Below are 46022 nucleotides of genomic sequence, written 5' to 3'. Positions count from 1 at the left end.
AACAGCCGTTTCCAACTGTTATCCCCCAGTATGAGGCAGGTTGCCCACGCGTTACTCACCCGTCCGCCACTAAGATTTAACAAGAATCCGCCGAAGCCTCATCAGCGTTAAATCTCCGTTCGACTTGCATGTGTTAGGCACGCCGCCAGCGTTCATCCTGAGCCAGGATCGAACTCTCACGTTAAAAAGTTTGATCTGACCAGAACTAAAGCTTGGCTTTTTGTTCTGTCCGTTATTTACTAATTTGTTCTGAATAAATTCTCTTGGAATTTTTCAGGGTTGCATTACTGTTTATTTGTCAATGTGCTTTGTTGTTGTAGCTCTCAGCCGCAACTCATTTAGAATACCACAGCTTTGAATATCTGTCAACAACTTTTTTAAAAAGTTTTTTGTTTTTTCTGGATCAGCGAATACTACAATTGCTACAATCCGCTTGTAGCTTGATGTTCGCTCCCTCACAGCGGGTAAGTAATACTATAGCACTACTTTTTTTTGAATGCAACAACTTTTTTATTTTTTTATAAAACTTTTTTGAATTAGCTCAAAAAGCTGTCTCCATACCGTCATAACGGATGATATTATTCCGATACCGGTTATGTATTCTACTATATAAATAATAACCAGGGCCTCTACGAAACCAAGCACCATTCCAAAGAGTCTGTCTATACCTCCAAGTATTGGGATAGTCTTGATCTTCTTAAATGCATCAGCAATAGCCATCATTACTTTATAGATGATAAATGCTATTACAAGATACCCTATCTTAGGAATTATGCTGCCAAGATTATTAGTAAGGATTCCGCCTACAATTCTCATTACGTAGTAGACCGCAGCGAAGGACGCCATGGCAGCAATAAGGCCTGCCGCTTCAGCGAACAGGCCATTGTTAGCTCCATATGACATTCTCCACATAAACAGGCATATCACTACTATGGTAATTACCAATTGTGAAATATCAAAACCAAACAATGTATGCTCCTTTATTTTAATGTCATAGTCTGCAAGTTACTTGGTGTAACAAGCATGAATTTACTTCTTACTGCTGTTGGGATCATGGTTCGAACCGGAGTAGTAAACTCTCCATGGAATTTAACATGTCCCGTCATATCCTGAATGATGCACTCATCTTCATTATATATAATGATCTGTTTATTATTAAAAATAATCTCGGAATACTCTATATCAAAATATGAAGTTAGTGTCAGGTTACCAGCAGTATCATATACCTGTAACCTGTATGCGCCATCTTCAGTACTGTTAGGAAATACAAGTCCAACATATGACTCGTTGAAATAAACTGATCGAACTTCTTCTGATCCAGTAAAGCTCTCCGACTTACTGACAGGCTTCTGATTACCAGAATAGAACATTATTCTGTCGTCTGATACTGCAAAGGCTGCACTTCCATTCATAAACTGAACATAAGGAACCACAACTCCGGAGTAGTCATAGCTGCTGACAAAATTATCAGTATAGTTCTGTCCGACAGATCCAAAATTAAAGAAGGCCACTCTGGTCTTAAGATCTCCATTTTCCGTAGATAGATACGATACACATAGCAGTTCTCCATTGGGAGAAAGGCTGATGCTTATTGGATATCCACTGTCCTTCATTGTAGTCTTAAAGTTGACCAGCATATTACCTACTGAATCATATATGTATATCCAGGTAACATCTGTGCCATCAAGAACTGCTGCCACTACTCCATTCGATGCCACACAGAAGTCTCTTATAGGAAGGTTAGTATCAATCTCCCCAAGAGCTCCACCAGTGTTGTTTACATAAATGTTGTGACCGTTATAGTCGCCTATAGCCACTACATTCTCGCATGTGTGTGCAATAGGGCTCTGCATCTCATAGGTCTGATTCCAAAGAACTTTGCCCATAGAGTCAAGACAGCTAACACCGTCCTTACTGTATTGAACCATATATCCACTAAGGCTTATAACCTTGGAGTCAGCACCATTTGTAATAGTAGTGGTGTCTGAAATAACAGATTCAGAGTATTCTTTATCTCTCCAACTAATGTATATGGTTGCCACAAGAACTGCCGTTATAGCAACAATGGCAACTGTCCTAAAGAAAACAGCAAGCTTATGATTTCGAATCTTCTCTTTGTAGGATGTATTGTCGGAATCATCATTATTCAATTTGCTAACGTAGGAACTAAAGTCGCGAACTACCGCCAATATTCATACCTCCAAAGATAACCCATTATGAAAACTGATATACAGTCACTGTATCATACTCTCTATCAGGTCCAAAAACAGGGCTTGGGAATCCTGGCTCGTTGACTGAGTTAGGATAATACTGAGTCTCTAAGCAGAATCCATCACGTGCTGAGTACTTAGTATTCTCTTTTCCAAAGTCACTCTTAACAAAGTTACCAACATACAACTGGATTCCAGGAAGAGTTGTTGAGCACTTCAAAACAATTCCTGTATCAGGAGATTCAACTACTGCTGCCTCACGAAGCTCTCCCTCTTTACCATCTACACAGAAGTTATGGTCATATCCGCCCACACACTGAAGCTGCTCTACGTCTGCCTCGATATCCTGTCCAATTGTCTTAGGGGTAGTGAAATCAAAAACAGTTCCAGCTACATCTGCCAGCTCGCCAGTTGGAATAGCTGCAGAATCAATGACTGGTGTGAACTTAGATGCATCAAGTTTAAGTGTATGGTTAAGAATCTTACCAGCTGAATGTCCGCTAAGGTTGAAGTATACATGGTTAGTCATGTTAATTAGAGTCTTAGCATCGCTGGTAGCATGATAATGAAGCTTAAGGTTATTGTCTTCATCAAGAGAATAAGTAAGTGAGAATACTCTGTTACCTGAGAAACCAAGATCTCCATCCTCAACCTTAAGAGTAAACTTAACGTAATCATTTCCTTCCTCAGCATCCCAAACTCTCTTGTGGAATCCGTTGTTCATATCTGTGTGAAGATTGTTTGGTCCATCATTAACTGGAAGAACAAACTCTTTTCCATCTATAGAATACTTAGCGTTGGCAATTCTGTTAGCTGTTGGTCCAACTGTAGAACCAAGGAAACAATCGTTGTTAAAATACTGCTTGTAGTCATCAAATCCAAGTACCACATCCACCTTCTTGCCATCCTTTGTAGGAACAAAGATGTTCTTAATAGTACAACCATAGTTGAGGACTACAGCCTCCATTCCGCGCTCGTTAGTAAGGTGATACGCATATACTGGAGCTCCGCTTTGTGTCTCGCCCAAAAATTCTCTTTTCACTGCCATTTCCCTTATCCTCCTTATGTCATATACAAATGCTATAGTTCTGTTCTGCCTTCCAACGCCCTAAGAAGGGTAACCTCGTCAATGTACTCAAGATCTCCACCAACAGGAACTCCACTGGCAATTCTGGTTACCTTGATTCCCGTAGGTTTAATGAGTTTACTTATATACATTGCAGTTGTTTCGCCCTCAAGGCTGGAGTTGGTGGCAATAATAACTTCATCAACATCCTCTGTCTGCAAACGCTGCATCAATTCTGTAAGTCTGATATCGCCAGGCCCTATACCAAGCATAGGAGAAATAGCACCATGTAGAACATGGTATACACCCTCGAACTTGCCGGTCTTCTCATATGCTGCAAGGTCTCTCGCGTTCTCAACCACCATGATTGTCTTGTGATCACGGTTTGCGTTGCTGCAAATAGGGCAGATGTCTTCATCCGTCAAAGTACAGCAAACCTTACAGTAATGAACATTCTCCCTGGCAGATACGATAGAGTCTGCAAGCTTTTGCACTCTATCCTTAGGAAGATTGATGATATAAAAAGCCAATCTCTGAGCAGACTTCCCGCCTATGCCAGGAAGCGCTGCCAGTTCATCGATAAGCTTATTGATATGTCCACTATAAAGCTCCATTAGAATGGAAATCCTCCACCAAGACCGCCTGTCATCTTGTTCATCATAGCTCCGCTCTCTTCCTCAGCCTGTTTCATAGCCTCGTTGACAGCTGCTACGATCATATCCTGCAACATCTCAACATCATCTGGATCTACTGCATCTGGAGAAATTGTGATGCTCTTTAAAGTCTTGTTTCCAAAAACAACGGCCTCTACTGCTCCGCCGCCAGCCTTAGCTGTAAATTCCTTGGTCTCAAGCTCCTTCTGGCTCTCCTCCATCTGTCTCTGCATTCTCTGAGCCTGCTTCATTAAATTTCCCATGTTACCAGGCATTCCGCCACCTGGAAATCCACCTCTTTTTGCCATTTTTAATTCTCCTTTTCTTCGTCTTCCGTGACTATATCAAAATTTATAGCCTGAAGATTAACATAATTCTCTTCGAAGTTCTGCTCTGGTTCCAAAAATCTCGTTTCAAATTCAATATGCTTTCCTATTGATTCATCGAGGAAAGTTTGTAATTCCTCCGCAGAGTCTCCATTTGAGTATTTATCTGATAACTGCTTATTGTCAAATACAATCTGCAATCTATCATCGTTTCCAAGACTCAGTCTGGCTTTTTGCAGATAAGTCTTCATTGGGTTGTCCATTCTGGCAAGTATTCTAGACCAGTTATCAACCACCTTCTTAACATCATCAGGAACTGCCTTTTCCAGAACTTTCTTAGGCTTTGGAGGCTGCCCTGTTGCTGCCAAAGTGCTGGCAACAGCGATGCTTCCATTCTGAATGCCCTTTAAAAGCTTGGCATTTTCATGATCGTGCTGCTCCAGAATTCTAATTCTATCTTCAAAGGCATCCTCTGACTCTTCCATCTGAGGCTTGCACATCTTGATAAGCGTGATCTCTATAAGTATTCTCTTCTGGGTTGCATACCTAAGCTGAGATGACAACTCTGAAAAGATTCGGATAAATCTAATTACTGTGTCTGTATTGGCGCCACTGGCCTGCTCTTTTAACGCCTTAAGGTTATCAGAGGAAATGTCCACAACATCCTCCATCTGGTCTGAAGCCTGAACAAGCATGATGTTCCTTAAGTACCAGACGAAGTCATTAACAAACTGTGAGAGCTCTCGTCCCTGGATGACAATATCTGCCAGAATCTTTAGGGCGTCATTGGCGTTCTGCTCATATAGGGCGGAAAAGAGCTTACTAAACACCTCTGTGTCTACGGCTCCAAGAACTCCAAGAACCTTGTCATAGGTCAGTTCCTCTCCATAATTAAAAGCTACGCACTGATCCAATAAACTAAGGGAATCTCTCATGGATCCGTCAGCTGTCTTGGCTATATATCTAAGGGCCCTGTCCTCGACCTTGATTCCTTCTGAGTCAACTACCTGACGAAGTCGTCCTTCTATAGTATCTATGGTGATCCTATGGAAATCGTATCTCTGGCATCTTGAAAGGATCGTAATAGGAATCTTCTGAACCTCTGTAGTTGCCAGTATGAAAAGAACATATGACGGAGGCTCCTCCAAAGTCTTAAGAAGCGCATTAAAAGCACCGGTGGATAACATATGTACCTCATCGATGATGTAAACCTTCTTTTTACCTTTGGTTGGAGAATAAGAAACTTCGTCTATGATTTCTCTGACATTATCCACGCCATTGTTGGAAGCAGCGTCAATCTCGATAACATTCATGCTGTTGCCTGCTGCGATCTCTTTGCACATCTCGCATTCACCACAGGGGCTTCCGTCAATCGGATGCTCGCAGTTAACTGCCTTGGCAAGAATCTTCGCAACAGAAGTCTTACCTGTTCCGCGCGTTCCGCAGAACAGGTAAGCATGTCCAACTCTATCTGATTTAATCTGATTCTTGAGCGTGGTAACTATATGATCCTGGCCCTTGACGTCCTCAAAGACCGGTGGTCTGAATTTCCTGTAAAGTGCTACATAACCCATTAAAACTACTCCGCAAACAAAACTTCTTGTAAATTAGTCCCCAAAGCATACTCCAAGGGTCTTGGCTTCCTTGATGATGCTTGCATCTGGTGATACATATTTGAGCTTACCTGCAATATCCTTAAGAGGAACCTTGACAATCTCACGATTCTTGTAAGCAACCATGAAGCCATATTCCTTATTAAGAATAAGCTGGCCAGCCTCTGCTCCAAGACGAGAAGCAAATACTCTGTCGTATGGATCAGGAGCTCCACCTCTCTGCATGTGGCCTGGAACAGTAACACGAACCTCGTGTCCAGTCTTCTTCTCGATAGCTTCTGCAATCTCGTAGGATACTGATGGATACTTGTAATTAGCCATCTTCTCCTTGTATTCCTTCTTAGACAGCTTGGCATCCTTCTTGGAAATAGCACCCTCTGCCACAGCTATGATAGTAAATCTGCTGCCTCTCTTATCTCTTGACTCGATAGCCTTGCAGATCTTGTCAATATCATAAGGTATCTCTGGAATAAGGATAACGTCCGCACCACCTGCAATTCCTGCATTAAGTGTAAGCCATCCTACCTTGTGTCCCATGACTTCAATTATGAAAACTCGGCCATGAGAATCTGCAGTTGTATGAATATTATCGATAACATTGGTGGCAACATCTACTGCACTCTGGAAACCAAAGGTCATATCTGTGCCCCAAAGGTCATTATCTATAGTCTTAGGAAGTGAAACTATATTAAGTCCCTCTTCACTGAGAAGGTTAGCGGTCTTCTGAGATCCATTACCTCCAAGAACCACAAGACAATCAAGCTGAAGCTTGTAATAGTTCTGCTTCATAGCCTCAACCTTATCAAGGCCGTTCTCATCAGGTTCTCTGATGGTCTTAAAAGGTGTTCTTGAACTACCAAGGATTGTGCCACCCTTAGTAAGAATTCCAGAAAAATCCTTGGAAGTCAGCATACGGAAATCGCCATAGATCAGTCCTCTATAGCCATTCTTAAATCCATAGAACTCAACTTCTTCGCCGCTGTGCGCAATACACTTAACAACGCCGCGCATTGCTGCATTCAAAGCTTGACAGTCACCACCACTAGTCAACATACCAATTCTCATCATGTGAAAAGGCCTCCTTTGAATCATCAATTTTGTAAATGCACACTACTAACAATTATACAAAATAATACCGTCAATGCCAAGTAAGACGCATTGACGGTGGCTATCTAAAAAAGTATAATTAAACTCTATTTGGAGTTGTACCCAAGTGGTTGAAGGGTCCGGATTCGAAATCCGGTAGGTCGGCTCGTCCGGTGCAGGGGTTCAAATCCCCTCAACTCCGTTTCTGTTAAAAAGAAAACTTGAGCACCTGCTCACTTATCTGTCTATAGGTTCCTCTCGGAATCTTGAAATCAGCACCATTTTCCATAATTATAGAATCCTTGGTAATCTTAAGGACCTTCTTAAGGTTAACTATGCTCTTTACACCAAGGGAATAGAAGTAGGGCTCTGCCAGCTCACTGATCATCTGCTGCATGGTTCCCCTGACAAGGTAGCTGTTAGTACTGGTCACAATTCTCTTATAGTGATCCTCTGATTCTATGTACAATACGTCATCTACAAGAACCTTGGTTATCTGACCTCCATCCTTAAAAGATATATATCTGGCCACTTCCTCAACGCACACCCTGTCCATGGCGTCAAAGAAATCCTCCCTAAAAATAGGCTTTTCAAGATAATGAACCGCCTTGATTCTAAAAGCCTCCTTGTAGAAAGCATTTGAAGAAGTCATGAAGATTATATGAGCCTTGTCATTCTTTTTCCTGATGGCTTCAGCCAGTTCAATTCCATTCATCTTGTCGATGTAGATATCCAGGAAAAAGATATCATAAACCTTCTTCTCCATAGCTCCAAGAAGGTCTATTGAAGCGCCAAAAACATCCACATCAAATTCTGAATGTGGATGTTCACTGATATACTCCTTTAAAAGCCCTGCCGCCTCAGCAGCAGAGCTTTTTTCATCATCACAGATTGCTATTTTGTACATAGTCCCCAACTTTTTTTCTTTTACCCCTTAAAGTCTATGTTCTGACCAACGTAAGTCTCCTCTTTGGTCATAACGCTGTCTGCTCTTAGATTGAAATTGTAGGCTTCAATCTTACTCTTAAGTTCCTCGATAGAATTGGCCATGATTATCTCAACATCATCGTCATTTTCTATCTCGTCAAAGCTTTTGGCTTTTTCAGTAGCCTTTTCTTTTAGCTTCTCGAGCTGTTCCTCTTTCTGCTCTTTCTTCTCGGCCTTTTTCTCAGCTTCTTTCTTGGCAGCTCTTTTCTCTGCAAGCTTCTCAGTCATAGCCTGAGAGGACTTCTGCATTACTGCGAAGAAAGATGCGGTGCCGTTGTCATTAACCTGCATTCCTATTGCCTTTACATTACCCTGCTGCTCGGCAATGGACTTAAGTGCAGGCATCTGAGTTGCAGCCTGAGCGATAAGCCCTTCGTACTTAGCTCTGTAATTCTCATCGGTGGCCATTCTCTCAATCTTCTCCTCATCGATGAGAACCACCATCTTGTTGGAATTGCCAAAAGAGCTGGCGTTCTGCTTGGCATAGTCCTTCATGTCCTTACTCACAAGGACAAAATCCATATTGGAATATTTCTTTTTAAGCTCCTCATAGTACTTGGCGCCAGTTTCACTAAGCTGCGCCTTTCCTATGGTCTTTCCATAATTACCAGTCTTAACGCCGTTAGTCTCTTTAGTTCCCGCAGCCTTGGCTGCGTCATAAGCGTTTTGTCCATTAGCAACGATTTCAGATACACTCATGGTTCCCTCCATTTCCTTGATACTTAGATATCAATAGCTTCCCTGCGCACGTATACCTACTCGCTTAACCTACTGGTTCTCCAGTCTTGGAACTATATGCAGAAATTTCAATAACTTCCTCGGTTTCATATAGTATCTTTGAAAAAATAACCTGGTTTTGCTTTTTGTCATATTCTTTTCTGTATATATATCGGACATTTTCCTCTAAAACTTCACGGTCTCCGTACCAAAAATCACAATTTTGTGCAATTGGATCATCCACCTGATACTCGGCGATCTTGTTAGATACCTCGTCAGAAATCTTATAATCAGAATCGATGAGATACTCGAAGTCAGCATAGTCTCCGATTTCCGCATCCTCTCTTCCGATTGTGCCAAGATATTCCTCAGCATCAGCTCTTTCCTGTCTTGTAAGCTCGATCATATCGTCTTCTTCGATAGTGATGCACCTGCTCCACAGTGATTCTGGGAAAAGATCTTTCACTGAATCCACAAATCCACTGCCATCCACAGGCTCGTTGTAATACAAAAGCTCGTACACGCCATCATTAACGGTGAAAGTAAGAACTGCAGGAATTGCTCCACTTCCAGCGCACTTTACAAAATTGCCATTCTCAAACTCGTAAGAACCATACATAGTAAGAAGATAGCAGATAACCTGATTGCTTACTTCCTCCTGTCCCATGATGATATGGCCTTCTCCAGCGACCTCTCCCTGGCGGTAGTCAGCTCCTTTTTCAAAGATAGCTGCAGTAATAGCATCCTCAAGGGTTATAGGATCCAGAGATTCCGGTGCTGAAGTTGCCTCTACACTTGCAACCTCCTCAGTCGAAGCTGTCGCTGCGGCCTCTACTGAAGATGACTCATTAGCTGCTTCCCCAGAGTCTCCCGTTTTCTTACCGCATCCGCCAAGAATCATGGCGAAGGCAGTCACCACACAAACACATAAAGCCAATCGTTTTTTCATAATACATGCCTCCTTAATTTCTTTTCTCATCAAATGAGAAAATCATATATATCAACATGCTTATTTAGAGGGATTATTTCCACATGTCGTTAACGAAGTACATAAGAGCTGCCCATGTATAAATTGAATAATAATGTCCCTTGGGATCCACGCTGTCTTTAAGGATCTTTCTTGCTTCTTCCTTGGTCACGAATTCAAATCCGTCAAAGCACTCAGGGCCATTGCAACCTGTCTGGTCAAGGTTTAAGTTCTTTTGTCTGAGGATTACAAGAACAAGACCATTGCTCTCGTCTGTCATTCCTGGGGTGCTGAATAAAAGAGGGCTTACAACAGACACCTGATCAACAGCTGTGTCCACCACGATTCCAGTCTCTTCCTGAATCTCTCTGATGGCTGTCTCAATCTGAGGGTTCTCTTTGTCCTTATCCTCAGGATCGATGAGGCCTGCTGGCACGCTTAAAAGAAATCTTCCAGCTGGGTATCTGTACTCGTAGGACAGAAGGAGTCTTGGCTCCTTGCCCTCTTCCTCAACTATTACTATACAACTAACTGCGTCCGGAAGCATCTTTTTGAACGCTTCTTCGTCCATTGATGCCACGATTGAATCCTTGTCACGCCTTGTGGCATCAAAATAATGCCTTCCTTCTGCGTACTGAAGATCAAATACTCTAATAAACTTCTTATCTAAAACGGTCTCAACCTGATCATTTGTAATCTTATATCCTTCCATGTCGTACCTCCTGTGTACTAGTATTGTATCAAATTTTAGGTATAAATGGTAAAATGGTTACAGATAGAGAGGAAATTGCGATGATCAAAGAGATTCACATTGGCACATTGGAAGAGCTTTTGCCACTTCTTACCGAGCAGGAATACAGGCCTGCGCTGGACAGACACAGAAGCTCCTATATCTACAGAGGTATGCAGGATTCATCCTTTAAGATGTACACCAGCCTTAGCAGAAACTGTAAGGGCCTTCAGAAACAACTTGAGCCTGCCATATTGGAGAATTTTGCCAAATATGCCATAAACGATGAACCGTCAATAGGACACTCCGTTTGGAGACAGATGATCTTAGGACAGCACTATGGTCTTCCCACAAGGCTTCTTGACTGGACTCAGTCAGCTTTAGTTGCTCTTAACTTTGCAGTAACTGAGGAAAACCTTGAAGAGATGGACGATCATGACTGTATGGTCTGGAGGATCAACATGTCTGAGATGGTAGATCACCTGCCAGAACCCTACAGATATGCAGTTAACAAGAAGCACTCCACCATCTTCACCGTTGATATGTTAAAAGAGCTTACGGGGAACAGTCTTAAGCAGTACGACGCCGACATGGGCGACTCCGCAATGGTAATAATTGAGCCACCATCTCTTAACCAGAGAATCATCAATCAGCATTCCTTCTTTGCAGTTGTGCCTACGGGAATCGATGATATCGAGAAGTTCCTTGCAGATAATACTGAGGATACTGTTAAGTACGTGATAGATAAACAGCTTAGATGGAGAGTCCGAGACATGCTGGATCAGCTCAATATGAGTGAACGTATAGTGTACCCCGGACTTGAAGGACTGTCTAAGTGGATAGCAAGACACTATTATGTGAAATAATTTAAAAAAGGTACCAGAAATAACTCTGGTACCTTTAGTTTATTTAATCTTAAGTTCGCCCGCTGCCTCTTTCTTTCCAATTGTGGCATTGTCCATTTCTACTGCTTTAATTCCAAAGAGCTCCTCAAGATCTCGCGTATCTAAGTTAAAGCGATTTTTAGGAGAATCAAACACTTTTTCTCCATCAAGTAAATAATATGTTTCATCAGTGCTTTTATCATAAAAATCGTAAGAAAATTCGCAGGTCTTTCCATCCTTAGTCTCAACTGTGAAATCTAAAGGATCGCCACTGACATCAAGCCCCTGCTCTTTTAAATATTTGAACAGTCCACCATAAAAGAAATAATACTGGGTCACTGTACTAGTGCTAACAGTTGCAACCTTTTCATCCTCAGGATCTACATATGTCACTATTCGATCCATTCCATACCTGTCACCATTCATAAAATCTTCAATTTCTTCATTCGAGAATTCCGTAGTAATACTATCAATTCCGTGGGCAAGACCAATCGTCAAATATGCATCCTTTGCCTGTGTATAGAAGGAATCGAAGCCTTCCTTTACATCACTTGCATATATTACATTAACTATCTGAGTTCGATGAGCCATGCTGTTTCCACTAACTTCAGGATAAAACTCGATGATATCTTTAAATACACCGTTATACAGCATATTAACCTGGCAACTAAAACCATCATATTGCTCAAATAGAAAATCAAATAGCTCCGCAATATCTTCGCATCCCGACTTCAGCTCATCCAGATTAGAATACTCAAGAACAACAATATCATTTACAAGGCTTATTCTCTCATACTCATTAACCTTATCCTCGTAGTACTCGATCATCTTGGTGCTGTAATTATCTTTTAAAGAATAATGGCCACCGCCAATCATTCCACCGCCCATAAAATCGTCTGTTACTTCAAATACAATTCCTGTTGATTTCTGGGTTACAGTCCAAGTTTTCTCATTGTGCTCATTTGTACTTGGTGAAGAAACTGTGCACTTTCCAATTTTCATGTCCCTAACATAGTTCTTAGCATCTGTGGTACTGTGTGAAGGACCACTACATCCCACAAGTGCTAATGCAAAAGACGCAACGCATAAAGCAAACAACAACTTTGAACTTACTTTTTTCATACTTACACCTCTTTCGTTTAAAATCAAAGAGTCGGTAGCGACTCTTTGCGCGCTGGTGTGCGCAAGCTTTAGCTTGCAAATACCCCTGCACACCAGTCGCATTCTCGCGAAGCGTTTATTTTATGGCGCAGCCATAAAATAAAAAAGATTGTAGCACAAGCTACAATCTTTTTAAAGTGTAAGCATTATCTTGATACAGTGTTTATCAGTATTTCGATAGATTATTTAACTGTAACTGCTGTGATGTGTGGGTTTGGTCCCTCATACCAGTAAAGGAATCCCTCAACATCTACTGTTGCGCCAACTTCAAGTCCACCAACAAGGTTGTAGAACTCTTCGTCGCTACCATTTAAGTAGTACTCAAGACAGAACTCAACTGTTGTTCCGTCCTTAGAAAGTGTAACGTAGATATCATCACCAGGCTGGTCGTTCTTGTAAGAAACAGCATCAACTGTCATGTCTGTGAACTTAACAAGCTGATTCTGCTTATCGATGAGCTCGTCCTTACCGATGAGATCTGTTACATCAACAGGCTCAGCAACGAATGTAGCATCATCAAGGATCTCGTATGTAGCCTCAACGATTTCTACCTCACCAGACCACTCAGACTTAACGCCTGTTACTCTGATCTTTGTTCCAGGTGTGAGCTTCTCGTACTCTTCCTCTGAGCAAGGCATCTCATAAATGAAGTATGCACCATCTTCGCTCTGTGTGTAGAATGTAGCCTTGTCTTCCCACCAGCTCTGCTTAGCCTGAACGTAAGTCTCAACTGTAACCTCGCTCTGGAGCTCAGCAGCAACATACTCAGCGTATGTCATAGCGCCGCCTTCAGCCTCTTCTGTTGAAGCCTCTTCTGTAGCCTCTGCAGTAGTCTCCTCTGCAGCAACAGAAACCTCTTCGTTTACTGCGTCAACTGGTGCTTCGTTCTTAGCGCCTGAGCATCCAACTGCTGCAAGTGTAAGACCAAGTGTTAACATCATAGCAACTGTCTTTTTCATAATTTCCCTCCTACTATAAAAGTATAATCAATACCAAACAATTGAATTATACTAAATTATAAAAATAATACAAACTATTTTTGCTTATTTTCCTTGTATTTATCATACGTCCAGTAAGCTCCGATCATGACCCAGGCAAGAACCAGCATTGTCAAAAGGGCTACCGACGCCCCGGGAAGCTTACCAAGATCCTTTCTTCCTCCCGACAATCCGCCAGCTGCAGCGCCCTGATCCAGGTGATAAAGAGATTTCACATCCAGATACATGGAATCTATAAAAGCTTCATCTACAGTCTTTTTCCTTAGAACCGACTTAGTAACATTCTCAATAAGCTGACCTGCCGCATCTCGAACAGATGTGGAGCCGTTAAATACTGGAGTTACAAAGGTATTCTCTGTATTAGCCATCAAAAGTTTTGATGCCTTTATCTTGATATCGTAGTGCTCATTGTCATCGCTTCCCTCAAGAGAAAGATATTCCTGATACTCTGCACTTTCCTGAGCCTTTTTGGTTACTGGCACATAACCTTCTGTCTCTGAATAAGCGATCTGAACGTCATTAGTCAAAAGATATTGCGCAAAAAGCCAGGATGCCAGCACTTCCTGAGAATCTTTCTTATTAAACACACAAACAGATGGGCCCTGAGAGATCATCTTAGGATTAGATGGATCATACTGAGGAATAGTCATAACCTCTGTCTCAAAATCCACGATCTTATCCTCCGCAATATCAACCAGTGGCGCCTTACTTCCCATCCAGGTGGCACCTGCTGTTGAATCAATGGCAAATATACACTGGCCAGCATTTAAGAAATTGGCAGGATATCCTGAAATCTTAAATGTAGAAAAACATCCGGACTTAGTGTGTGTTGCCACATCCATAAGAACCTTCTTAGTATCCTCATTAAACAGAAGAATATCACCAGCATCTGTGGAATAATCCGCATCCAGCTGCTTAAGGCTCTGAATCATCATATTATCAGTGGACTTATAGATAAATGGAATCAAAACCTTCTGACCATTTATCTTAAAGGTACCATCAGCATTCTTCTCCATAGCTGCCTCGGAAACCTCCCAGACAAAGTCCCAGGTAAGTGTCTCAGGAAGCGTATATCCAAGAGCCTCCACATAAGTCTTGTTAACATAGCAAGCCTCTGTAGATCTCATGTAAGGAAGCGCATAGAAGCTATCACCAATCTTACACTCATTAAGGAACTCAGGCACGATCTCATCAACTGTAGGAGAATCGAATTTAAGCTCACTTCCGCCAAGGCCGTATTTTTCATCTGTAAAAAGATCATCAAGTGGAACCACTGTGTCTGCGCCAGTCAGGTAAGTAGCAATGTGGTCCGGATATGTGATGCAGACATTAGGCGTTGTATCTGTTGAGATGTTGGTAATAACATCGTTATAGATCTTGCCATAATCAGTGTAGAGTCTCATGTTGACAGTCACATTAGGATACAGCTTCTGGAAATCCTCGATTGCCTTCTGATATATCTTGGTCTGATTAACGTTGGTATCGTTCTTGGCCCAGAAGTTTATTTCTATTTTCTTTGATTCATCGAATTGCTCTGGGGTTTCAAAGCCCTTGGAGGCCTTGGAGCCATGGCACCCTGTAAGAAGGCTCATAGCCAGAACAGTTCCTGTTAGAAGCGCAATAAATCTTTTCATTAACCCTTTGTACCTCCCCTGGCAACGCCTTCCATGATCTTATGTCTAAACACCAGGAACAGAACAACAAGTGGCACAGAAATAACCACAACTGCTGCCATCATAGCTGGCACATTCTCTCTTCCGAATCCGTTCTCCCTTATCTCCTGAATACCGTTGGATACAAGGAAATAGTTCTGGTCATCAGTGATAAGTCTTGGCCATACATAGGAATTCCAGCACTCAATAACCTTAAGGATAGTAATAGTCACAAGTGTAGGCTTTGATATAGGAATCATTACCTTCCACAGATATCTGAAATCCGAGGTTCCATCCACCTTTGCAGCCTTGTACAGGTTCTCCGGAATCTGCTCAAAATTCTCTTTTAACAGATATATATAGAAAACCGACGTAACGCTTGGCAGAATCAGTCCCATGAAGGTGTTACGCATATTGAGATTGGTGATGGTAACGTAGTTGGTAATGATAACAAGCTCATTAGGTATCATCATCAGTGAAAGGAACAGTGAAAACACTATATCTTTTCCCTTAAAATCGAGCCTTGCAAAGGCGAAAGCTGACAGGATAACCACAATCATCATGAGAGCTGTTGTTACCACTGTAAAAATCAGAGTATTGAAAAAGTATCTGGCAAGAGGCACTGCGGTAAAGGCAGTGACATAGTTCTCAAGAGTAGGACTAAGGGTAAAGAACTTAGGAATATACTCTGAGTTGTAGGAGCCATAGCTCTTTATGGAGGACAGGATCATCCAGTAGAATGGGAAAAGAACTAAAATTGCCCAGACAGTAAGCAGGGAGTACATCACTGCTTTTCTGACCTTTTCGCTGGTCCTGGCCTTTTCTTCAATTTTCTTGTTTTCTAATTCGTTCATCTTCTATACCTGTATTTTCTAAATACTAATCCGTCAATAAAATAGCTCTTTTGGCATAATCATGCTTCACTGGTAATACACAGTCTTCTTGCTGACCATCAGGTTGATTGTTGTAATAGTAAATACGATAGCAAACAGTATCAGAGCTGCCGCTGATGCATAGGAAGGATATCCTCCGCTGTTACCATAGAGCATGTCGTAGACGTAACCTACGATAGTGTTCATTCCGGCGGCATTAAGATCCGTTCCAAAAAGAGCTACCTCATCACTGTAGGCCTTGAAGGCGCCGATAAATCCAGTGATCACCAGATAGAACACCATAGGCGAGATCATAGGAAGTGTGATCTTGAAAAAGATCCTCCACTTAGGTGTGGCGTCAACCAGGGCTGCTTTGTAGTACATAGGATTAACCGATGCCAGAGCGCTGGTAAGAATCAGAATCTTAAAGGGCATTACGATCCAGATAGTGTAGAAACACATAACGAACATCTTGGCCCAGTAAGGTCCGTCGATGAAGTCCACAGAAGGTCCTCCAAAGAACTGGATAAGGAGCGACACAAGACCATCTGAATAGGCTGTCTTTTTAAAGAGGATCATGAAAACCAGTCCTACCGCCAATGTGTTAGTTACATATGGAAGGAAATAAACAGTCTGAAAGAAATCTCTAAGCGCCTTGATGTTACTTAGCAAAAGAGATATCAAAAGAGCAATTCCCGTTGAAAGGGGAACTGTAATAATAACGATAATAAAGGTGTTCTTAAGAGCCTGAATGAAATATGGATCATGAAGAACATAGGAATAATTGTAGGTTCCGGTACCAAAAGAAGTCTGGGATGCAAAGTTGTACCCCTCTTCAAATGAGTAAATAAGAACATCTACAAGAGGGTAAACCATGAATACCCCCAAAAAGATTATGGCTGGGAGAAGACACAGCCATGCGGTCAGGTTCTTTTTCATAGCTTAATCCTCTCATCAGTCTTGCCATCGAAAATGTGAACTTTGCTAGGTTTAAGGGAGAATCTAACCTTGCCATCCTTACCATCGTAGATTTCCTCTGATGGAATAATGGCTCTGAGCTTCTCACCTCTGAATTTATCATGCTTTGCAACAAAGCTGGTATCTCTACCCATAACCTCTCTTGTTACAAACTCGCACTCAAGAGGTCCGTTGGAATCAAGAACAAAGCCCTCAGGTCTGATAGCCACAGATACATCGCCATCTGGCTGACCCTTGGCATCAAGAACCTTGGCTTCTCCAATATAAACGCCGCCGTCCTTGATATAGCCGTCAAATACATTGATCTGAGGTGTTCCAAGGAAGCTTGCCACAAAGAGATTAATTGGCTCATCATAGATAGACTGAGGCTCTCCCATCTGCTGGAGAACGCCATCCTTCATAACTACGATAGTGTCAGAAATACTCATGGCCTCTTCCTGGTCGTGAGTTACAAACACTGTAGTAATGCCTGTCTCCTGCTGAATTCTCTTAAGCTCTTCTCTTGTCTGAAGACGAAGTCTCGCATCCAGGTTAGATAAAGGCTCATCAAGAAGAAGCACCTGTGGTCTCTTAACAAGAGCTCTTGCAATGGCAACTCTCTGCTGCTGGCCACCAGACATCTCGCTTGGTCTTCTCTCAAGAAGATTCTCAATCTGCACAAGCTTAGCCACTTCCTGAATCTTGGCATCCATCTGTTCCTTAGTAAGCTTATCCTTGCCTCTAAGGTTCTCCAATGGGAACTTAATATTGTCATATACAGTTAAATGAGGATAAAGAGCATAGTTCTGGAACACCAGTCCCACTCCCCTGTTCTCAGGAGGAAGGCCTGTCACATCCAGGTCACCAAAGATAATGCGGCCATTAGTAGGCTTTTCCAGGCCACAGATAAGATTAAGAGCTGTACTCTTTCCGCAACCAGATGGTCCCAAAAGGCCAATCAACTTGCCATCCGGAATCTCAAAATTAAAATCATTAACTGCGATTACTTCGCTTTTGTCCTTCTTGCTTATACCAGGAAACTTCTTGGTAAGATGCTCCAATACTATCTTCATACTCTCTCCTTAACCTTACATCTGATGTCTTACAACCTTATATTCATCATTATCTGAATAATAAGGGCATTCCTTATTGCCGCCAGACATTAGTCTGTAATAATCATCTTCATCCATGTTGACCATGCAGGTGTAGCATTCCCAGTCCTCGTCATACACGTAATTGGAACAGGTATCACAAATCATATTAGTCCCTTTCTATATGAAAAAATCATTTTATAGTTTATCAAAAATTCATAGCATCCACAAAGCTATCGTTAAAGTTTTCTTCCCTGGCAAGAACCAGCTCTTTAGCCGCAGATACCATTTGCTCCAGCACCCTTTCTTCTGTTAAAAGAGCTTCCATAGAACCGGAAGTTCTTATGATATATTTAACCGCTCCCTTTAGGGATGTGTTGCCAGTGGCCTTGGCCTTTCCCTTAAAGCCATCTGGGAATATCTTAAGCTTATCAATTTTTTCGATATCTATGCCACTTCCAAAGCCGCCTGAAATGAACACTTTAGATGGCTCCCTGCCATCCAGGATCTTGCTGATTCCTGTATAAATCGCAGCCTTGGCAACCTGAACATTCCTGATGTCCTCCTGGGAAATGCGAACGTCGCCCTCATCACTAAGAGGATACCCCTCATCAAAATATTTATCATTAAGGAGTCCTGTCTCATCGACGATTCCGCACCTTACCAGCTCTGAGACAGCTTCCAGCACTCCCGTTCCGCAAATTCCAATAGCTCTTTTATCTGCGATTGTGGTTATCTCTGGGGTGGAGTCCGTATCATCTATCTTCACATGGCTGATTGCTCCTGGGATAGAGGCCGTTCCGCAGCTTATGCCTCCTGCTTCAAATACCGGGCCCGCTGCCGTGGAAGCCACTGTTAATGCCCTTTCACTAGAAAATGCCATCTCGCCGTTTGTTCCAAGATCTATAAAAAGAGCTGACTCTTCATCGCCAAGATCCAATGCATACATTCCAGACACAATATCACTTCCAACAAAGGCTGATATTCCAGGCATCAGCACCACATCAGTATCTCCAAGCTCTTTACCATCAAAGAATTCATAATATCTATAGTGCTTTAATGACAGATCCCCTGCTTCGTAAGGGAACTTACCAAGGCCTGTGACATCCTCACCCTTAAATAGCCCCATCATAGTGGTATTACCAGCTATCACCATCTGGGTTAGGCTAATTTCCTCACCAGATAATAGCTCTTTTACCAAAAGAGCTATGTCTTCCCGGACAAGACTCTTCATATCAGAAAGAACTGACTCATCCTCGGAAGCAGCGATCCTTGCAATAACATCGCTTCCGTACTTCCTCTGGTGGTTAACGCAGGAAGCAGTCTTAAGAACATTTCCGTCGCCATTAGAAGCCCCAACCAGCGCTGCTGCAATGGTGGTGGTACCTATATCAACGGCTATTCCATATTTATCAAAGGTTCTGTCATAGTCATCTGCGATAGCGCTGATGGTCTCCACAGTCATAGATTCTTCGTTGTCAAAAGAAATAACGCAGTCTTCAAGGGCAATTGACCTGCAGAGAAGCCTTTTTCCTTTAGATAATTCCTCTTTTGACAGGAATCTCTCATCAAAGGAATTGGGGGCAGGGGCTCCCTTCTTGTAAGTAACTATACATTTGCCGCATCTACCTGACCCTGCACAGGGGAAAGAGAAGTTAATTCCGGCATCAGAAATAAGGTCCTTTAAAAGCCTTCCCTTTGGGGCCTCTAGAACCTGCTGAATCCCACTATTTTCAACGACTATCTCTATTTTTCCTTTACCCATAATACAGTTATATCACATATTTTAATGTTTATGTCTCAAATACTAGTCTTTTCTAGTGATTTGTGCGAAAATAGATGAAGCCGGACCTAGTTCGGACATTATATTTGGGGCAAGTATGAAAGGAGATAATTATGGGACTTATTAAAGCAGCGCTTATGGCTGGCGGAAGTGTTTTATCAGATCAGTGGAGAGACTATTTCTATTGTCCATCTCTTACACCAGATGTGCTTCTTACAAAGGCACAGAAAAAAGCCGGCAAGGGTTCCGAGAACATAATATCAAACGGATCAATCATTGCAGTTAATGAAGGTCAATGTATGGTTCTTGTTGACCAGGGTCAGATCACAGAAATTTGTGCAGAGGCAGGAGAATTTGTTTATGACGTTTCTTCAGAGCCTTCAATCTTCTACGGAGACCTTGGTGAGAACATCGTTGCAAGCTTTAAGGAATTCGGAAAGCGTCTTGGATTTGGCGGAGAGGCTGCCAAGGACCAGCGCGTTTACTTCATCAATACAAAAGAAATTCTTGGCAACAAGTATGGCACAGTTAACCCTGTTCCATTCCGTGTTGTAGATACTAACATCGGACTTGATATGGATGTAAGCATCAAGTGTCACGGTGAATACAGCTATCGTATCGTTGATCCTATTCTTTTCTATAAGAATATCGTTGGAAATGTTAATGGCGAGTTCAGAAGAAGCCAGATCGAGTCTCAGCTCAAGAGCGAGCTCTTAACTGCTCTTCAGCCAGCATTTGCTAAGATTTCTGAGATGGGAATCCGTTACAGCTCACTTCCAGGACACACAATGGAAATCGCTGATGCTCTTAACGAAGTTCTTTCAAGCAAGTGGACAAACGTTTACGGTATCAAGATCTCAACCTTCGGCGTAAGCTCAGTTACAGCTAACGAAGAAGACGAAAAGACAATCAAGGAGCTCCAGAGAGTTGGCGCTCTTAGAAATCCTAATATGGCAGCTGCTACTATTGCCAGCGCTCAGGCACAGGCTATGCAGGATGCAGCTAAGAATACCAGCACAGGCCCTATGATGGCATTTGCAGGTATGAACATGGCAGCTCAGCAGGGCGGTCTTAATGCAGGTAATCTCTATGCTATGGGTGCTGCTCAGCAGGCTCAGGCACAGCAGATGCAGCCTCAGATGCAGCCTCAGATGCAGCCACAGATGCAGCCTCAGGCTCCAGCAGGTGATTCATGGAGATGCTCATGCGGCAATGTTAACACAGGTAACTTCTGCCCCAACTGCGGCGCTAAGAAGCCTCAGGCAGGCTGGACATGCTCATGCGGCAACGTAAATACTGGTAACTTCTGCACAAACTGCGGATCACCAAGACCTAACTAATGAGGATAATATGGCTTTACAAGAATATGAGTGCCCCTCCTGCGGAGGAGCAATGGAATTTGATCCAGTCTCACAAAAGCTGAAATGCCCATTTTGTGATTCTGTATTTGACGTAAAGGACTACGTAGCCAATCATAATTCTAATAGCCAGGGACAAGTTGTTGAAGATGGCTCTGATACCCAACAGGGTTCAGAGCCACTATATGTATACTCCTGCGGTTCCTGCGGAGGAGAGATACTGGCTACTGAATCTCTTGGTTCTATGAAGTGTCCTTTCTGTAGTAACAATGTAGTTGTTAAAGAGGTCTTTACAGGAACCTTTAAGCCCGATTGCATAATCCCATTTAAGCACACAAGGGAAGAAGCCATCGACAACTACAAAAAGCATGTTAAATCCAAAAAGCTGGTTCCAAAGTTTTTCCTTGATCAGAACCACATCGATGAGATCAAGGCGGTCTATGTACCATTCTGGCTGTTTAATGCAACTGTTGATTACGACGCCCACTATGAATGTACTAAGAGCAGAACCTGGAGCGACAGCAGATACAACTATCACGAAACTAAATACTACGAAGTACAAAGAACAGGTTCTGAGAACTTTGAAAATGTACCTGTTGACGGTTCCAGAGAAATGCCAGACGATCTAATGGAATCCCTTGAGCCCTTTGACTTCAGGGAGCTGGTTCCATTTAACATGGGATACCTGGCAGGCTTTCTTGCCAACAAGTACAACGTTTCTGTTGATGAGTCCAAGCCTCGTGCCGTGGCGCGAATCAAGAGCTCTGTTCCTGCAGATTTCAGGAACACCGTATCTGGCTATTCAACAGTTCACACCCTGATGGAGCACATGGACTTTACCAAAGAGTCCTACAAGTATGCTCTCTATCCTGTGTATGTACTTAACACAACCTGGAATGGTGAGAATTATCTTTTTGCCATGAACGGACAGAGTGGTAAATTCGTAGGAAACCTTCCTTTCAGTATGGCGGAAGCTGTAAAGCGCTATATTCCTATCGCTTTGATTTTGTGGTTTGTTTTCTTTGTAATCTACTACGCTATGTTCTGATACTAGGTTTTTTGGAGTTAATATGGATAAAATGACAAAATTAAACAGATCTTTTTCCCTGTATCTGTCCCTGGTTTTGATAGTTCTTTGCATTGGAGCATTCACTATCACTTCTAAGGCGGCCGACAGTTACTGGGATAGCAATACGATCCCTTCCACCAGACAAAAGGACCTGTTATACGATGATGCGGAGCTTCTCTCAGCATCAGAGCAGGAGGATCTTACAAAAAGACTTAACGAAGTAAGTAACAGATGGGACTGCACTATAGCTATTCTCACTGTTGATACCCCCATAAATTCCATTCAGGATTTTGCAGATGATTACTTTGACTACAACGGAATGGGAGCTGATCACAACGGAAACGGCATTCTTCTGGTTCTTAACATGGATGACAGATCCTACTGGTTCTCCACAAGTGGTACTGCCATCTCTGCTTTCACAGACTACGGTCTTTCGAAGATGTTCGACAAGATGAGCTCAGACCTGGGGGATAATTACTACCACGATGCCTTCGTAACCTATACTGAGGTCTGCGACGATTACCTTGAGATGTATTCTAAGGGTACTCCTTACGACGTAGGAGTTAAGCAGCCCAAGGATGTGGTTAAGGGTCTTTTGTTAAGCTTTTTGGCAGCCTTGTTAGTTGCCCTGGTTCCAATCTTTGTTATGGCTTCACACCTTAAGAGCGTTACCGCTAAGCACAGCGCAAAGGGTTATCAGGCCCACGATGGTCTTCACATGAGAGTTCACCGTGATACCTATCTTAGAAGTCATGTTACCAAGACAGAGATTCCAAGGGACAATGACAGATCCGGCGGCTTTAGCGGCGGAAGCTCAACACATATGTCCAGCTCTGGTTCAACCCACGGCGGTGGTGGCGGACACTTCTAACTTAATAATGATTTTTGAAAAGGTCAGTGTTTACTGGCCTTTTTATTATGCCCTTTTCTATTTATTGTCTTTTTAGAAATCACGCTTATGAAATTGAGTGCATTTGTTGTCATCTGGCGGTATACTATATGTGTGAAAATAGGAGGACTGTCCTTGACTAGAAGGGTTAAGATCCAAACGGCAATTCTATCCTTTTTGGCCGTGCTAATAAGTGCTACGGTTGTATACTTACTCGCAACCAGCTCTTTTAACTCTATTAGAAGACACAAAATAATCCAGCTTGAAGACGGCTGGACTATTAGTTATGGTCAAAAAAATCTTGATAATGTTTCCCTGACAGATGCCAATATTGGCATTATCAACAAGAACGACGTCCTTCGTATGACCTGCACTTTACCCGATTATGATATAGCCCCAGCGACTATTCACTTTAGATCCATATTATCTTCCGTAGAAGTTTATCTTGATAATGAGCTTATCTATTCCTATGGTCAGGACATTGCTGAAAGGGGCAGAATGCTTCCCAAGGTCCTTAATATGGTTCCTCTTCCAGATGATTATCAGGGAAAAGAGCTGACAATTGTCCTGACAGCCCATGAAAACAATGCATTCTCAGGTCTTACCCCAGTATCCTTAGGACATTACAACGACATTGTAAGATCCAGCTTAGAATCCAAAAGACTTCCACTCTTTGTAGGAATCTACCTTTGCATGCTGGGATTTCTTTTGCTTATTCTCTCTCCATTTTTAGTATTTAATCAAAGGCATGATTTCAGCATCACCTTCAGCGCTCTCATTTCACTTATGATGGGCGTTTACATCATGTGCTACAACGATCTTTTGTGGTACTTTACTGACCAGCCAAACTTTACTACCTTTGTGGAATACTTTTCTCTATTTACAATCCCCGCAGCTATTTTGGGATTTATTATCTCAACACACCAGATAAGAAGCCGTATAGTAGGTTTTGACTTCTTTATAGTCAACGTTATTTTTGCGATTGTAACCTCGGTTCTCCATCTGACGAATGTGGTTCACATCTGCTATTTCGTCCCATGGCTTCATGGTCTTGCCATTATTGAGGGACTCATATTCATTACCATTCTTTCTGTAAAAAGATTTATTTCTTTTATCAAAAAAACAGACATCGAGGCCAGATCCACATCAACCAATATTCTTATCCTGGGTCTTATTCTGTTCCTGGTCTGCGCAGTAATAGACATTATCAAATTTAACATGTATAAATTTGCCGGTTCCGGAGAAAGCGGCGCCACCATTGATTTTCTTACGGTGGGAGCCTTGGTGTTCATCATAGCTCTTTTGCTTAACTGCTTCTATCACCGAATCGAATCAATAAGTGAATCCTCTGCCAAGCAGCAGCTTGAAGGTCTGGCCTACACAGATGCTCTTACAGAGATCGCTAACAGAGCTAAATGCGAGGTCACTCTTGCTGATCTTAAGGGGGCCTTCACAATAATCAGTATTGACCTGGATTACCTTAAATACACCAATGATAATTACGGCCACGATGCCGGAGACAGATTACTTTCAGGATTTGCCAGCATGCTCAAGGAAAGCTTTACAGACGCAAGCCTTGTAGGAAGAATGGGTGGCGACGAATTCATTGTTATCCTTCCTTACATCGATGAGGAGAGGGCTCAGCGGGATATTGACTGTCTTTCAGATATGATGGCCCACGAAAATAAAAAGGATAATAGCATCAGATACTCAGCATCCTGGGGCCTGGCAGACAGTAAATCCAAGGAACTTCCTCCAGGGTCAAACGCCAAAAGCGTTTATCTTCTTGCAGACAAGAAGATGTATTCAATGAAAAAGAAACATCACTCCCAGACTTTGGGACGATTATACGAGGATCTATTTAAATCATGAACGTAAAACAAAGTCGTATTGTGGCAACTATATCTGCACTTATTATAGCTGGTCTCATTATTTTCCTCTGTGAGAGCAGGCTTACTTATCATGCAGTTTATCCCCACAACGATTTTGCTGACGGATGGGAATTATACATTAATCAAAAGAAATATGAAAATGCAAACATCACGACCTTTTATAAATATCTGACTGAAAAGCTTCAAAGAAATGACACTGTCACCATGTCCCACACCCTTACTGACATTGGCTATATCCCGTCCCCGGTGGTTGTATTCAAAAGCAGATACACAACTCTTACCTGCTATTTGGATGGTGAAGAAATATATAACTACGGTGAAGAGATGTATGAAAAGAATCAGTTTATTGGCAAAAACTACCATATCATCTCTCTTCCTCATGATTATGCCGGAAAGACTCTGACTTTCTACATGAAGGTCAATGAGCCAGATGCCTTTAACAACCTGGAAATTGTCATGTTCGGTAACCAGTCCGACGTAGAAGGAATGATCATCCACACCCATAGGATCATAATATTTGCCGGTATGTTCCTGTTGATATTTGGTCTTACCTTCCTGTTTATAACCCTGCTATTTATATCTGTTGTGCCTAAGACCATAGATCTTTTGCTAAGTTCTATCCTGTGCATGAATGTGGGCGCATGGCTCCTTAGCTATTACAACCTATTGTCATTCTTTATGTATGCTCCTTCAGAAACAGAAGCAGAATACTTTTCTATGCTGCTGATAGTGCCATTCTGCCTGCTGATTCTATACTTCATTCAGAATATTGAGAACAAAAAGAGATATTTCCTTTTGGTGGCAATAAGTAGCCTACTTGTGATTGTTCAGTATGTGCTTCATTACTGTTTCAATATTCACATGAGAGTAACACTTCCTCTCTATCATATTAATGCCTTTTTCGGCTTTGGAGTTGTAGCCTTTTTCGCAGTGAAAAATTTCAGAAAGAGAGATCTGTCCCCATCTTCTCTTGTTCAGATGGTAGGTCTTTCTGTGTTTACTCTTTCAGAAATGGTACATGTCATTCTCTACTATCTAGGCAACTACTATATCTTTATTAATCCAAGATCAAGCATTCTGATCATTGTTTCAGGATGTCTGTTCTTTGCGCTATGCCAGATTGCTAATTACCTTCTCTTTATTACAGAATCCTACGCAAGGAAAAAAGAGTTTGCTTCTCTTACACACCTTGCCTATGCAGATGGACTTACTAATCTTCCTAACAGAGCAAGCGCAGACAAGCTTCTTGCTACGCTGGATGAAACAGATGATGACTACTGTATCATAAGCATAGACCTTAACGGGCTTAAGACTGTTAACGATAAATACGGCCACCTTACTGGAGATAAGTACATTAAAGATTTCTCCAAGGTGCTTACCAATACCTTTAGCGATAGTAGCGAATGCGCCCGAATCGGAGGCGATGAGTTCCTGATCATCATAAGAGATACCGCTGGCATCGACGTAAACTCACTTATCGACAGAATGAACAGCGCTCTCGATGTTATGAATGCGATTTATTCTGAATATAAAAGAAGCGTAGCCACAGGCTACGCATTCCGTCATGAACGTCCAGATCAAGGCTCTCATGAAGTATATCTTCTTGCGGATCAGAGAATGTATCAGAATAAGCGCAAGATGTATGATGAGCTAAGACAAAGCTAAAGCTGTCACACCAGGACAATATGTAAAAGAAGCATTATCACAAGATAGATCACATTTACCAGAGAGAATTTAAGGATGTATTTGCCTTTCTTATCAGGAAAAGCATTAGCGAAATTCTTGTAGGAAATAAGGCTTGCCATGGAAGCAATCAAGGTTCCCAGGCCGCCGATATTAACTCCTCTAAGTAGCTCTTTATAATCCTCTGCAAATTCAAAAAGAAGGAAAGTGGCTGGTACGTTACTGATAAACTGACTGGCCACTATTGCACTGTAAAATTCTCTTCCGCTTACTATTCCCTTAAGATAATCATGAATCTGAGGAATTCTTCCAATGTTTCCAGTGAAAACAAAAAATCCAATAAAGGTCAAAAGCAGCATGTAGTCTGCCCTAAACAGGATCTTGTAATCCATTCCAAGAACAACTACAAATACGCAAATTGCTGCCACGTACCATGGGATAACTCTAACTACTGACAAAATGGCCAGCACGAAAAGAACCATGTAGATGATGATCTGCTTGTTTGATCCAAATTTACCTACTGTCAGCACATCACCAGACATCTCAATCTTGTTACTTCCGTTCTTAAGAAGGAAGGCTGATACAAAAAGAAGTGCCAAGGTGATCAGAGTGTATGGGAGCATGCAGAGAATGAATTCCACAATTCCCATTCCTGTTGCACTAAACAGGTACAGGTTCTGAGGATTGCCAATAGGAGTAAGCATACTTCCAAGATTAGCTGCCACAGTCTGAAGAACCACTACCGGAATAGCAAGATCATCTCTTTTGCAGCTGTGAAGAAGCATAAGGGCAAAGGGAACGAAGGTTATAAGTGCCACATCGTTGGTAATAAACATGCTGCCCAAAAAGCACATCAAGATAAGGATGATAGCAAGACTCCTACCTGTATTAACCTTCTCAAGAAGCCCTGTAGCTATCTTCTCAAAGACTGAGTTTTCTTTTAATCCCTGAATTACGATCATCAAAGACCACAGAATTCCAAGGGATCTGAAATCTATATAGCCGATGTATTCTTTGTCCGGAGTCACCACAAAGGCTGATATAATGGCAAGAATCCAGGCTGCAATAAGCACCGGGTCTGATTTGATCTTAGAAAAAAACTGTTTCATTGACGAATATCCTGCTTCGAAATTCTCTTCGAAAGCCTTTCTATAATGGTTGATAATTGTATTTCCGTTAAAATATCTTCCATTCCGAAGATATCTTTTTCCCGAGAATCTATTATACCCTTTTCATAAACTTGGGCAACTGGATTTGCACAAATCTTGCAATCGTAGATGTCCTTAAGGTTTCTGACATCGTTCCAGTCCACATCCTCTTCTTTAAGAGTGTATTTGAGGAATTCATGGGAGATTCTGGCAGCCTGATTTCTTTTAATCTGGCTGGTATCTGTTTTGTAACCAGCATCAAAAAGAACTGTCTTTGAATAAGGTCCAAGCATCTCATCGGAAAGCTCTGTCCTTGTCAAAGCGCTGTATTTATCTAATAACTGTTCCAAAAACTCTCTAGTATTCATGGGCGAAATTTCCATTATCTTTTTCTTAAATTTCTTTTACATCCACTTATTAACGTTATATTGATGATAAAATAATATTATCCACTGAAATTAGCAACTTCATGGGAAGGAGCCCTGACATGAAAGAAAAAAAGCGCTTTGATTTTTTGTGGTTAGTATTGTTTGCAATCGTGTTTATAAATGGCTTTGAAGCTGGTGGTTACCAGGCTTCTCTTCGTGTCATTGGCGTCACCTATGACCTGTCAATTACAGAAATGGGTCTGTTTGCATCAGTTGAGCTGTTTGCAACTATGCTTGCACCGTTATTTCTTGGCATCATAGCAGATCAGACCAACAAAAAAGAAATCATTCGCATTTTCCTTATTATTCAGCTTCTTGGCGCAGGATTTATCCTTGTCACTACATCAAATATCATCTTTGTGGCAGGCGTATTCCTGCTTGGAATGACCACAAGTGCTCTTCAGGTTGTTGCAATCGCTTCACTAACAGATTCCTATCCGGTTTCCGGAAGCAGCAAGCTTGGGTTCCTTACTTCTATGTATGCTCTTGGCGCCTTTGTAGCGCCTTTGGTAGTAGATAAGTACCTGTTTATGGGATTCCACTGGAGAACTCTTTTTGCCCTTTTGGCAATTGGCAGCGTCATTACCTATATTGGAATGGTCACAGCTGGAGACTATGTCAGAGAGACCGTAACCGAAGACTCAAGCGATTCCTCCGCGCCTTCCAATACCAAATTCTACGTTTTTGGAATCCTTCTTCTATGCGTGATCATGCTAATCTATGTTGGTTTCGAAAATGGATTTGCATTCTTTGTAGAGAGCCTTTTTGCCAACATACTTGTATCCAGCAAGGGAAGGCTCGCCCTTTCTATCTTCTGGATCTTCATGATCCCATCAAGGTTCTGCGTAGGCTTTTTTGCCAAGAAAGCAAAGGGAATTCTTATAGCTGCAGTATTTGCTATCCCTATCGTTGCTGTTATTATTGCCCTTGTTTCTTCCGCAGACGTTGTTCTTGTACTGTGTGCTATGCTTGGATTTGCCAGCGGTGCCATTTATCCAAGTGTTCTTAATATCATGCTTTCCTTTGCAGGCAAAAAAACTGCCACCGCCACCGGTATGATAACAACTGCCACCGGTATTGGTGGATGGCTCTTCACGGCGATCACAGGCTACATTGGAGATAAGTTCAGTCTTAGGATCGCAATTATGGTACTGGCAGCCTTCTTCGTTTTCTCTATCGCCGCTGCCTTTATAGCATGTAAAAAAGCTACTGATTACTCAGTTACTACATCGGCGAAAGAATAACGAATCGCCTTTTCAATATCCTTTACTGCTAATTCAACCTGATAACCGACTTTTCCGGCGCTAAAGAATATCTCGTCATATTCTTTGGCGCTTTCATTTATGATCGTTGGGAAAGCCTTTTTCATGCCTATTGGTGAGCATCCGCCATGAACATATCCTGTTAAAGGAAGTAGTTCTTTTTGCGGAAGCATTGCTATTGACTTCTCGGATACTGCCTTGGCGGCCTTTTTAAGGTCAAGCTCAGCCTTAACTGGTATAACAAAAACATAGTGCTGGCCTGTCTTACCAACAGTTACCAGGGTCTTAAATACTTTATCTGCATCTTCTCCAAGAATTCCGGCAATCTCTTCGCCGCTAAGAGAAGCATCCTGTTCATACATATGGCTCTTGTAGGCGATCTTCTTGCCATCAAGAACTCTCATTACGTTTGTCTTATCATCTTTTGCCATTTTATCCACATCCTCCGGCCTATGTCCTTACGTTTTCCACATTATAGACCTGTATTTTCCTCTTGGCTATAGAAAATCACCTATTTCTCTTATTGATGTACATACGCTCGTCGGCAAGAAGATAAACGCTGTTAAGATCTGTGGTACTGGTTTCATGGCGAAAGGCGTAGCCTGCTGCCGCGCTTCTATTTATGGATGGATCTGCTTTATTCATTTCTTCCAGCTTAGAATTTAGCTCTTTTAACAGGTCATCCACCTGGGCCATGTAGTCACCTGTCAGGATAACTACGAACTCATCTCCACCAATTCGGGCAAAGAAGCCCTTCCGTGAGAAGGTCTGTTCAAGTGCATCGGTAAAGTCAAGAAGATACTTATCTCCCATCAGGTGACTCTGCTTATCGTTAACCTGCTTAAGACCGTTAAGGTCTATGCTTATGATAATATAGTCATCCTCTTTCTTGTTGAGGTCAGCAAGGTATTTCTCATAGCGGGATCTGTTTGGAATATCTGTAAGGCCGTCAGCATAGGCAAGGTGCGTAAGGGAGTTGTATTCCCTCTGACGGGCGTAGGACTCTGAAATGTAGATCTGATAGTTGACCAACGTTGCAAATACCATGCAAATAGCACCCATTGGTACGGCTTTCTTAGACAACATTATCTGTTCATAAACACCGAATACTTCCAAGTAATAGAATATTGCATTGAAAAAGAAGGATACTACAAGGGCTGTCTGACCAGCAAGCTGAATGGTCTGGGGCATTGTAAGAGTCCCGGATTTGCTATCTCTAAACAGCATGATTACCATAAATGTGCAAAGGGCCCATGCATCAAGCTGAAAGACATAAAGCATCTGATTGATATGAACTATATTGAAAAAATGCAGGAATATAGGTGTAATGGCCACAACTGAACCGGTTATGGAGAAGGAAAGGAACAGCTTACTTCTTAAGTAATTACGATTACAGCCCATGGTCAGGTACATTATCGGCACTAAAAGATAAAGAGAAATATATTCGATCTCTGTCTGATGTCCATTGGAATCCATGAAAAGGTCCAGGACCTTAAACTGCGTAAGGAACCATACTCCCAGCAGAATAAACAATATGGCTGAATACATCTGCATATTGATCTCTGTGAAGCTACTACTAAAGCCTATGGCAATAACAAAGAACATTATTCCGAATATTATAAGAAATACAGAAATCAGGAAGATAAACAGATTATTATAGACCGCATAAAGAAGAAGATCCATATAATCTGCTGCCACAATTGGCTCATAGAAACTATAAGCACCTGTTTCAGAAACAAGGAACTCTATTTCCAGTTCAACAGGACTGTCACTGGTTGGTAATGTGACAAAATTGTTCTCGCATCCGATAAATTTACCATTCTCAAAATAATCTATGTATCTCTGGCTTACTTCCTCATGATCACAGCTTACTTTCCAGGCACTAAAGCGAGATTCCATCATTAAAGCAGGGCTTGCATAGCTACTCAGATCTACGTTTTCGTGCACCAGAAGGAGCTTGTCACCTTTGTAAGTGCCATTTCCAATAAGCTTTCTAAGTGAAGAAAGCTTAACATCGGTATACTCTATGTCGTTGTACCTGACATACCATCCATCCTCAAGAACCTGAACTCTGCTAAGGCTCTCGGGCTTAACAATGAAATCCCCGATATACATCATGGCCAGGAAGGTTATGAAGGCAATCGCCAGGTATATGACTCTTTTACGCATGGTGTTTCTCCTTCATTTCATACATTCTGGAATCTGCAAGGAAGTAAACGTCATCTATGGTATCTGCCTCCTTGCTGTATGCGTATCCTGCAGATGCTGACAGTGTGAACTTCTCCTTTTTCTCGTTAAAAGCCTGGATATTCTTCTGCATGAGACTAATGCACTTGTCACAAACGTCTTTCGAGGGCTTTTCAAAGATAACTATGAACTCGTCACCGCCTAATCTTCCGATTATGTTGGCACCAATAAAAGAGTCAACCAGGATATCAGCAAAGGCTTTTAACATCCTGTCTCCTTCATTATGTCCAAAGGTGTCATTAACATACTTAAGCTTATCAAGGTCAAGGCTCACCAGAGCATAGTCCCCCTCCAGTGTTTCCCCGTACTGCATACACTTCGCTCTGTTCATAAGGCCAGTCAAGGCATCTGTGTAAGCTATTCCTTCAAGCTCATTTTTAACCTTGCTTTCATTCATATGATCGATGCCGTTCAGGAAATAATACACGAAAAGGCAAATGATAAAGCACATCATTCCAAGGTTCATGAAGCTGACCCTTGCAAAGAGACTTACCACTTTAATGCCCTTTATATAATTGGATGCATTGAACATTAAGATTTCCAAAATTGTAAAAGAAATCATGATGGCAAAGCCAAGCAGGAGATAGTTATCCGCTTGTATTCCAGTGTAAGTAACGGATTCCTTCCTGGTTTTATACTCTTTCCTAATACCTTTAATAAGCACAGGAAGCATTCCCACCATTTCTATAACGGAAATGACCTGCATCGGGAGGACAAAAAGATTAAGATGTGCAATACCTCTTATGTGCAAAACCCAGGCTACTATAGGAATAATAATATTGATAACGATAATGATCCTCTGTCTTACCCTGGCAATCTCAGGATGCACAGAATAGAACAGGAAGCTTATCATGATGGGGATGAGATACAGTGCTCCATACTCGGCAATAATAAAAAAGTCATCATTATCACTAATAAAACATAGGGTGTCATTGTAACAGAAGGTAAAAACTCCAAGAACCATGGAAAGTGCTGCGGTCATAAACACCGACTTGGAGCCTCTTCCATTAAGAGACAGGAATAATCCCAGAGAAACAAAAAGGCATGCATAGATAACAAAGAAACCACCAACAAAGATGGCCAGTCTTCGATACTGGAAAAATGTGCGCAACAGCTCGCGCTTTGTTCCATAATAAACCGGATATATTGCTTTATAGGCTCTACCCTCAGATACAGTAAGGGTTATTTCAATTTCATGTTCCACATTCCCATTCTTTATGGGAAGCATATGATATTTCTTTGGGATATATTTACCCTTTTCATAATTATCAAGACCATAGGTATAAACAATATCTCCATCTATACGTACAACCACAGTGGAAAAAACGGTCTTGAATAGAATTGTTGGGTTTTGGATATCGGTTGGAGGAATACTCCGTTTGATTGTTATAACCTCGTCTTTTTTCAGAAGTCCCAGACTAAGGTCCGCAATAGTGACGTCTTCATATGTTTCACCTCCACGACTAACAGACCAGCCTGAACTAAGCTGGTTGTAATGTGGAGATTCTTCTGTAGTAAATAAGGTGCTTCCGAATACAAGTAGAGCTGCAGCAACAAGGAGCAGAATTATCGGAAGAACCAGTAGAGATTTTCTCTGGGATTTTCGTTTCATGTAATCTGCCTTATGCTAGCCTACAGTTACCTGAGATTATTATAATATAACAATTCTTATCAAAAAATAGTGCATATTATTACCAAATTATAATATTTTTATAATCATATTTTTGTCTTTCACAATAAAAAACCTGGCAGAATCAATCTGCCAGGAAATAAATGCCCTCATCTCTTTTAAGGATTCCCTCTGCCACCATATCTCGCCTTATGGTACAAAAATCATCGTTAATGTCAGCAATTATAAGGTTAACCTCTTTTTCCGTGTATTTCTTGCCCTTTTTAAAGGATTTGCCGATTTCCTCAAGAACAATCTTCTCTTTCTTGCGCTGGCTTGGGATGGATTTGAGCTTACCATACTCAAAGAAGGCATTTATCACCTTCTTACGGTATGCGTCGTCCCTCTCCTTCTGAAGTTTACTCTCTGAGGTCTTCTCTCCGAGAATATCGATTATGTTAACCCCAAAAAGGTCCTTGTTGATGGAATACATGGTGTAATACTGATCCTTGTAGGACTTTACCGCCCCTGCATCCTCAAGCTTTTTAAGATGGAAAGAGACTGTGGCTGAGGTAATTCCCAGACGCTCTGCAAGGCGCTCCACGTACATATCCTCAACCATAAGTGACTTAAGGATGGCAAGTCTTGATTTATCTGCAAGGCATTTAAAGAATGCAATTGTCTCCTGATCTGTCATGGGATTCTCCTTTTTGAATCTATTCTGGTAATCCTAGAAAAGCTCATTAAACTTGGCAATGATCGCATCTGCAACAGAAAGCTTAGCTTCTTCTATCATGATCTTCTCAGCGTCATCGTGTTCCTTAGCCTTTGCTAAAGATGCTCTCCACTGAGCTGGAATGTTGGTGGAAAGCTTCTTAAACTTCTCCACCATTATCGCCTCATCCCCATTTGCCTCCTTGGCTGATGCAAGAATAAGAGCTGTAAACACATCATAGATGTTGAGGGCTGCGCGATATGCTCTTGCCTCATCTGCTCTGTCATCGGCAACAAGGGCATCAATCTTAGCCTTTGTCTCTGCCTGAGCTCCCTCCATGTATTCTCTTATTTCTTTAATCTTTGTTTCCATATTGTTCTTCTTTCTATCGTGTTCCGATTACTTTTATAGTATGCGATGGATAATTACCCGATTTCTCCCACGTTTACAAAGTCCATGTGGAATCTGGTCTTGTTATTTCCTCCAAACAGGAAGTTCATACCAAGTCCAATGTGGAAGGTTCCAAGGGCATCCTCATCAAGGGCTGCACCCTTACCTGAGTATTCTACCGCAGGATTAAGGCCTATGCCAAGCTCTCCTACAATTCTTGCGCCCTCATCCTGCTGCGAAAGAAGCTCATTAAGGTCAGCGCAGTCAGACTCCACAACTTTTCCATTCTCTACTTTCAAAGTGATGTTGTTAAAAGAGCCAGCGTCTTCAAGGAAGAATTTCTCAAAGAAAATCTCTCCATTTGTCCTATCCTCTACCGGTGCAATATAAACCTCTCCGCATGGGAATGCGCCTTCTCCTGCATCGATGTTCCATTCTCTTCCAGTGATATCCATGGTAAGAACGCTGGACTTGCCAGTCTTAACTGTAATCTGCTTAGAAGTGATACTGTTTATCTTGCTCTGGCAGGACTTTTCAAGTTCGCTGTAGTCAATATCAAGAGCCTTCTCCACTTTGGTCTTATATTCTTCAAAGTCTTCACCTGCAAGAGCAGCATTGGTTCTTGAAGGCATTGTGATCTGGATAAGCTTCTCATGCTGACTCATAAATCCAAAGAGCTTTCTAAGAACCTCTGAAAAGTCGCCATACTTTTCCTTTGGAAGATTCTTAGGTGGCATTCCAGCTAGTCTCTGCAATACATCAACAACTATTGTGCAGTCGTCGTAGGGCTTAAAGAAATCTTCATTTATCTGAGCAGGGCCGTCGTTTGCAAGAGATGTAAGATACTCTTCAGTAAAGTTTATAGTCTTATACTTAAGCTCTTTTTCCTGAAGGGTCTTCTCGAAGAGACGAAGGTCTGCGTCATCACCCTCACTCCAGTAGTTAAGAAGTACTGTGTCCTTACTGGTAATCTTCATGGCATCTATCATCTTGTTAATTATATTTTGATTCATATCTATTCTCCTTGTCAAATATATTTTGATAAATATCTAATTAGATTAATAGATTTATACACCCATAAAAATATTGTGTCAATATTTATTTTGATATCTATCTAATCAAATATCGCGTGCACCATATTTATCTGAACGATCCTAATAGTATCGAATAGTAATATAGGCAAGCAAAAAAGCCGGCTGCAAAGCAACCGGCTCGTGATCAATTATTTATTCTTCTTAGCAACAATCAGATATCTGTGAATGGTTCCAACAACCTTGCCATTCTTATCGATCTCCTCCTGCATCTTAAGGAGATTGTCAAAGCACTTATCTACTGAGAAGCCCGGGAACTCCCACTCAATGATGTGGGCAAACCACACGAATGCTCCTACATCGGTAAATGTGATAGGGCGATATACTTCCTCTGCCCTAAGAACAGTAAGTCCCGCCTCTTCAAATTTCTTTTTCTGGATATCAAGCATCAGCTCTGGGAATGGCTTTGGAACTTCTGGGAGAACCATTTCTACAAGGTCTCTGTCGTTCTCAGCACCAACCTGCTCTGTGATGAAGATTCCGCCGTCCTTAAGAAGTCTTGCTGTCTCCCTAGGGTCGAAGTCACCGTGTCTGTTGATCATCATGTCAAAAGAGCTGTCGTCAAAAGGCACCTTTGTGGCGTCATCGCAGGCCCTGAAGTCAATTCCAAGTGGAATAAGTGTCTTCTTGCAAAGCTCAACGTTAGGTGGGTATCCTTCAGTTGCTGATGTATTCTCATATGGGTGCTTAAGAGATAAGAGGAACTCACCGCCGCCTGTATCAAAGTCCATGATCTTCATGTTGTCAGTAAGGTTCTCTTTGATGATCTGGGCGTAGTCCCAAGGAAGGTCATCTTCCTCCTCATATCTGTCATGAATGTGAGAAAAGTCCCAACCGTGAATGTGAGCGATCTTCTCCTCAGCTTCCCATTCTCTTCTTAATGTTTCAATTCTGTCTGTTGTAAAGTTAGTATTTGTGTTCATATCTGCTACCTTTCTATTGTTATTCTAGTTTCCAAAAACAATGAATCGGTGCAGTTAGTGGCAGCAACAACATCGCAATTATCAGCTACTAGCTGTGTATAACGATGCGATACCACATTTCTCGGTGCAAAAGCTGCCAGCATTATAACTGCACCGAGTAATTACCTCGTGTTCTCATGATTACCTCCTCAAAACCGCAGATATATTGCGGCTTGCGATATCATTCATTATATCAAATGTACCTACTATGCACAATTTCTAAATATCGATTATTTTAATCCGCATTATAGAGCCATTTCTCTTTTATCTAATTTACTACCAGATTAAAGGAATCACCTTATTCTTCACCTTTTTCTTGTAATCGGAATAGCCTTCAAGTCCCTCTTCTAAGACCTTCTCCTCATTACGAATGCGCTTAGCGATTATTGGAATATAAACCAGCATGATAACGAAGGATATGATTGAGCCAAGTATCAACGGCATTGATAAGAACAATACCAGTGTAGCCATGTACATTGGATGACGAACTATTCCGTATAGCCCTGTATCTATGACTTTTTGATTTTCCTGAACCTCCACAGTTCTTGAAAGGTACACGTTTTCCCTTAGAACCTCAGCGTAGAGTGCATAAGACAGAAGGAAAAGAACTGTTCCAACGTAAGTCACTATATCCGGAAGCACAATCCATTTGAATCTAAAGTTAAGGCCAGCGACTACGAAAGCTGCTAGGAACATAAGACCGCTCAGGATTAAAACCACCTTCTGCTCAGATTGTTCCTCTTTTGCATTAAGTCTTTTCCTAAGAAGCTCTGGACTCTTTGCCATCATAATAAGTCCTGCTACAAACATGGGAATGAATAAAACGCCCATAAAGAGCCATCCCTGCCAGTAAGAAAGCGTGCCTGCCGGCAGGAATATCAGTACCCCCAAAAGCACTACTCCAAATAGAAACTTAGTAATTCCCTGAATAAATAGTTCTTTAGTCATAGCTTCCCCCTCTATCTAAAGCGCAAATCAGGATAACAGTTCCATATTTATAGACTTCTCTGTGAAGCCGCATTTACTATACATTTTGTAGGCCGCTTTGTTCTTGGCGTTGACCTGAAGCTCTATACCATCAGCGTTTGTTTCTTTTTTGATCTCTTTTACCTTATCAAAGAAAAGATGCCCTATTCCCTGACCCCTGTAGTTCTCATCCACAGCCATACTGTCTATGAAGATGATGTCTCTGGTCACGTGAGCTGGCGTTTCGATGTGCTTATGGTTTATCTCCAAGACCCCCACCACTTTGTCATCTATTGTGGCCACGTATAGATTCCCGCTGCCTACCATGAGCTTAAATATATCTTCGGTAATCATGTCCTCGTTGGGTCTATATATGTCTGGTCTCCATTCCACGTGCATGTTCTGGACCTGATTCATGATTCTTTTTACATCTTTGTAGTCTGAGCCTTGCGCATTTCGAACTTCATATTCCATATTTCTATCCTACTCTTTATGATTTCATCTAAACTCAACGATTTCGTCTAAATTCTTTCTAGGTCTTGGGTTTGGTGACTCATCTGGAAGACCAAGTGATACTGCTCCAATGAGCTGACCTTTGATTCCGAGGAAATCTGAAAGCTCCTTGTATGCAAAGCAGGTGTTGGCAATCCAAAGAGTGCCGTAGCCTAGCTCTGTAGCTGCAAGAAGGAGATTCTGGATTGATGCACCGATCGAGAGTGTATCGCAAATCTCAGTGATCCTGTCATCTGCGCTGATAGGCTCAAATGGACTCTGGCCATTAGTGTTCTCAACCATGATAAGGACTGGTGCCTCTTTCATAATGCGAAGAGTGTTGAAGGCATCAGGAAGGCCACCATGGGACTCGGGAAGTGTCTGATGCTCATCGCGTTCTCTGACAAGTCCCTTCTCCATTATATCAAGAACCTGGTCCTTTGAAGCACCTTCAAAAACTATATACTTCCAAGGCTGTCTGTTCTTGGCTGATGGAGCAAGAATTGCTGCCTCAATTATTTTCTTGATATCTTCTTTGTTAACAGCTTCTTCCTTGTACTTTCTGATGCTGTGTCTTTCTGTAATCTCTTTTATCATGTCATTTCCTCCTGCTGTTGAGATTATTTAGGCAAGTCCTAAGTTCTTTTCTAACAGCTTCATGGTATCTTCAATGCTTCTATTCTCATCGCGGTAGATTACATTGAATCCGCTATCACGCATGTGATCATAGCTTTTTTGTTTAAACTCAATTTCTTTTATTCCTCTCTATATAATCGTGATACATGTCGTAAAAATGCGGATCCCATATAGTTTTTCCGCTTTGGACATGACATATATCATTATGGATTTCAGATTTTATCAGTATCTCTGCCCCTGTCTTCTTAGAGACAAATAGAAAGAACTCAATCGCTTCGTAGATAAGGTCCGATAGATCATCTTCCTCTTTATCTATTCCGACACTAATCATCTGACTGTAATCAAATTCTGCGTCAGTGATAGAAGAATCCCAATAGGATTTATTGTTCACAAAATACACAATGAACCTTTGCTCACCGCCCCGAAATGCACCAGAAAGAATCGTATTTCCAAATGCCTCCAACTGCTTTAAGTCATATTTCCAATATTCAGATATTAATCCTTGAAGACTATCCTGGGTTAATTCACTTTCTGCAAACAGTGCATCTATGTCTATTGTGGACATTTTTCCTCCTCTATACCGATGTCGCCATATGCTCTTATATCGAAATCTACATTGATTTTTAACTACATTTACGCAAGCATAATTACTGCGTTCTCAACGTCCCCTTCAGACAGACCAACCTCAGCATCGGTCTGGATCTGGTGCAGACGTATCTCATCGTTGTGAAGATCTAGATCGTCAATTACTATCCATTTGGTAAAAGAGCTATTGTCTTTTAACCAAGTTAAGATTTCCTGTGCTTTAACAAGACTGAATTTCTTAGTGCGTCTAATCTCTTCTGTGGTAAGATCCGGCGTTACACCATGAATCTGCACATCCTCGTTCTTCAGTGCATTTACAAGAAATTCTGCTTCACGACGCAAAGGGTTCATTGCTTCATCAAACCACATTCTCCAGCCTGAGTGAAGTATGACTTTAGAGTCAGTTCTTTTAACAAGGTCTGCAAAGAGCTTTACCTTGTCTAAATCCACAAGCTTACCTTCACTAATCTCACGGCTGTGACTGTTGTCCCAAAACTTGGAATTAAGGACGCCGTCGATATCTAAAAAAATAACTCTGTCCATAGTTCTTTTCCCTATCCATTGAATTCAAAATGATACACTGACCCCGTCCCCCAGGCTCACCAGATGCTGATGCGCTTCTCAGGTGCGATGTACATCTGATCCTTGTCTGTTACTCCGAAAGCCTCGTACCACTCAGCAAAATTCCTTGGTGGAATGTTGGCACGAAGTCCCATTGGAGAGTGTACGTCATTGGCAAGAAGATACTGAATGAACTCTTCTTTGGCTTTCATACACCATACTCTTGCCCAGTTCTTGAAGTATTCCTGGAAATCAGCATTTTCTGTGTTATGCATGATCTCAAGTGTTACGCCAACGCCGCCATTATCTGCAATGTTCTCGCTGACAGTGAGCTCTCCGCTTACCTTTCCGCCGTGGTATTCCATTCCGTCAAACTGTTCAACCATGTCCTTTGTCAGTTTCTCAAAGGCTTTGAAATCTTCATCAAGCCACCAGTTAGACAGATTTCCCTTTTCATCAAATTTGGCACCATTATTGTCAAAGGCATGAGAAATCTCGTGACCGATGATTGCACCAATTCCGCCAAGGTTCTCACTATCAGACTGTGAAAGTGAGTAGAATGGCTTCTGAAGAATTGCAGCAGGGAAGGTTAAGTCGTTACATGTAGGATTGTAGCAAGCATTTACCATATGACCTGGCATAGCCCACTCTGTGCGATCTACAGGTTTATAGAGCTTATCGAGCTGATCTTTATTCTTAATTGCGCTTACCTTATATACAGCATCATAGTATGAGTCACTTTCATCAAATACGAGCTTTGACCAAATCTCTTTTATAGAATCTGGGTAACCCATCTTGATCTCAAGGGTAGAAAGCTTTTTGATAGCCTTTTCCTTAGTTACCTCGGCAAGGAAGGAGTTCTTTTTCATTCTGACCTTGTAGGTTTCGATGATTCTTTTAACCATATCTACAACGTCCTTCTTGGCCTCTTCACCAAAATAGGTTCTTCCGTAGTATATTCCAACTGGGTCAGCATAAAGAGTTTCTGCTACTCTGTATGCCTCTTTTTCAATTACAGGGTCAGAATCAACTCCTAAAAGAGCCCTGCGGAATGTGGTTCCAAGAGTTTTAAGTTCAAGAGAAAGACACGCAGTTGCTTTCACAAGAGTCTTCACATAGAGCCAGTGAGTGTAAAGCTCAAAGTTCTCATTGTTAAAGTAGCCGTTCATCTCCTTGATTGCCTTAGGATCATAAACGATAAGAACTGATGGAGCCTTGTCTCCATAGAGGTCCTTAAGGACTTTCTTAATGTCAAAAGGAGCTACAAACTTAGCCACTTCGTCTGTGTCCATTGGGTTCTGATTCTTGTAATACTCAGCCCACTCAAGCTGACTCTTAACCTTCTTTGCAATAAGAGCATCGTAAGCAATTGTATCCTCAAGGAATTTCTTTTGCTCATCCTCTGTTAATGGAGAGAACTTAAGGATCTTACTTGCCATGTCCTTGTATACTTCAAGGAGCTGCTTACCGGACTCATTGTCATCCGCATAATATGTTGTATCAGGAAGAATAATGTCTGGACCAAGTACGATAAAAGAATTCTTGGTAGCATCCGCCATATCAGTATCTACGCACATCTTGATTGGAAGAGGCAAATCGTCAACAAGAAGCTCTGTTGCTACTTCGTTAAGGTCTTCTACTGTCTTAAGATTCTTGATCTTGTTAAGAAGAGGAAGAACTGGCTCGATGCCTTCACTATTTCTTCTTTTCTCGTCTATTCCCTTTTTGTAAAGAGATATAGCATATTTCATCTCTGGAATATCTGTAGTCTTTGTGCCCTCTGCGAAAGCCTTGAAGTCAGCCATCATGATCTTTTCAACTTCCTCATCAAGGGTATTGAAACCTCCTGTCACTGGTCTGTCATCAGGAATTACGGCATTCTTAATCCACTCTCCGTTGACAGCTTCGTAGAGATCATCTTGAATTCTAACTGTTGTTTCACCCATGTAAAAAAATATCCTTTCAAGTTATTTATCGCTTTAAACCATTGAAGAAGATTATAATAAAAAGATAGCCAAAATACTAGTGTTTTTCAGCATTTCGACTATCTTTTTGATCTTTTTTAATGTTATTTCGCCAATCTGGTTCTTATATATGATTTTCAGTGATATTCTCTTGGATTTTTAGATCAAATTATTATTAAGCTTATCTCTCATAAGATATTCCTTATCCTCATCTATCATCTTAAGCATAATGTCCGCAAACTTAGGATCGAACTGGCTTCCCTTACCATTTTCAATCTCGGTTCTAACCTTCGCCTGAGGAATGACCCCTCTATAGCTTCGGTTACTGGTCATGGCATCGTAAGCATCGGCTACAGCGATGATTCTGGCTTCTTCAGGTATATCCTCACCGGAAAGTCCCTGTGGATACCCGGTTCCATCATATCTTTCATGGTGCCATTTAGCTCCCGCCGAAAGCTCTGGCATCTCCTTAATATTACTAAGGATCTTGCCTCCTATTCCCGGATGCTTTTTGATGCAGGCAAACTCTTCTTCCGTAAGATGCCCTGGCTTATTTATCACTTCATCAGGGACGCCAATCTTTCCAACGTCATGAAGAAGTCCCATCATGAAGATTCGCTCCTGCCTCTTCTCGTCATAACCATATCTTGCCGCTATCTCTTTTGAATAAGCTGCCACTCTTCCGGAATGACCTTTGGTATAGTTATCCTTAGCATCAATGGCATCAGCAAGACTCTCAACCACGTGTAAAAAGAGATTCTCATTTTCCCTGGTCTTCTCTTCAACAACGCCTTCAAGATCCCTTTGAAGCCTGATCAGTTCCACCGCATGCTTAACTCTTAGCACCAGGACGCTGGTCACAAATGGTTTTCTGATAAAATCCATGGCGCCAAGGGAAAGACCTATTGTCTCTGTATCCTCGTCTTCATTGGCAGTCAGGAATATTACAGGTGTATCTCTCCAGGTCTTCTCGCTCTTTTTAAGCTCCCTAATAACCTCAAAACCGTCCATTTCCGGCATATTGATATCCATCAGTATAAGATTGGGAGCAGGATTGTCCTTACTATATTCAAAAAGGGCATTTCCAGACTTAAACACAGCCACCTTAAATCCAGCGTCTGTAAGAGTATTCCATGTCTTTTTAAGAATTATAGGGTCATCATCCACAACAATGATGTATGGTATACTATTCATGGAGGACTCCTTTCAATGAATATTAGTATCCCAGGTATTGATATAGAAAAGGCTATCAAAAACTCAGGCTCCGAAGAGCTTTTAACTGAGCTCTTTGGTGATGTTTATAAGCTCATGGACGAAAAAACTGCTTTGGTAGAAACTCTCCTAAGAGATAAGGACCTTAAGAACTACACTGTTCAAGTCCATTCCCTTAAGACTACCTGCCGCATGATCGGTGCCATGGACCTTGGAGAGGATTTCTTTACTCTCGAAAAGCTGGGAAAGGAAAACAATCTTGCTGAGATTGAAAAGCTCACCCCAGGCATTCTTAGTTCTTTTAAATCCCTTAAACCTTATCTTGAGCCCTTTGCCGCTAATAATAACGACGTTAAAAAGAGCTATGATAAATCTGCCATTTCAGTTATCTTACAGGAGCTCATTGCAGCAATAGATGACTTTAATCTTGGCGCCTGTGAAGAAGCAATGAATCAGCTCTTTTCCTTTGAATGTAATGAGGAGCTATCCAGCAAGTTAACTGAACTGGATAAACTCGTCACCAATCTTGATTACGATGAGGCAAAAGAGCTATCTAAACAAATATTAGATAGTCTATAAGCTGTCTCATTTTCCGGATATCGTTCCGTAGTTCTCCACCGCTTCATCCACAGTCATTTCGCCATTTATTACCTTAAAGGCTCCTGCCCTAAACTCTTTTACCGCAGTATCCAGTAGCGCTATGTCCCTAAAGCTGACTGATCTATCTTCAGGAAATCCTGACAAAGATCCATATACTTCATCCAGTGAATAATCCTTGGTAGGCGTTATAAGTCTCTTTTCCTGAGCCATAAGACCAAGCTCTTTTTCACTTGTAAGGAATCTCATGAATTCGTTGGTCATATCGAGGTTTGCGCTATTTTTATTAACGCTAAACATTATCGTCACTGAATCCATATAGTATCCGCCTTTGTCTCCGGAAGGAGCCACATAGAAGTCGTACTTAAATGGATTTGCTGAAAAGGCTTCGGACTTACTCTCGCGCTTCTTAGTTCCGGAAACAACGTCTCCAGAGCAGAGCATCATAGGCACATCGCCCTCAAAAAATCGCATGATCACAGCATTATAATCATCTTCAATTTCCGCTGAACACTTGTCTATATCTATGCAATCGCTATCCACAAACTCTTTTAACCTTGTTAGAGAAGCCCTCATGGCTTCGCCTGAAGAAGGCACAAGATTATTAAGATCCTCCTCTACGCTTCTGTCATCCTTCACCGCTTTGGCAAACATAGGATAAGCAAATGAATAGCCAATTCCCGGCGTTGTTGAAGTGTTGCTGCCCATAACAGGTGAATCGTAGCCTGCTGCCTTAAGCTTTTCACAGGTCTTTTTCAGTTCATCAAAGGTCTTTGGCACCTTCAGGTTTTCTTTTTCAAAGATATCCATGTTAACAAGCATTCCGTAGGAGGTGGCAAATATTGGAAGTGCGATAACATCTCCGTTATCAAGCTCCCATCTGACTCCCTGGCGGATGCAATCAAGGTTGATCTCAAGCGAAGGGTCAGATAGCACCTCAGCTCCTTCAAACAAGGAATCAAACCTCTCATCGCCATACATCCAAGGCTGAACAACAAAGATATCTGGCTGTTCCTCCCCTGCCAGCGCCTGACCAATGGTATTAATATAATCATCCAGATAGGTGTACTCGATCTCACCATTTGGATAGTGAACGTAGAACCTCTCGATAGCACTTTCCAAGGACTCAAAGTTAGAGTATGTGCCCACTATATATAGCTTATACTCAGTATCTGGTGAGTACTTGGGAGAAAACTCCTTGCTGGTCGTGCCACCTTGTCCGCATCCCATGGTGCCCAGTATCAGCAGTGTCACAAGGGCTGTAGATATGATTTTCCTGATGTTTTTTCTCATGTTCTCTCCTACTCCTTCCTGTATCTAATCAACTGCGAAGCATTCCTCGTCTAAAGTCACATGTTTGCAGTATCCGACTCGTTAAAGAACTCATCTATTTGCGATGTAATATCGTCGCGACTCATTTCTTGCAGGTTCTTTTGCATGATCTTTGATTCCTCGAAGTTGCCCGCGGCTTCGATATCCTGATCCATCAGTATCAGCTCAGCTTCATGCTTTTCAAGATACGCAAGAGCCTGCTCTTTTGATTTAACCACAACTACGTTATATCGATCTGGCAGCCATTCTTTTATCTGCCGTAAAAGAGCTATATCTTTTCCCACCACCAAAATACTGTGTTGGGGTTCGTTCTTCTCTTCTTCGGCAGTATCAGCAGGCTGCTCCACCAGATCCGGCGGCAGGTACTTAAGGAACATTGTTTCAAGCCTACTGGTATCAATAGGCTTAGTCAGATAGTCGTCAAAGCCTGCATTTATGTACATTTCGCGCATTCCAGACACCGCGTTGGCTGTAAGGCAGATGACTGGAGTCTTATGATTAGGCGTATCGCTGCACTCCTTCATTTCTTTTATGGTCTCGATACCATCCTTATCTGGCATCATGTGATCCAGGAAGATCACGTCATAGAAATTTCTTTTAAAAAGAGCTATGCAGGCATCACCACTATCTGCAGTCTCTATCTGCATCCTGGTTTTGCTAAGGAGGCTACTAAATACCTTAAGGTTGACCTCGTTATCATCCACCACCAGGGCTCTTGCCTTTGGCGCCACGAACTGCACCTTGTACTGCTTTCGCTCGCTAAGATAACGCTTGAAAGCGGTGTCGAACTCTCCGATTGGTTCCCACTTCACAACCTTTTGCTTAAGGTCAAAAGAAAACTCGGAGCCCTTGCCATATTCGCTTTGCACCTGAAGGTGGCTGCCCATCATATTGAGGAATTTCTGGGCGATGGCCATTCCAAGGCCTGTGCCTTCAATGTGCCTATTTTTGTCCTCATCGATTCTTTCAAATGCTGCAAATAATCTGTCCAGGTCTTCTTTCTTGATACCTACTCCAGTATCCTTCACGCTGACGTGAAGATTAACGTAATCGCTGGCATCTTCACATTTGCTACCTGATACTGAGAAAACAACGCTGCCTTCTTTGGTGTACTTAACGGCATTTGAAAGGATGTTAGTTATAACCTGCTTGATTCTTATCTCATCGCCGTGAAGAATTTC

The 46022-nt window shown here is 41.8% G+C and carries 45 protein-coding genes, 1 tRNA gene and 1 rRNA gene (1 of these 47 running past the window's edge); 9 read left to right on the top strand and 38 right to left on the bottom strand.

The features are described 5' to 3' along the window. The 8 genes from T541_RS0104720 to T541_RS0104685 all read right to left on the bottom strand — a co-directional run. A 16S ribosomal RNA gene (locus T541_RS0104720) occupies positions 1-184 on the bottom strand; the annotation flags it as partial. Positions 185-510: 326 nt separating this feature from the next. Next, the gene (locus tag T541_RS0104715) at positions 511-969 is read right to left on the bottom strand and encodes a CvpA family protein (protein ID WP_081779850.1); all 459 of its coding nucleotides are present in this window, start codon (positions 967-969) and stop codon (positions 511-513) included. A gap of 11 nt (positions 970-980) precedes the next feature. Next, positions 981-2189 carry a DUF5711 family protein gene (locus T541_RS0104710; protein WP_026651596.1) on the bottom strand — a complete coding sequence of 403 codons (1209 nt, stop codon included), beginning with the start codon at positions 2187-2189 and terminating at the stop codon, positions 981-983. Between the two features lie 25 nt (positions 2190-2214). Continuing rightward, the gene (locus tag T541_RS0104705; protein WP_026651595.1) at positions 2215-3258 is read right to left on the bottom strand and encodes an aldose epimerase family protein; all 1044 of its coding nucleotides are present in this window, start codon (positions 3256-3258) and stop codon (positions 2215-2217) included. A 32-nt stretch (positions 3259-3290) separates the two neighbouring features. Beyond that, on the bottom strand, positions 3291-3890 hold the full coding sequence (gene recR, locus T541_RS0104700) for a recombination mediator RecR (protein ID WP_026651594.1): 600 nt from the start codon (positions 3888-3890) through the stop codon (positions 3291-3293). Then, the gene (locus T541_RS0104695; protein ID WP_026651593.1) at positions 3890-4237 is read right to left on the bottom strand and encodes a YbaB/EbfC family nucleoid-associated protein; all 348 of its coding nucleotides are present in this window, start codon (positions 4235-4237) and stop codon (positions 3890-3892) included. Before T541_RS0104695 ends, recR begins: the two co-directional genes overlap by 1 nt. Before the next feature lie 2 nt (positions 4238-4239). Continuing rightward, positions 4240-5829, bottom strand: coding sequence for a DNA polymerase III subunit gamma/tau (gene dnaX / locus T541_RS0104690; RefSeq protein WP_026651592.1), 1590 nt, complete (start codon positions 5827-5829; stop codon positions 4240-4242). 33 nt (positions 5830-5862) lie between these two features. Beyond that, the gene (locus T541_RS0104685) at positions 5863-6936 is read right to left on the bottom strand and encodes a 6-phosphofructokinase (RefSeq protein WP_026651591.1); all 1074 of its coding nucleotides are present in this window, start codon (positions 6934-6936) and stop codon (positions 5863-5865) included. Between the two features lie 131 nt (positions 6937-7067). Between T541_RS0104685 and T541_RS0104680 the strand changes: the two genes are divergently transcribed. Next, positions 7068-7156 (top strand) — tRNA-Ser (locus T541_RS0104680). A gap of 6 nt (positions 7157-7162) precedes the next feature. On the opposite strand, the gene T541_RS0104675 is transcribed toward T541_RS0104680, so the two are convergent. The 4 genes from T541_RS0104675 to T541_RS0104660 form a co-directional block, all read right to left on the bottom strand. Beyond that, positions 7163-7861, bottom strand: coding sequence for a LytR/AlgR family response regulator transcription factor (locus T541_RS0104675; protein ID WP_026651590.1), 699 nt, complete (start codon positions 7859-7861; stop codon positions 7163-7165). Positions 7862-7881: 20 nt separating this feature from the next. Then, positions 7882-8640, bottom strand: a complete 759-nt coding sequence (locus tag T541_RS0104670; protein ID WP_034466007.1) for a DUF6033 family protein — start codon at positions 8638-8640, stop codon at positions 7882-7884. A 64-nt stretch (positions 8641-8704) separates the two neighbouring features. Next, a complete protein-coding gene (locus tag T541_RS18830; RefSeq protein WP_034466004.1) occupies positions 8705-9607 on the bottom strand; it encodes a hypothetical protein in 903 nt (300 codons plus the stop codon). A gap of 73 nt (positions 9608-9680) precedes the next feature. Next, positions 9681-10337 carry an NUDIX hydrolase gene (locus T541_RS0104660; RefSeq protein WP_026651588.1) on the bottom strand — a complete coding sequence of 219 codons (657 nt, stop codon included), beginning with the start codon at positions 10335-10337 and terminating at the stop codon, positions 9681-9683. A gap of 80 nt (positions 10338-10417) precedes the next feature. Between T541_RS0104660 and T541_RS0104655 the strand changes: the two genes are divergently transcribed. Beyond that, entirely contained in the window at positions 10418-11221 is an 804-nt protein-coding gene (locus tag T541_RS0104655; protein ID WP_026651587.1) for an FRG domain-containing protein, read from the top strand. 39 nt (positions 11222-11260) lie between these two features. Here T541_RS0104655 and T541_RS0104650 read toward each other — a convergent pair whose 3' ends face one another. The 8 genes from T541_RS0104650 to T541_RS0104615 form a co-directional block, all read right to left on the bottom strand. Further along, entirely contained in the window at positions 11261-12361 is a 1101-nt protein-coding gene (locus T541_RS0104650; RefSeq protein ID WP_026651585.1) for a hypothetical protein, read from the bottom strand. Positions 12362-12582: 221 nt separating this feature from the next. Next, complete coding sequence (locus T541_RS0104645) at positions 12583-13359, bottom strand: hypothetical protein (RefSeq protein ID WP_026651584.1); 777 nt, start codon at positions 13357-13359, stop codon at positions 12583-12585. 74 nt (positions 13360-13433) lie between these two features. After that, complete coding sequence (locus T541_RS0104640; RefSeq protein WP_026651583.1) at positions 13434-15032, bottom strand: ABC transporter substrate-binding protein; 1599 nt, start codon at positions 15030-15032, stop codon at positions 13434-13436. After that, positions 15032-15904: a carbohydrate ABC transporter permease gene (locus tag T541_RS0104635; RefSeq protein ID WP_034466000.1), complete on the bottom strand. Its 873-nt coding sequence runs from the start codon at positions 15902-15904 to the stop codon at positions 15032-15034. Before T541_RS0104635 ends, T541_RS0104640 begins: the two co-directional genes overlap by 1 nt. Before the next feature lie 66 nt (positions 15905-15970). Next, positions 15971-16861: a carbohydrate ABC transporter permease gene (locus tag T541_RS0104630; RefSeq protein ID WP_026651581.1), complete on the bottom strand. Its 891-nt coding sequence runs from the start codon at positions 16859-16861 to the stop codon at positions 15971-15973. Continuing rightward, on the bottom strand, positions 16858-17952 hold the full coding sequence (locus T541_RS0104625; protein WP_026651580.1) for an ABC transporter ATP-binding protein: 1095 nt from the start codon (positions 17950-17952) through the stop codon (positions 16858-16860). The genes T541_RS0104630 and T541_RS0104625 overlap by 4 nt, the downstream gene beginning before the upstream one ends. Before the next feature lie 15 nt (positions 17953-17967). After that, on the bottom strand, positions 17968-18138 hold the full coding sequence (locus tag T541_RS21600) for a DUF6472 family protein (protein WP_197025138.1): 171 nt from the start codon (positions 18136-18138) through the stop codon (positions 17968-17970). 40 nt (positions 18139-18178) lie between these two features. Beyond that, the gene (locus T541_RS0104615; protein WP_026651579.1) at positions 18179-19735 is read right to left on the bottom strand and encodes an ASKHA domain-containing protein; all 1557 of its coding nucleotides are present in this window, start codon (positions 19733-19735) and stop codon (positions 18179-18181) included. Between the two features lie 131 nt (positions 19736-19866). Here T541_RS0104615 and T541_RS0104610 point away from each other — a divergent pair, with 131 nt between their 5' ends. The 5 genes from T541_RS0104610 to T541_RS0104590 all read left to right on the top strand — a co-directional run bounded on the left by T541_RS0104610 (position 19867) and on the right by T541_RS0104590 (position 26626). Then, on the top strand, positions 19867-21093 hold the full coding sequence (locus tag T541_RS0104610; RefSeq protein WP_026651578.1) for an SPFH domain-containing protein: 1227 nt from the start codon (positions 19867-19869) through the stop codon (positions 21091-21093). Positions 21094-21103: 10 nt separating this feature from the next. Beyond that, on the top strand, positions 21104-22159 hold the full coding sequence (locus T541_RS0104605; RefSeq protein ID WP_026651577.1) for a Trm112 family protein: 1056 nt from the start codon (positions 21104-21106) through the stop codon (positions 22157-22159). A gap of 22 nt (positions 22160-22181) precedes the next feature. Further along, positions 22182-23051: a TPM domain-containing protein gene (locus T541_RS0104600; protein WP_051538090.1), complete on the top strand. Its 870-nt coding sequence runs from the start codon at positions 22182-22184 to the stop codon at positions 23049-23051. 153 nt (positions 23052-23204) lie between these two features. Then, entirely contained in the window at positions 23205-24941 is a 1737-nt protein-coding gene (locus T541_RS0104595; RefSeq protein WP_026651575.1) for a GGDEF domain-containing protein, read from the top strand. Continuing rightward, entirely contained in the window at positions 24938-26626 is a 1689-nt protein-coding gene (locus T541_RS0104590; protein WP_026651574.1) for a GGDEF domain-containing protein, read from the top strand. The genes T541_RS0104595 and T541_RS0104590 overlap by 4 nt, the downstream gene beginning before the upstream one ends. 5 nt (positions 26627-26631) lie before the next feature. Here T541_RS0104590 and T541_RS0104585 read toward each other — a convergent pair whose 3' ends face one another. Both T541_RS0104585 and T541_RS0104580 read right to left on the bottom strand, forming a co-directional pair. Further along, positions 26632-27753: an SLC13 family permease gene (locus T541_RS0104585; RefSeq protein ID WP_026651573.1), complete on the bottom strand. Its 1122-nt coding sequence runs from the start codon at positions 27751-27753 to the stop codon at positions 26632-26634. Beyond that, on the bottom strand, positions 27750-28160 hold the full coding sequence (locus T541_RS0104580; RefSeq protein ID WP_026651572.1) for a hypothetical protein: 411 nt from the start codon (positions 28158-28160) through the stop codon (positions 27750-27752). Before T541_RS0104580 ends, T541_RS0104585 begins: the two co-directional genes overlap by 4 nt. Before the next feature lie 119 nt (positions 28161-28279). Here T541_RS0104580 and T541_RS0104575 point away from each other — a divergent pair, with 119 nt between their 5' ends. Continuing rightward, entirely contained in the window at positions 28280-29464 is a 1185-nt protein-coding gene (locus T541_RS0104575; protein WP_026651571.1) for an MFS transporter, read from the top strand. On the opposite strand, the gene ybaK is transcribed toward T541_RS0104575, so the two are convergent. The 14 genes from ybaK to T541_RS0104505 all read right to left on the bottom strand — a co-directional run bounded on the left by ybaK (position 29434) and on the right by T541_RS0104505 (position 42894). Further along, the gene (gene ybaK, locus T541_RS0104570) at positions 29434-29913 is read right to left on the bottom strand and encodes a Cys-tRNA(Pro) deacylase (protein WP_026651570.1); all 480 of its coding nucleotides are present in this window, start codon (positions 29911-29913) and stop codon (positions 29434-29436) included. The genes T541_RS0104575 and ybaK overlap by 31 nt on opposite strands. Positions 29914-29989: 76 nt before the next feature. Next, positions 29990-31651: a GGDEF domain-containing protein gene (locus tag T541_RS0104565; RefSeq protein WP_026651569.1), complete on the bottom strand. Its 1662-nt coding sequence runs from the start codon at positions 31649-31651 to the stop codon at positions 29990-29992. Further along, on the bottom strand, positions 31644-33341 hold the full coding sequence (locus T541_RS20540) for a GGDEF domain-containing protein (protein WP_026651568.1): 1698 nt from the start codon (positions 33339-33341) through the stop codon (positions 31644-31646). Before T541_RS20540 ends, T541_RS0104565 begins: the two co-directional genes overlap by 8 nt. Positions 33342-33483: 142 nt before the next feature. Continuing rightward, the gene (locus tag T541_RS0104555; RefSeq protein WP_026651567.1) at positions 33484-34035 is read right to left on the bottom strand and encodes a metalloregulator ArsR/SmtB family transcription factor; all 552 of its coding nucleotides are present in this window, start codon (positions 34033-34035) and stop codon (positions 33484-33486) included. 33 nt (positions 34036-34068) lie between these two features. Then, on the bottom strand, positions 34069-34425 hold the full coding sequence (locus T541_RS0104550) for a hypothetical protein (RefSeq protein ID WP_026651566.1): 357 nt from the start codon (positions 34423-34425) through the stop codon (positions 34069-34071). 53 nt (positions 34426-34478) lie between these two features. Then, positions 34479-35456 (bottom strand): aminopeptidase, encoded by a 978-nt coding sequence (locus T541_RS0104545; protein ID WP_026651565.1) that lies wholly within the window; start codon positions 35454-35456, stop codon positions 34479-34481. A 209-nt stretch (positions 35457-35665) separates the two neighbouring features. Continuing rightward, a complete protein-coding gene (locus T541_RS0104540; protein WP_034465994.1) occupies positions 35666-36457 on the bottom strand; it encodes a class I SAM-dependent methyltransferase in 792 nt (263 codons plus the stop codon). 315 nt (positions 36458-36772) lie between these two features. Further along, positions 36773-37444, bottom strand: coding sequence for a methyltransferase family protein (locus T541_RS0104535; RefSeq protein WP_026651563.1), 672 nt, complete (start codon positions 37442-37444; stop codon positions 36773-36775). Positions 37445-37471: 27 nt separating this feature from the next. Continuing rightward, positions 37472-37936, bottom strand: a complete 465-nt coding sequence (locus T541_RS0104530; protein WP_026651562.1) for a GNAT family N-acetyltransferase — start codon at positions 37934-37936, stop codon at positions 37472-37474. Between the two features lie 24 nt (positions 37937-37960). Continuing rightward, the gene (locus T541_RS0104525) at positions 37961-38551 is read right to left on the bottom strand and encodes a nitroreductase family protein (RefSeq protein ID WP_026651561.1); all 591 of its coding nucleotides are present in this window, start codon (positions 38549-38551) and stop codon (positions 37961-37963) included. A 148-nt stretch (positions 38552-38699) separates the two neighbouring features. Continuing rightward, on the bottom strand, positions 38700-39155 hold the full coding sequence (locus T541_RS0104520) for a hypothetical protein (protein ID WP_026651560.1): 456 nt from the start codon (positions 39153-39155) through the stop codon (positions 38700-38702). Between the two features lie 68 nt (positions 39156-39223). Further along, complete coding sequence (locus T541_RS0104515; protein WP_026651559.1) at positions 39224-39718, bottom strand: HAD domain-containing protein; 495 nt, start codon at positions 39716-39718, stop codon at positions 39224-39226. 56 nt (positions 39719-39774) lie between these two features. Beyond that, positions 39775-41682, bottom strand: coding sequence for a M13 family metallopeptidase (locus T541_RS0104510; protein WP_026651558.1), 1908 nt, complete (start codon positions 41680-41682; stop codon positions 39775-39777). Positions 41683-41859: 177 nt separating this feature from the next. Further along, positions 41860-42894 (bottom strand): HD domain-containing phosphohydrolase, encoded by a 1035-nt coding sequence (locus tag T541_RS0104505; RefSeq protein ID WP_026651557.1) that lies wholly within the window; start codon positions 42892-42894, stop codon positions 41860-41862. 15 nt (positions 42895-42909) lie between these two features. Between T541_RS0104505 and T541_RS0104500 the strand changes: the two genes are divergently transcribed. After that, the gene (locus T541_RS0104500) at positions 42910-43491 is read left to right on the top strand and encodes an Hpt domain-containing protein (RefSeq protein WP_026651556.1); all 582 of its coding nucleotides are present in this window, start codon (positions 42910-42912) and stop codon (positions 43489-43491) included. 6 nt (positions 43492-43497) lie between these two features. On the opposite strand, the gene T541_RS0104495 is transcribed toward T541_RS0104500, so the two are convergent. Beyond that, entirely contained in the window at positions 43498-44802 is a 1305-nt protein-coding gene (locus tag T541_RS0104495; protein ID WP_026651554.1) for an ABC transporter substrate-binding protein, read from the bottom strand. A gap of 56 nt (positions 44803-44858) precedes the next feature. Continuing rightward, positions 44859-46022: the end of a response regulator gene (locus tag T541_RS20535; RefSeq protein WP_051538089.1), read on the bottom strand. Its footprint extends 1344 nt past the window's final position; only the last 1164 of its 2508 coding nucleotides appear in the window; its start codon lies beyond the right edge, outside the window; it ends in the stop codon at positions 44859-44861.

The organism is Butyrivibrio proteoclasticus P6B7 (genome assembly GCF_000622085.1).
GTDB classification, from domain to species: Bacteria; Bacillota; Clostridia; order Lachnospirales; family Lachnospiraceae; genus Butyrivibrio; species Butyrivibrio proteoclasticus_A.
This window is presented reverse-complemented; position numbering and strand designations above follow the sequence as displayed.

Coding starts and splice junctions, on each gene's coding strand:
- T541_RS0104705 (WP_026651595.1), bottom strand. CDS start 3,258: ATGGCAGTGAAAAGAGAATTTTTGGGCGAGACACAAAGCGGAGCTCCA.
- recR (WP_026651594.1), bottom strand. CDS start 3,890: ATGGAGCTTTATAGTGGACATATCAATAAGCTTATCGATGAACTGGCA.
- T541_RS0104695 (WP_026651593.1), bottom strand. CDS start 4,237: ATGGCAAAAAGAGGTGGATTTCCAGGTGGCGGAATGCCTGGTAACATG.
- dnaX (WP_026651592.1), bottom strand. CDS start 5,829: ATGGGTTATGTAGCACTTTACAGGAAATTCAGACCACCGGTCTTTGAG.
- T541_RS0104685 (WP_026651591.1), bottom strand. CDS start 6,936: ATGATGAGAATTGGTATGTTGACTAGTGGTGGTGACTGTCAAGCTTTG.
- T541_RS0104675 (WP_026651590.1), bottom strand. CDS start 7,861: ATGTACAAAATAGCAATCTGTGATGATGAAAAAAGCTCTGCTGCTGAG.
- T541_RS0104670 (WP_034466007.1), bottom strand. CDS start 8,640: ATGAGTGTATCTGAAATCGTTGCTAATGGACAAAACGCTTATGACGCA.
- T541_RS18830 (WP_034466004.1), bottom strand. CDS start 9,607: ATGAAAAAACGATTGGCTTTATGTGTTTGTGTGGTGACTGCCTTCGCC.
- T541_RS0104660 (WP_026651588.1), bottom strand. CDS start 10,337: ATGGAAGGATATAAGATTACAAATGATCAGGTTGAGACCGTTTTAGAT.
- T541_RS0104655 (WP_026651587.1), top strand. CDS start 10,418: ATGATCAAAGAGATTCACATTGGCACATTGGAAGAGCTTTTGCCACTT.
- T541_RS0104650 (WP_026651585.1), bottom strand. CDS start 12,361: ATGAAAAAAGTAAGTTCAAAGTTGTTGTTTGCTTTATGCGTTGCGTCT.
- T541_RS0104645 (WP_026651584.1), bottom strand. CDS start 13,359: ATGAAAAAGACAGTTGCTATGATGTTAACACTTGGTCTTACACTTGCA.
- T541_RS0104640 (WP_026651583.1), bottom strand. CDS start 15,032: ATGAAAAGATTTATTGCGCTTCTAACAGGAACTGTTCTGGCTATGAGC.
- T541_RS0104635 (WP_034466000.1), bottom strand. CDS start 15,904: ATGAACGAATTAGAAAACAAGAAAATTGAAGAAAAGGCCAGGACCAGC.
- T541_RS0104630 (WP_026651581.1), bottom strand. CDS start 16,861: ATGAAAAAGAACCTGACCGCATGGCTGTGTCTTCTCCCAGCCATAATC.
- T541_RS0104625 (WP_026651580.1), bottom strand. CDS start 17,952: ATGAAGATAGTATTGGAGCATCTTACCAAGAAGTTTCCTGGTATAAGC.
- T541_RS21600 (WP_197025138.1), bottom strand. CDS start 18,138: ATGATTTGTGATACCTGTTCCAATTACGTGTATGACGAGGACTGGGAA.
- T541_RS0104615 (WP_026651579.1), bottom strand. CDS start 19,735: ATGGGTAAAGGAAAAATAGAGATAGTCGTTGAAAATAGTGGGATTCAG.
- T541_RS0104610 (WP_026651578.1), top strand. CDS start 19,867: ATGGGACTTATTAAAGCAGCGCTTATGGCTGGCGGAAGTGTTTTATCA.
- T541_RS0104605 (WP_026651577.1), top strand. CDS start 21,104: ATGGCTTTACAAGAATATGAGTGCCCCTCCTGCGGAGGAGCAATGGAA.
- T541_RS0104600 (WP_051538090.1), top strand. CDS start 22,182: ATGGATAAAATGACAAAATTAAACAGATCTTTTTCCCTGTATCTGTCC.
- T541_RS0104590 (WP_026651574.1), top strand. CDS start 24,938: ATGAACGTAAAACAAAGTCGTATTGTGGCAACTATATCTGCACTTATT.
- T541_RS0104585 (WP_026651573.1), bottom strand. CDS start 27,753: ATGAAACAGTTTTTTTCTAAGATCAAATCAGACCCGGTGCTTATTGCA.
- T541_RS0104580 (WP_026651572.1), bottom strand. CDS start 28,160: ATGAATACTAGAGAGTTTTTGGAACAGTTATTAGATAAATACAGCGCT.
- T541_RS0104575 (WP_026651571.1), top strand. CDS start 28,280: ATGAAAGAAAAAAAGCGCTTTGATTTTTTGTGGTTAGTATTGTTTGCA.
- ybaK (WP_026651570.1), bottom strand. CDS start 29,913: ATGGCAAAAGATGATAAGACAAACGTAATGAGAGTTCTTGATGGCAAG.
- T541_RS0104565 (WP_026651569.1), bottom strand. CDS start 31,651: ATGCGTAAAAGAGTCATATACCTGGCGATTGCCTTCATAACCTTCCTG.
- T541_RS20540 (WP_026651568.1), bottom strand. CDS start 33,341: ATGAAACGAAAATCCCAGAGAAAATCTCTACTGGTTCTTCCGATAATT.
- T541_RS0104555 (WP_026651567.1), bottom strand. CDS start 34,035: ATGACAGATCAGGAGACAATTGCATTCTTTAAATGCCTTGCAGATAAA.
- T541_RS0104550 (WP_026651566.1), bottom strand. CDS start 34,425: ATGGAAACAAAGATTAAAGAAATAAGAGAATACATGGAGGGAGCTCAG.
- T541_RS0104545 (WP_026651565.1), bottom strand. CDS start 35,456: ATGAATCAAAATATAATTAACAAGATGATAGATGCCATGAAGATTACC.
- T541_RS0104540 (WP_034465994.1), bottom strand. CDS start 36,457: ATGAACACAAATACTAACTTTACAACAGACAGAATTGAAACATTAAGA.
- T541_RS0104535 (WP_026651563.1), bottom strand. CDS start 37,444: ATGACTAAAGAACTATTTATTCAGGGAATTACTAAGTTTCTATTTGGA.
- T541_RS0104530 (WP_026651562.1), bottom strand. CDS start 37,936: ATGGAATATGAAGTTCGAAATGCGCAAGGCTCAGACTACAAAGATGTA.
- T541_RS0104525 (WP_026651561.1), bottom strand. CDS start 38,551: ATGATAAAAGAGATTACAGAAAGACACAGCATCAGAAAGTACAAGGAA.
- T541_RS0104520 (WP_026651560.1), bottom strand. CDS start 39,155: ATGTCCACAATAGACATAGATGCACTGTTTGCAGAAAGTGAATTAACC.
- T541_RS0104515 (WP_026651559.1), bottom strand. CDS start 39,718: ATGGACAGAGTTATTTTTTTAGATATCGACGGCGTCCTTAATTCCAAG.
- T541_RS0104510 (WP_026651558.1), bottom strand. CDS start 41,682: ATGGGTGAAACAACAGTTAGAATTCAAGATGATCTCTACGAAGCTGTC.
- T541_RS0104505 (WP_026651557.1), bottom strand. CDS start 42,894: ATGAATAGTATACCATACATCATTGTTGTGGATGATGACCCTATAATT.
- T541_RS0104500 (WP_026651556.1), top strand. CDS start 42,910: ATGAATATTAGTATCCCAGGTATTGATATAGAAAAGGCTATCAAAAAC.
- T541_RS0104495 (WP_026651554.1), bottom strand. CDS start 44,802: ATGAGAAAAAACATCAGGAAAATCATATCTACAGCCCTTGTGACACTG.